Annotated in this window: 39 protein-coding genes (1 of these 39 only partly in view); 21 read left to right on the forward strand and 18 right to left on the reverse strand. The window is 70.6% G+C overall.

Going from position 1 to position 50,066, the window contains the following annotated elements; translation table 11 throughout:
- The 4 genes from ACFYWI_RS23510 to ACFYWI_RS23525 form a co-directional block, all read left to right on the forward strand.
- A protein-coding gene (locus ACFYWI_RS23510) for a glutamate ABC transporter substrate-binding protein (RefSeq protein ID WP_389235951.1) crosses the window boundary here: on the forward strand, positions 1-665 show its 3' portion. The gene continues 172 nt to the left of window position 1, outside the view; 665 of the gene's 837 nt are visible here — the last part of the coding sequence; its start codon lies off the left edge, out of view; its stop codon occupies positions 663-665.
- A 77-nt stretch (positions 666-742) separates the two neighbouring features.
- A complete protein-coding gene (locus ACFYWI_RS23515; protein WP_389235954.1) occupies positions 743-1,408 on the forward strand; it encodes an amino acid ABC transporter permease in 666 nt (221 codons plus the stop codon).
- Positions 1,405-2,340 carry an amino acid ABC transporter permease gene (locus ACFYWI_RS23520; protein WP_389235957.1) on the forward strand — a complete coding sequence of 312 codons (936 nt, stop codon included), beginning with the start codon at positions 1,405-1,407 and terminating at the stop codon, positions 2,338-2,340. Before ACFYWI_RS23515 ends, ACFYWI_RS23520 begins: the two co-directional genes overlap by 4 nt.
- Positions 2,341-2,568: 228 nt before the next feature.
- A complete protein-coding gene (locus tag ACFYWI_RS23525; RefSeq protein WP_389236042.1) occupies positions 2,569-4,572 on the forward strand; it encodes a SpoIIE family protein phosphatase in 2,004 nt (667 codons plus the stop codon).
- Positions 4,573-4,613: 41 nt separating this feature from the next.
- Here ACFYWI_RS23525 and ACFYWI_RS23530 read toward each other — a convergent pair whose 3' ends face one another.
- From ACFYWI_RS23530 to ACFYWI_RS23545, 4 genes are all read right to left on the reverse strand, one after another.
- Positions 4,614-5,408: an ArsR/SmtB family transcription factor gene (locus ACFYWI_RS23530; protein WP_389236044.1), complete on the reverse strand. Its 795-nt coding sequence runs from the start codon at positions 5,406-5,408 to the stop codon at positions 4,614-4,616.
- Positions 5,409-5,499: 91 nt separating this feature from the next.
- Positions 5,500-6,297, reverse strand: a complete 798-nt coding sequence (locus ACFYWI_RS23535) for a VOC family protein (RefSeq protein ID WP_389235960.1) — start codon at positions 6,295-6,297, stop codon at positions 5,500-5,502.
- 301 nt (positions 6,298-6,598) lie between these two features.
- On the reverse strand, positions 6,599-7,912 hold the full coding sequence (locus ACFYWI_RS23540; protein WP_389235963.1) for a cation:proton antiporter: 1,314 nt from the start codon (positions 7,910-7,912) through the stop codon (positions 6,599-6,601).
- A gap of 267 nt (positions 7,913-8,179) precedes the next feature.
- Positions 8,180-8,539, reverse strand: a complete 360-nt coding sequence (locus ACFYWI_RS23545; RefSeq protein ID WP_389235966.1) for a phage holin family protein — start codon at positions 8,537-8,539, stop codon at positions 8,180-8,182.
- A 452-nt stretch (positions 8,540-8,991) separates the two neighbouring features.
- On the opposite strand from ACFYWI_RS23545, the gene ACFYWI_RS23550 reads away from it, so the two are divergent.
- The gene (locus ACFYWI_RS23550; protein WP_389235969.1) at positions 8,992-9,378 is read left to right on the forward strand and encodes a hypothetical protein; all 387 of its coding nucleotides are present in this window, start codon (positions 8,992-8,994) and stop codon (positions 9,376-9,378) included.
- Positions 9,379-9,457: 79 nt separating this feature from the next.
- Here the strand turns inward: ACFYWI_RS23550 and ACFYWI_RS23555 are convergent, their stop codons facing one another.
- Entirely contained in the window at positions 9,458-9,871 is a 414-nt protein-coding gene (locus ACFYWI_RS23555; protein WP_389235972.1) for a spore germination protein GerW family protein, read from the reverse strand.
- 679 nt (positions 9,872-10,550) lie between these two features.
- Here ACFYWI_RS23555 and ACFYWI_RS23560 point away from each other — a divergent pair.
- Positions 10,551-11,870 carry an aldehyde dehydrogenase family protein gene (locus tag ACFYWI_RS23560; protein ID WP_389235975.1) on the forward strand — a complete coding sequence of 440 codons (1,320 nt, stop codon included), beginning with the start codon at positions 10,551-10,553 and terminating at the stop codon, positions 11,868-11,870.
- 69 nt (positions 11,871-11,939) lie between these two features.
- On the opposite strand, the gene ACFYWI_RS23565 is transcribed toward ACFYWI_RS23560, so the two are convergent.
- Positions 11,940-14,564 carry an AMP-binding protein gene (locus ACFYWI_RS23565; protein WP_389235977.1) on the reverse strand — a complete coding sequence of 875 codons (2,625 nt, stop codon included), beginning with the start codon at positions 14,562-14,564 and terminating at the stop codon, positions 11,940-11,942.
- A gap of 251 nt (positions 14,565-14,815) precedes the next feature.
- Here ACFYWI_RS23565 and ACFYWI_RS23570 point away from each other — a divergent pair, with 251 nt between their 5' ends.
- From ACFYWI_RS23570 to ACFYWI_RS23590, 5 genes are all read left to right on the forward strand, one after another.
- Positions 14,816-15,832 (forward strand): iron ABC transporter substrate-binding protein, encoded by a 1,017-nt coding sequence (locus tag ACFYWI_RS23570; protein WP_389235980.1) that lies wholly within the window; start codon positions 14,816-14,818, stop codon positions 15,830-15,832.
- A gap of 130 nt (positions 15,833-15,962) precedes the next feature.
- The gene (locus tag ACFYWI_RS23575) at positions 15,963-17,504 is read left to right on the forward strand and encodes an ABC transporter permease (RefSeq protein ID WP_389235982.1); all 1,542 of its coding nucleotides are present in this window, start codon (positions 15,963-15,965) and stop codon (positions 17,502-17,504) included.
- Between the two features lie 64 nt (positions 17,505-17,568).
- Positions 17,569-18,633, forward strand: coding sequence for an ABC transporter ATP-binding protein (locus ACFYWI_RS23580; protein WP_389235985.1), 1,065 nt, complete (start codon positions 17,569-17,571; stop codon positions 18,631-18,633).
- Between the two features lie 490 nt (positions 18,634-19,123).
- Positions 19,124-20,011, forward strand: a complete 888-nt coding sequence (locus ACFYWI_RS23585; RefSeq protein ID WP_389235988.1) for a glutathione S-transferase C-terminal domain-containing protein — start codon at positions 19,124-19,126, stop codon at positions 20,009-20,011.
- A gap of 308 nt (positions 20,012-20,319) precedes the next feature.
- The gene (locus ACFYWI_RS23590) at positions 20,320-21,687 is read left to right on the forward strand and encodes a cytochrome P450 (protein ID WP_389235991.1); all 1,368 of its coding nucleotides are present in this window, start codon (positions 20,320-20,322) and stop codon (positions 21,685-21,687) included.
- 157 nt (positions 21,688-21,844) lie between these two features.
- On the opposite strand, the gene ACFYWI_RS23595 is transcribed toward ACFYWI_RS23590, so the two are convergent.
- A complete protein-coding gene (locus ACFYWI_RS23595; protein WP_389235994.1) occupies positions 21,845-23,332 on the reverse strand; it encodes an MFS transporter in 1,488 nt (495 codons plus the stop codon).
- Positions 23,329-23,913 (reverse strand): TetR/AcrR family transcriptional regulator, encoded by a 585-nt coding sequence (locus tag ACFYWI_RS23600; protein WP_389235997.1) that lies wholly within the window; start codon positions 23,911-23,913, stop codon positions 23,329-23,331. Before ACFYWI_RS23600 ends, ACFYWI_RS23595 begins: the two co-directional genes overlap by 4 nt.
- Positions 23,914-24,255: 342 nt before the next feature.
- Between ACFYWI_RS23600 and zwf the strand changes: the two genes are divergently transcribed.
- From zwf to ACFYWI_RS23635, 7 genes are all read left to right on the forward strand, one after another.
- The gene (zwf, locus tag ACFYWI_RS23605; RefSeq protein ID WP_389235999.1) at positions 24,256-25,791 is read left to right on the forward strand and encodes a glucose-6-phosphate dehydrogenase; all 1,536 of its coding nucleotides are present in this window, start codon (positions 24,256-24,258) and stop codon (positions 25,789-25,791) included.
- Entirely contained in the window at positions 25,788-26,747 is a 960-nt protein-coding gene (gene opcA, locus ACFYWI_RS23610; RefSeq protein ID WP_389236001.1) for a glucose-6-phosphate dehydrogenase assembly protein OpcA, read from the forward strand. The genes zwf and opcA overlap by 4 nt, the downstream gene beginning before the upstream one ends.
- A gap of 103 nt (positions 26,748-26,850) precedes the next feature.
- Positions 26,851-27,150, forward strand: a complete 300-nt coding sequence (locus ACFYWI_RS23615; RefSeq protein WP_389236003.1) for a DUF1876 domain-containing protein — start codon at positions 26,851-26,853, stop codon at positions 27,148-27,150.
- 769 nt (positions 27,151-27,919) lie between these two features.
- The gene (locus tag ACFYWI_RS23620) at positions 27,920-28,138 is read left to right on the forward strand and encodes a type A2 lantipeptide (protein ID WP_389236005.1); all 219 of its coding nucleotides are present in this window, start codon (positions 27,920-27,922) and stop codon (positions 28,136-28,138) included.
- Positions 28,139-28,267: 129 nt separating this feature from the next.
- Positions 28,268-29,074 (forward strand): DUF2118 domain-containing protein, encoded by an 807-nt coding sequence (locus ACFYWI_RS23625; RefSeq protein WP_389236007.1) that lies wholly within the window; start codon positions 28,268-28,270, stop codon positions 29,072-29,074.
- Positions 29,071-31,386, forward strand: coding sequence for an NHLP family bacteriocin export ABC transporter peptidase/permease/ATPase subunit (locus ACFYWI_RS23630; protein WP_389236009.1), 2,316 nt, complete (start codon positions 29,071-29,073; stop codon positions 31,384-31,386). The genes ACFYWI_RS23625 and ACFYWI_RS23630 overlap by 4 nt, the downstream gene beginning before the upstream one ends.
- A 1-nt stretch (position 31,387) precedes the next feature.
- The gene (locus ACFYWI_RS23635; protein WP_389236011.1) at positions 31,388-34,285 is read left to right on the forward strand and encodes an NHLP bacteriocin export ABC transporter permease/ATPase subunit; all 2,898 of its coding nucleotides are present in this window, start codon (positions 31,388-31,390) and stop codon (positions 34,283-34,285) included.
- A gap of 43 nt (positions 34,286-34,328) precedes the next feature.
- Here the strand turns inward: ACFYWI_RS23635 and ACFYWI_RS23640 are convergent, their stop codons facing one another.
- The 3 genes from ACFYWI_RS23640 to ACFYWI_RS23650 form a co-directional block, all read right to left on the reverse strand.
- Entirely contained in the window at positions 34,329-34,853 is a 525-nt protein-coding gene (locus ACFYWI_RS23640; protein WP_389236013.1) for a DUF4396 domain-containing protein, read from the reverse strand.
- Between the two features lie 113 nt (positions 34,854-34,966).
- Positions 34,967-35,356 (reverse strand): hypothetical protein, encoded by a 390-nt coding sequence (locus tag ACFYWI_RS23645; RefSeq protein ID WP_389236015.1) that lies wholly within the window; start codon positions 35,354-35,356, stop codon positions 34,967-34,969.
- A 310-nt stretch (positions 35,357-35,666) separates the two neighbouring features.
- The gene (locus tag ACFYWI_RS23650; RefSeq protein ID WP_389236017.1) at positions 35,667-36,590 is read right to left on the reverse strand and encodes a MurR/RpiR family transcriptional regulator; all 924 of its coding nucleotides are present in this window, start codon (positions 36,588-36,590) and stop codon (positions 35,667-35,669) included.
- A gap of 214 nt (positions 36,591-36,804) precedes the next feature.
- Between ACFYWI_RS23650 and ACFYWI_RS23655 the strand changes: the two genes are divergently transcribed.
- A complete protein-coding gene (locus ACFYWI_RS23655; protein WP_389236019.1) occupies positions 36,805-39,279 on the forward strand; it encodes a SpoIIE family protein phosphatase in 2,475 nt (824 codons plus the stop codon).
- Between the two features lie 15 nt (positions 39,280-39,294).
- Here the strand turns inward: ACFYWI_RS23655 and ACFYWI_RS23660 are convergent, their stop codons facing one another.
- From ACFYWI_RS23660 to ACFYWI_RS23675, 4 genes are all read right to left on the reverse strand, one after another.
- Positions 39,295-41,388 (reverse strand): xanthine dehydrogenase family protein molybdopterin-binding subunit, encoded by a 2,094-nt coding sequence (locus tag ACFYWI_RS23660; RefSeq protein ID WP_389236021.1) that lies wholly within the window; start codon positions 41,386-41,388, stop codon positions 39,295-39,297.
- Positions 41,385-42,386: an FAD binding domain-containing protein gene (locus tag ACFYWI_RS23665; RefSeq protein ID WP_389236023.1), complete on the reverse strand. Its 1,002-nt coding sequence runs from the start codon at positions 42,384-42,386 to the stop codon at positions 41,385-41,387. The genes ACFYWI_RS23660 and ACFYWI_RS23665 overlap by 4 nt, the downstream gene beginning before the upstream one ends.
- Positions 42,383-42,922: a (2Fe-2S)-binding protein gene (locus tag ACFYWI_RS23670; RefSeq protein WP_389236025.1), complete on the reverse strand. Its 540-nt coding sequence runs from the start codon at positions 42,920-42,922 to the stop codon at positions 42,383-42,385. Before ACFYWI_RS23670 ends, ACFYWI_RS23665 begins: the two co-directional genes overlap by 4 nt.
- A gap of 594 nt (positions 42,923-43,516) precedes the next feature.
- On the reverse strand, positions 43,517-43,900 hold the full coding sequence (locus ACFYWI_RS23675) for a DUF6479 family protein (protein WP_389236027.1): 384 nt from the start codon (positions 43,898-43,900) through the stop codon (positions 43,517-43,519).
- Between the two features lie 92 nt (positions 43,901-43,992).
- On the opposite strand from ACFYWI_RS23675, the gene ACFYWI_RS23680 reads away from it, so the two are divergent.
- Positions 43,993-44,220: a hypothetical protein gene (locus tag ACFYWI_RS23680; RefSeq protein WP_389236029.1), complete on the forward strand. Its 228-nt coding sequence runs from the start codon at positions 43,993-43,995 to the stop codon at positions 44,218-44,220.
- Positions 44,221-44,250: 30 nt separating this feature from the next.
- Here the strand turns inward: ACFYWI_RS23680 and ACFYWI_RS23685 are convergent, their stop codons facing one another.
- The 3 genes from ACFYWI_RS23685 to ACFYWI_RS23695 form a co-directional block, all read right to left on the reverse strand.
- Positions 44,251-44,748: a peroxiredoxin gene (locus tag ACFYWI_RS23685; RefSeq protein ID WP_389236031.1), complete on the reverse strand. Its 498-nt coding sequence runs from the start codon at positions 44,746-44,748 to the stop codon at positions 44,251-44,253.
- 348 nt (positions 44,749-45,096) lie between these two features.
- Positions 45,097-46,503 carry a tannase/feruloyl esterase family alpha/beta hydrolase gene (locus ACFYWI_RS23690; RefSeq protein WP_389236046.1) on the reverse strand — a complete coding sequence of 469 codons (1,407 nt, stop codon included), beginning with the start codon at positions 46,501-46,503 and terminating at the stop codon, positions 45,097-45,099.
- 699 nt (positions 46,504-47,202) lie between these two features.
- On the reverse strand, positions 47,203-48,465 hold the full coding sequence (locus ACFYWI_RS23695) for a DUF6777 domain-containing protein (RefSeq protein ID WP_389236034.1): 1,263 nt from the start codon (positions 48,463-48,465) through the stop codon (positions 47,203-47,205).
- 160 nt (positions 48,466-48,625) lie between these two features.
- Here ACFYWI_RS23695 and ACFYWI_RS23700 point away from each other — a divergent pair, with 160 nt between their 5' ends.
- Positions 48,626-49,975, forward strand: a complete 1,350-nt coding sequence (locus ACFYWI_RS23700) for a streptophobe family protein (RefSeq protein ID WP_389236036.1) — start codon at positions 48,626-48,628, stop codon at positions 49,973-49,975.
- The last annotated feature ends 91 nt before the right edge of the window (positions 49,976-50,066 follow it).

Here is a 50,066-nt window from a genome sequence, read left to right on the forward strand (position 1 = left end):
GCAAATACACCGGCTTCGACGTCGACGTGGCCACGTATGTCGCCAAGCAGCTCGGTTACAAGCCCGCCGACATCGAGTGGAAGGAGGCCAAGAGCGCCGACCGCGAGACGCTGCTGCAGCGCGGCGATGTCGACTTCATCGCGGCCACGTACTCGATCAACGACGAGCGGGCCAAGAAGGTCGACTTCGCCGGCCCCTACTTCCTGGCCCACCAGGACATCATGGTCCGTTCGGACGACAACTCCATCACCAAGCCCGCGGACCTGAACAACAAGAAGCTCTGCTCGGTCACCGGGTCGACCTCCGCTCAGAACGTCAAGACCAAGCTGGCACCCAAAGCCCAGCTCCAGGAGTACGGCGGCTACTCCGAGTGCCTGACCGGCCTGGAGAACAAGGTCATCGACGCCCTGACCACCGACAACGTGATCCTTGCGGGATACGCGGCCCAGCCGGAGCACCAGGGCAAGTTCAAGCTGGGCGGCTTCAAGCTCAGCAACGAGAACTACGGCATCGGCGTCCAGAAGGGCAGCGAACTCAAGGCCAAGATCAACACAGCGCTCCAGAAGATGGTCGCGGACGGCGCCTGGGAGGCGGCCGTCAAGAAGAACTTCGGCCCCGACTTCAAGGGCGAGCCCGCCCCGAAGGTCGGCGTCATCGTCAGCTGAGCCAAGGACACAGACCGGCGCGCCGCCCACCAGCGCGGCGCGCCTCGCTTTCCCTACACGCGAAAGTGCGGGAGATCGTGTTCGATTTTCTTGAGGGTTACGACCTGCTGGGCGCCTTCTGGGTGACGGTGCAGCTCGCCTTCTACTCCGCCGTAGGCTCCCTGATCTGGGGAACGCTGCTCGCCGCCATGCGCGTCAGCCCCGTCCCCCTGATGCGTGCCTTCGGCAGCGGCTACGTCAACGTCGTCCGGAACATCCCCCTGACGGTGATCATTGTGTTCACCTCGCTGGGTCTGTTCCAGACGCTTGGTGTCAGCCTCGGCGCGGACGACTTCGAGACCATCAACTTCCGTCTCGCGGTACTCGGTCTGACCGCCTACACCGCCGCCTTCGTGTGCGAGGCGCTCCGCTCCGGCATCAACACAGTGCCCCTCGGGCAGACGGAGGCGGGGCGCGCCATCGGACTGAACTTCACCCAGGTGCTCAGCCTCATCGTCCTGCCGCAGGCATTCCGCTCGGTGGTGGGTCCGCTGGCGAACGTGCTGATCGCGCTCATCAAGAACACCACGGTGGCCGCAGCGATCGGTGTCGCCGAGGCCGCGACGCTGATGCGGGAAATGATCGAGAACGAGGCCCAGCTCATCCTGATCTCCGCCATCTTCGCGTTCGGGTTCATCTGTCTCACCCTCCCGACCGGACTGTTCCTCGGCTGGGTGGCCAAGAAGGTGGCGGTGAAGCGATGAGCACTGTTCTGTACGACACCCCGGGCCCGCGCGCCAAGCGGCGCAATGTGCTCCTCACCGTGGTCTTCCTGATCGCACTCGCCGCGCTGATCTGGTGGGTGATCGAGAGCCTCGCTGCCAAGAACCAGTTGGAGTGGGTGAAGTGGGAGCCGTTCTTCACCGACTCCCGCGCATGGTCGACCTATCTGTGGCCGGGTTTGAAGAACACGCTCGTCGCCGCCTTCCTCGCCATGATCATCGCGCTGCCCCTCGGCGCGGTGTTCGGTATCGCCCGGCTCTCCGACCACGGGTGGGTGCGGGGCATCGCCGGCACGGTCGTGGAGTTCTTCCGCGCGATCCCGGTGCTGATCCTGATGCTGTTCGCCAACGCCGCCTACTCCGAGTTCACCGACGTGAGCCCCGAGACACGGCCGCTGTACGCCGTGGTCACCGGGCTCGTCCTCTACAACGCCTCGGTTCTCGCGGAGATCGTCCGGGCCGGCATCCTGTCCCTGCCCCGCGGCCAGACGGATGCCGCCAAGGCGATCGGTATGCGCAAGGGCCAGAGCATGCGGTACGTACTGCTCCCGCAGTCGGTCACCGCGATGCTGCCCGCCATCGTCAGTCAGCTGGTCGTCATCGTGAAGGACACCGCGCTCGGCGGCGCGCTGCTCGGCTTCTCCGAGCTGCTCGCATCGGTCCGCCCGATGAGTGCGAACTACGGCGCCAACACGATCGCCAGCTTCACCGTCGTCGCCGTGATCTTCGTGGTGCTGAACTTCGCCCTCACCACCTTCGCCGGCCGGCTGGAGCGCCGACTGCGCCGCGGCAAGAAGTCCACCGGCGCGGTGGTGGGCGTCGACGCCGTCGAGGAGCTCGCGACCCCCGGCGAGCATGTCGACCCCCGGGGGCCCGGGGGGACCGGTGCAGGACCGGCCAACCACTCGAAGTGACGGGGCCGCACTGGCGTGCACCTCAATCGGACCGTTGAGCTGCGGTGCCCGTGGCGGCCGAGAGAGTATGGAGTCACCCCGTCATCCCGATGTGAGGACGTGAACAAGACAGCGTGCCGGTGCATCGTGACAGCGGAAGGAGCGACCGTGGGCAGCGCTGACGTGTTCCGCGCCCGGCTCAGCGCCAACGGCCGTGCCGACGTCGCGCTCTCACCGCCGGGCGGTCTGATGGACGTGCTCGGCGTCGCGGCCGTGGTGCTCGATGCCCAGGGGCGGATCGTGCTGTGGAGCCCGCAGGCCGAGCAGCTTCTCGGCTACAGCGCGCAGGAGGCGCTCGGGCAGTACGCCGCGCAGCTACTGGTGGCCGAGGAGCACCTCGATCTCGTGCTGCGGCTGTTCGCGCAGGTGATGGAGAGCGGCGAGAGCTGGGAAGGCGTCTTTCGCGTACGGCACCGGGACGGCACCCTTCGGCTGCTCGAATGGCGGAACATGCGGTTGCAGGACGACCTCGGCGCCTTCTACGCCCTGGGCCTTGCCACCGACCAGGCCACGCTGCGCCAGGTGGAGCAGGATCTCGCGCTGTCGCTGCGCCTGGTGGACCAGTCCCCGATCGGTCTGGCGGTGCTGGACACCGACCTGCGGTACGTGTCGGTCAACCCGGCCCTCGAACGGTTCGGCGGGCTGTCCGCCGAACAGCACCTGGGCCGCAGCATGCGCGAGACGCTGCCTTTCGGGGACACCGACGCCCTTGAGGCCGCGATGCGCGAGGTACTGAGGACCGGCGAACCGCTGCTGGACCGCTATGCGCTGGGCCGTAGCGCCGCGGACCCCGACGTCGAGCAGGCCTGGTCGGTCTCGCTGTACCGGCTGGAGGACGCCGGAGGGCGTGTGCTGGGCCTGGCGGTCTCGGTCGTGGATGTCACCGACCGGCACCGGGCCGCCACCGAGGCGGAGCGGGCCAGGCGCCGCCTCGCCTTGGTGGCGGACGCCTCCGCACGCATCGGCACGACCCTCGATCTGGAACAGACGGCACGGGAACTGGCCGACGTCGCCGTGCCCGAGCTCGCCGACATCGCCGCCGTCGATGTGCTCGAAAGCGTGCTGGACGGCCGTCCGAACAGGACCTCCGCCGAAGGCGGCCCCGTGCTGATCCGCGCCCTCGCCGTTGCCGCCGCCTACCCCACCGTCGCCATCGACGCGGCCGACCGGCCCAGCGAGCTGGCCCGGTACGACGCCGACCGGCTCGTCACACAGTGCGTCAACACGGGCCGGCCGATCATGGTGCCGGTGCTCGACGAGCAGGGTCTGACGGACATCGCCCGCGACAGCGCCTCCGCCGAGCTGCTGGCGGAGGCCGGGGTGCACTCCTACCTGGCCGTGCCGCTGATCGCGCGCGGCGAAGTGCTCGGAGCCCTCGACCTCAAACGCGCCCGCAACCCCGTTCCCTTCACCGAGGACGACGTGCTGCTGGCCTCCGAACTCGCCGCCCGCGCCGCCGTGTGCATCGACAACGCCCGGTGGTACCGGCAGCAGCGGGAAACGGCGCTCACGCTCCAGCGCAGCATGCTGCCCGAAACGCCGAAGAATCTGGTCGGCCTCGAGGTCGCCTCCCGCTACCAGCCGGCCAGAGCGGGCAGCGAGATCGGCGGCGACTGGTTCGACATCATCCCCATGAACAGGGAGCGCACAGCCCTGGTGGTGGGCGATGTGATGGGCAGCGGAATCAATGCCGCCACCGCCATGGGCCGGCTGAGCACCGCGACCCAGACCCTGGCCAAGCTCGGTCTGGACCCCGCGGTGGTGCTGCGGCACCTCGACGAGATCACCGCAGGTCTCGACCCGTACTTCGCCACCTGCCTCTTCGCCGTGTACGACCCCCACCGCGCCCAGTGCTGCATCGCCAACGCCGGCCATCTGCCTCCGGTGCTCGTCCGCGAAGGCTGCGCACCGCGCCTGCTCGATCTGCCCACCGGTACGCCGCTGGGCGTCGGAGGGGTCGCCCTGCGCAGCATCACCATCGGACTCGACCCCGGTGACCTGCTCGTTCTCTACACCGACGGCCTGGTGGAAACCCGTGACCAGGACATCGACGTACGCCTTGAAACCCTGGTCGGCCTGCTGCAGGACTCCGATCCGACGCTGGAGGACACCTGCGACCGGCTTCTGCAGGCCCTGCGCCAGCCGGACACACCCGACGACGTCGCGCTGCTCATCGCCCGGGTGAACGGTTGAGAGCGCTGCCCGAAGGGGAGCCCGCCGCCGCCCGATGAGGATCAGTGAGCCGGCTCGGGCAGCGGTTCGCCGGTCTCGAGCAGCGTCTTGAGGCTGGACAGCAGTGCGGGCCAGCCTTCACCGATCATCTCGCGCACGGTGCTCCCGGGTTCGAGGTCGTCGTGCACGACGGTCAACTTGACCATCTCGCCGACCTGTTCGAGCTCGAAGGTCACCTTGGAGCGGCGCTCCACGGCCACCTTGGCGAACGCCTCGCTGCTCACCCCGGCAGCCGTGGCCCATGCCGAGGTGAAGGTGTGCCAGGTGTAGGAGAGCCGACGGCCGGGCTCGGACTCCAGGACGACCTGATCGGGGTCGGCGGTCTTGTTGCCGCCCTCCTCCCAGATCATGGCCGAGCCCGGCTTCCAGTCCGACTCGAAGGCCACCCCCCAGTAGCGGGTGGTGAACGCGGGGTCGGTCAACGCCTGCCAGAGCCGTTCCGGTGTGGTGCGGATGTAGGTCGTGTAGACGAAGGCGTTGCTGTCCATGGGGGAATGCTCCAATGCTGACTTCAGGTCCGCCAGCGCGCGTACGCGCTCGCGGTCGTACTGGCTGATCCATCGGTCCGCGATGGCGTTGATCGGTGCTGCGTTGAGGTAGTGGAGCTTCTCCCTGCCGCGTCGGGCGGTGGTCACCAGGTCGGCCGCCTCCAGCAGGATCAGATGCTTGCTGACCGACTGGCGGGTCATGTCCAGCCCGGCACACAGCTCGCGCAGCGTCTGCCCGCCCCGCGCATTGAGGTTGTCGAGCAATCGGCGGCGACTGGCGTCGGCCAGCGCCTTGAACACCTCGTCCATCGTTCCCGCCCATGACATGCAGCCATTTGGTTGCATTAAAACTTAGGCAGCCAACCAGCTGCATGTCAATGTGGACTTCCCTCGGCCCCGGTCAGGCCACGTCGGACGTCTTCGGCATGGCGCCCTCGGTCTTCGTGATGTCGATCACCGAGAAGGACGCGCCCTGCGGGTCGCTGAGCGCCGCGAAGCGTCCGAACGGGGTGTCCATGGGGCCGAACCGCAGCACCCCGCCGCGTTCGGTCGCCTTCGCCACGGCCGCGTCGCAGTCCTCGACCGTGAAGTACACGTTCATGTACGGCGGCACCTCGGGCGGGAACTCCTCCGTCATCCGCATGCGGCCCAGCACCGGCTCACCGCCGATGTTGAACAGCTTGAAGTCGACCGAGTCGTCCTCCAGTTTCTGTACGGTGTACGGGAAGACCGCCGGGAAGAACGCGTCCGACTTCTCCGGTTCCCGGGTGAAGACCTCGGCCCAGCAGTACGCGCCGGGCTCGGCCTTCTTCTCGAAGCCTTCGTGGGTGCCTGCCTGCCACACGCCGAAGACGACCCCGCTCGGGTCGCGGCCGAGGGTCATCGAGCCGAAGTCGCCGACCTGTATCGGCTCCATGAGCACCTCGCCCCCGTTGTCCCGGATCTTCCGGGCCGTGGCGGCGGCGTCCGGCGACGCGAGATACAGACACCAGGCCGACTGGCCTTCCTGGCCCGGCATCGGCGGCACGACGGCGGCCACCGCCTTGCCTTCGGAGTACGCCTGCGTGTAGTTGCCGAACTCCGACGACGCCTCACCGAACGTCCAGCCCAGCACGTCGCCGTAGAAGTTCTTCGCCCCCTCGACGTCGCTGAACATCGCGTCGGCCCAGCACGGTGTGCCCTCAGGTTCCACGGCCATGACTGCGACCCTCTCCTGCTTGACGATTCATCCGAATGGTTCGATTCGTCACGCTAGCCAGTCGGTCGCCACCTCGCGCGCCGAACGCGCCAGCGTCCCGCGTCGGTCCTCGGCGAAGCCCCCGTATGCGGGCCCTCCCGCGGGTGCCCGCATCAGTCTCGGCGACCGGTCCACCTCCTCCACCAGGACTTTCGACGCCTTCGCCAGGTGCGCGCCGCCTTCTCCGGCCGGGGCGGCATCGCCAGGCGCTCCCGGCTGTTCCGGGGACGTGACCCGGTACTGCGGTCGACCGGGGGCGGCATCACGTCTCGGGCTGGTCCAGGGGGCCGAGCCTGCGGCGCGCGGGGGTCTCGGGTACGGGTGTGCCCTCGCGCAGGCCACGGGCGGTGGCGGCGGCTTTCTCGTGCCAGCGGCCGTACCGCTCGGCGAGGGCTACGGCCGAGACGCCGTGCAGGAGGACGCTGAGGCCGACGGTGATCGCGACCACCCTGCCCACCAGTTCCACCCCCGGGACGTGTTCCTCCACCGCGAGCAGACCCAGCACGACGGACGCGAGACCGCGTGGTCCGAACCATCCGATGTACGCCACCGTGGGGGGCCGCAGTCCGCTCCCGGCGAGCGAGACAATCACCGGCACCATCCGGACGACGGTGAGGCTGAGCACCGCGTACAGGATGATCCGCCAGCTCAGGTACTCCAGCGCAGGGCCGAGCAGTACTGCCCCGAAGACCAGAAGGCTGATCGACGCCAGGAGTCCTCCGAGGTTCTCGGCGAAGTCGGCCGTGCGGTCCGGGCGTTCCTTCTCACCACCGATCCGGTAACGACGCAAGGCGAACCCGAACGCGAATCCGGCGACCCAGGCGGCGATGAAACCGCTGCCGTCCGTCACGACAGCGAGTTCGTACGCCCCTGCCGCGACGGCCAGCAGGTAGACCTGCCCCCACTCCCGTGTGACCCATCCCCTGGCCCGGGACCACTGCAGCAGCCGACCGCCGAGGCCACCGGCCAGCAGACCCAGCGCGGTGCTCAGCACGAGCGCGCGCCAGAGGACACCCGCCACACCTTCCTCCGCATAGTGCGTGCCCGGGATGGCTGCCAGGAACAGGACGAAGAACGGCAGCACCATGCCGTCGTTCAGGCCGCTTTCGACGTTGAGTCCGTGACGTACGAGTGCCGGAACCCGGGGATGGGAGACGGCGGTCTTTCCCAGGGCGGCGTCGGTGGGGGCGAGGACGGCGCCGACGAGTGCGAGCTCCCACACCGTCAGCCCTGGCAGCAACGGCCAGGCAAGCAGCCAGCCCGCCCCGATGCTCAGTGGCAGACCGATGCCCAGCAGGCGTACAGGCAGAAAGCCGCCGGTCTGCAGGTCCCGCCTGCGGACCGTCATGGCATCGGTGAACAGGACGAGTGTCAGCGTGACTTCGAGAAGCGCGATGATCGGTGCGGCGTCGTGCTCCAGGTCGACGAGGTCGAGCACGGCCGGCCCGATGAGGACCCCGGTGCCGACGAACACGATCGCCGACGACAGGGGCGTCGAGGACAGCCGACGCGAGCACAGTGCGTACGCGGCGGTGACACCCGCCACCGCCACACCGGTCCAGGCACCACTGCTCATGTTCCGGACCTCCGGATCCACCCGCCGACGCTCCCGGCCGATTGCCGGCTCCTGCGGCCCTGGGGAAGCCCACTGGACCAGCACGAACGCGCCCGTGGCCTCCTTCTACAGGTCGCCCCGGAGGTGCCCGCCGACGTCGACGAGGACACGCCGGAAGGTGCCGCCAGGAAGTGGAACGGCGGGTCGTGGTCGGATCACCGCGCAGCTGTGCGGGACGCGCATCCGCTGAACTCGCGGCTGCTCTCCTTACCCCAGCGGCAACCTCCGTCAGCCACCGCTCAGTTCGTCCGCCACCTGCTCCACCGCGTCCAGCGAACACGTCAGTGCCTCCCGCGACGCGGCCCGGGCCTGCCGCAGTCTCGCCCGCCCATACCCTGCGAACGCCACCGCACCGGCACCGTACGCAGCCGCCAATGCCCCCACCACGCGCTGCGCCGGCCACACACGCTCCAGCGCGCGTACCGCCGACTCCTGTGCCGCCAGCAGCGCCAGCAACCCCAGAACTCCGCTCGCGCCCAACGCTGCCGACCCCCGTCGGCCCTCGGTCACGGCAGCCACCAACTCCGCCTTGACCTGGTCAACGTCCTCACTCACCAACGCGATCACATCCTGTGACAGTGCCTGCATGCTTCCCCGGTACCCCTGACGCAGCCGTGCACGCGCCGGACCTTGCTGAGAGCGGCCCTGCGCCCGGCGAAAGTCCGCCCCTTCCGGTGCCTTTCCGATGGCCCCTCGGCCCGCCGACCACACCGGCCCGGAATATCGCGACGCGGCCTGCTGTCACGCCACCACCGGCACGTTCCGACGCCTGCTGTTCGGAGGGGCTGAGACGCGGTCGGCCTGGGTGTGTTGGGGGATGCCGCCGGACGGATGAACCAGGCACTTTTGATGAGTTTGAGAATTGACGCTCCATCGCACAATGAGAATTCTTGGGCGCACCCAAAGAATCCGCGTTCATCAGGCGAGGAAGAATGCAATCCATTTCGAAGTGGAGCGTGGTGGCAGCAACGGCGTTGTCGCTCGCGACTCTCGCCGGTTCCGCCTCCGCGTCCCACGAGCCGTACCCCCTGGACTGGGGCATGGACGTCAAGCGCAAGGAAGTCATCAGTCTCACGTCGACGGGCACAGGAACCACGGTGGTCGACAACGGGACACCTGGACGCGGTGTCGGTGATCAGATCATCATCACCGCGAACCTCTTTCGCGGAGGTGTCAGCTATGGCACCGAGGGAGCAGTGTGCACCCGAGTGGCAGCGCAAACCACGCACTGCACAGGCACTTTCAGCCTTCCCCGGGGGCAGGTGACGTGGCAGCACCTGCAGACCACCCCTGTCGGCGCCCCTCCCAGCGACTTCGATCTCGCCATCAACGGCGGCACCGGCGCATACGCCACTGCCCGTGGTCATGCCCACGTCGCCAGCATCTCCGAGTCAGGCGGAGCCCTCACCCTCTATCTCGTGCACTGACCTGGGGTGTTGCCCAGGCCCTCCCGCAGGGGCTTGATGTGCTGGCGCTACCTGGAGGTGCCCTGCCGGGAGCGCGGATTCAGTACCGGTGGCGCCTGGCGAGGCTTCGCAGAATCCTTGGGACGGTGGCCCCTGCCAGAAGCGCCGCCAGCGGGACGACGACGTTCGTCCAAGGGGCGCGGATCGGCTTGTACGTGGCGGTCCCCTCCCGTATCTCGATGAAACCGAGGGGCCGGGCTTCCACACCTCCGCCGCCTCCTCCGCCCTCGCCGGTCCTGGCGGTGCTGATCTCCTGCCCTGCGCCGCCGCCGAAGGCGAAGCCGACCCGGGCGACGGGAATGACGGTGATGCCGTCGCGGGTGACCGGTTCGCCGTACACAGCGGTTACCGAGGCCCGGCCGCCGAGCTTGTCGGCGAGGCGTTCCAGCAGGGTGGCGGAGGCGTGGGCCGCGGTGAGGTCGGCCGGCTCCTGCGCTTGGTCGGGGGCGCTCATCTGACATCTCCTGGGTAAGGCCGTCCGGCGGCGCCGAGGATGTGAGCGGCGGCCGATGAGGGGCGGGTCGCGGGGACTGCGAATCTGTCCACTCCGGTACCACTACCCGCCCCAGGCGTTCATCGCCTACGGGAACACCGCACTCGGGCGGGGTGCCGCCCTCGCTGTGCTGTACAGCCGCCAAGGCGACGTCGGGTGGGTGGGCTTCGTGCCGCCGACTACGGCAAAAGGGTAATCGTGCCTGGGCCGACTGCGCGGACCGGGCCGTCCTAGGTGCGCGGCCGATCAGGTGACGCCGGAGGCGCGGTCATGAGGGTGTCCCAGCAGTGGTGACGATCAGGTCGGCCACGTGGTCGATGTCGTCGCGCGGGCCCCATCCTCCGCTCGGGATGATGGGGCCCGGCCTCATGGGGCTCAGCGGTTGCGCTCTGTGTACGGGTACGCGTCCCCCGGGCCCGACCGGCTGCACGGCTTCCGAGGTGAGAGGGACGGCCGGCGTTCCCGGGGCCGGCGGGCGGCTACGGCAGCGGGTGGACCGCGTCGCTCGACGGCAGACGGACACGGCGAGCCGACGGGAATCTGTACTTCCGGGATGAAATGTTGGCCGATACATCGAGCCGGTTTCGCTCGAGGCCACCACGCGCGGCCGCAAGGCACGCGCCCGCACCATCGAGGCACCGTGAACAACCCCAACCTCGAGCAGCCCGCCGACACCGTGGCCCGGCTGCGCGCCACCTTCCGTTCCGGCCGCACGAAGTCCGTCGACTGGCGTACGACGCAGTTGCGCCGACTGCGCGAGATGCTCACCGACAACGGCACGGCCCTTGCCGAGGCCCTCCACAAGGATCTGAGCAAGAGCTCCACCGAGGCGTTCCGTACCGAGATCGACGCCACCATCGGCGAGATCGATCACATGCTCGACCACCTCGACGAGTGGCTGCGCCCCGCACCTGTCCCCGTGCCCGAGTACCTCGGCGACGCGACGGCCTGGACGCAGTACGACCCCCTCGGCGTCGTCCTCGTCATCGCGCCCTGGAACTTCCCGGCGCAGCTCCTGCTCACGCCCGTCGTCGGTGCGCTGGCCGCCGGCAACGCGGTGGTCGCCAAGCCCAGCGAGCTGGCTCCGGCCACCTCCGCCGTCCTCGCCCACCTGCTGCCCAAGTACGTCGACACCGACGCCGTGGCCGTCGTCGAAGGAGGGATCCCCGAGACCACGGCCCTGCTGGCCGAGCGGTTCGACCACATCCTCTGCACCGGCAACGCCGCCGTGGGCCGTATCGTCATGACAGCCGCAGCGCGGCACCTCACCCCCGTCACCCTCGAACTGGGCGGCAAGTCCCCGGCGTTCGTGGACCGCGACACCGATCCGGCCGACGTCGCCGCGCGGCTGGCACGCGGCAAGTTCCTCAACGCCGGGCAGACCTGTGTCGCGCCCGACTACGTCCTCACCGACGCGGAGACCGCCCGCGCCCTGGAACCCGCCCTCGCCCAGGCGATCGAGAAGCTGTACGGATCCGAGCCCGCGACCTCCCCCGAGTACGGACGGATCGTCAACGAACGGCACTTCGACCGGCTCAGCGCCCTTGTCGACTCCGGCCGCATCGTCACCGGCGGCGACCGCGACCGTTCGGCGAAGTACATCGCCCCGACAGTCCTCGCGGACGTCGACCCCCAGGCCCCGGTCATGCAGGAGGAGATCTTCGGCCCCGTCCTTCCCATCGTCACGGTGGCGGACCTGGACGAGGCCATCAACTTCATCAACGACCGTGACAAGCCCCTGGCCCTGTACGCCTTCACCGAGTCCGCCGCCACACGCAGGCGCCTGGCGGCGGAGACGTCATCCGGAGGCCTCGGCTTCGGTCTGCCGGTCGTCCACGTCACCGTCTCGGACCTGCCGTTCGGCGGCGTAGGCGAGAGCGGTATGGGCAACTACCACGGCCGCTACTCCCTCGAGACCTTCAGCCACCGCAAGGCCGTACTGGACAAGCCGCTCAGCTGACCGGCGACGTCCTGCTCACGGCGCGCAGGGCGCCTCGCGGGCCCGCGGGCGGGTCCCCACCGGCGGGGATCAGCCCGCGGGGCGAGCCGGAGCGATGGTCCGCCCGGCGACCCGCTGCGCGTCCTTTCGTCCCCCCCGCCCGCCACAGGTCCGCAGTGCGCGCGCGAGGCGCGTCGCCAGGGTCGCGTACGCCACGCCGAAAGCGAGTGCTCCGAGGAGGGCCATCACCGCGAACTGGTCCTCCAGCAGCCGGATCAGCTGCCAGTGGGTCAGATAGATGTAGAGCGAGCTGCCCGCGAGCACTCCCGCGAGCTTGTTGAACGCGGCGGTACTCGGTAGTCCCGGGATCCAGACGAGGAGCGCGAACCCGGCCGTGATCAGGGCCTCGCGCCACGGCTCGCCGGGGAAGAAGCCCGGCACGGTGGCGACGGCGGCCACGGTCACCAGGGCGCGCCGGGGCACCGTGGCCGCCTTCGCCGCGGCCCACCCCAGGGCGAACAGCCAGAAGACGACCGCCGCGGACGGCAGCCGGTCGCGCGCGTCGATGCCGAGCAGGTCGTAACGGATGAGGAGGGCGAGCGCGACCAGGGCCAGGGGGAGAGCGAACGGGAAGCGGCGCTGAAGGCGGTCGACGGCAGGCACGGACAGCACCACGGTCACCACCACCAGGATGTGGACCAGCGCCTCCACGAACCAGAAGTGGGGGGTCTCACCGCCGTCGGCCCCGAGGAAGCTCTCCAGCAGCAACAGCTCGGGCACGCTGTAGGCACCGGTGAGCAGCATGATCAGGGCGATCCAGATCATGCTGGGCAGGGCCACGTTGCCGATACTGCGCCCAAGGTTGCGTGCCCGCTCCCGGACGGGCGCCGCCGTGAGGTGGAAGCGGGCGAAGTTGAAGCCGGCCACCGCCAGCAGCAGATGGGCGCCGCCCTTCACGGAGAAGAGGTGGATGTGCGACCCGACGATCAGCACGATCGCCATGGCACGAAGGGCGACTCCGGTCTCCACTGTGCGCCGCCGCCGCGAACGCGCGGGACGCTCGGCCGGCTCCAGGCTGCGGATGGGGCGGATGTGCCAGTCGGCGGGCAGATGGCCGAGGGCCTGTTCGAGGCGTATGGACATCTCGACGTAGCTGAGTGAGTCTCCGCCGAGGCCGACGAAGGTGGCGTCCTCGGTGACGTCGGTGCGGTCGAGGATCTCCGCGTAGAGCGCGCACAGTTCGGCGGTGCCGCCGCCCGGTCGACTCGCCGCAGATGTCTCCCGCACGGCGGCCGAGGGGGCGTCGCCGTCCCCGGCGGCGCGGGTGAGTTCCCGTACGGCCCGGTGGTCGGGCTTGCCGCTGGCGAGCCGGGGCAGTTCGGCCAGTTCGCACACCCGGACCGCGCGGGGCGGCAGAGCACACGTCTGCGCGACCAGCCGCCGGATGCGCTGGGCGTCGGTCTCGCCCATGACGGCGACCACCAGCTCGTCGTCATGGCCCAGACAGCATGCCGTGACACCGTGCTGCTCGAGCGTCAGCTCCACCTGCTGCGGGTCTATGCGCAGGCCGAGGATCTTCGCGAACCGGCTGTGCCGGCCAATGACTTCGTACAGACCGTCGTCACCCAGCCGGGCGATGTCTCCGGTGCGCAGCTCGTCGATCGTCCGGCCCAGGGCGAGGTCCTGCGGAGCCTTTGCGTATCCGAGCATCACATTCGGTCCGGAGTAGACGAGTTCGCCGGTGGCCGGCTCGGGCCAGTCCGGGTGCGGCCGCAGCCGGAAGGAGCCGCCCGGGACGGGGACGCCGATCGCCTGCGGGCGGGACTCGGCCAGGCCGGGAGGCAGATACGCCATGCGGGCGGTCGCCTCGGTCTGGCCGTACATCACGTACAGGTCCCAGCCGTCGCGGCGGCCGAGTGCGGCGAACCGGGCGACCCGGTCGGGGGAGAGCCGGCCGCCTGCCTGGGTGACGTACCGCAGAGCCGGCAGCTCCATGGAAGCGAATCCGACCCGGTCGAGCAGGTCGAACGTGTACGGGACACCGGCGAACGTCGTACCCCGGTTGTCCCGGAAGAGGTCCCAGAAGCATGTGTCGGCGACCGAGAGTCCGGTGAGGATGAGCCCCGCGCCGCGCAGCAGATGACTGTTCACGACGGACAGCCCGTAGCAGTAGTGCAGCGGCAGGGTGGTCGCGGCGCGGTCGTCTTCCCGGATGGCCAGATAGCGGGCGATGGACTCCGCGTTGGACTGGAGGTTGTCGTGGGAGAGCCGGACGAGTTTGGGTGAGCCGGTGGACCCCGAGGTGCTGAGCAGCAGGGCCAGATCGGGGTGGAGTGAGTGCGTGGAGACCGCGCGCCGCTCGTCGAGGCCCCATTCCCCGTCCCCGGTCGGGGAGGCCACGACATCGGGGTCGTAGGCGTCGATGAGCGAGCGCAGGGCAGCGGGGTTGCCGCCCGGGACGAGCAGCACGGGGTGGCCGGCGGCCAGCGCGGCGAGGTACACGACCAGCGCGCCGATGTCGTTGCCGCCGACCAGCAGGACCAGACGCCGCTCCGAACCGAGGGCCCTGGCGGTGGCCTCGACCCGCTTGGCGAGTTCGGAGTACGTGAGGCGTGCGTCGGCGGTGATGACGGCTGTGCGGTCGCCGAAGGCAGCCAGGTCGGCGGCGAACGCGACGGTACTGATGCCCGGGTGCGGGTCGGGGACGCAAATCACCTCGGCATCGTAGGTAAGCCTCACCTCATTGGAAAGTCACGGTTTGGGTTCGGAAATCCCGACCTTCCGCCGTTAATGGGGCAACTGGCGGGTATGGCCGAGTCGTTATACCGGTCCCTCTTGACGCTTAGGTAAGCTTTACCTTATCCATACCTTGTTCACAGGTTCCACGCGGCACCGTATTCGCCGCCCGCCGACGACGACGCGATGCGCGATGCGACGCCGGCGGGCACGGTAAGGAAGGCACCACCATGCGACGGCCACTGGCCCGCAGTCTCACCGCGCTTGTCGCGGCCGCCCTGCTCCTCCCCGCCGTCGCCGCGTGCGACACCGAGCCCGCCGGGCTCGTCATCTACTCGGGCCGCAACGAGGGTCTGGTCGGGTCCCTCATCGAGAAGATGGAGGACTCCCTCGGGACCAAGATCGACGTGCGGTACGGCGACAGCGCCGAACTCGCGGCGCAGATACTCGAGGAGGGCGACAAGACCGAGGCCGGGGTGTTCCTGTCGCAGGACGCCGGCGCCCTCGGCGCGCTGTCGAAGGAGGGCAGCCTCGCCGCGCTGCCCGCGGCGACCCTGGAGAAGGTCGCCCCGTCCTACCGCGGCAGCGCCGGTGACTGGGTCGGCGTCAGCGGACGCGTCCGCGTGATCGCCTACAACCCGGACAAGGTGGCCAAGGCTCCCGACTCCGTCCATGAGCTGGTCAAGCCGGAATGGAAGGGCAGGATCGCGTACGCCCCGACCAACGCCTCCTTCCAGGCGTTCGTCACCGGCATGCGCGTGCTCGAGGGCGACGACGCCACCCGCACCTGGCTCAAGGGCCTCAAGGCCAATGCCAAGCCGTACGAGAAGAACACCGAGGTCCTCGAGGCCGTCGACAAGGGTGAGGTCTCGCTCGGCCTGCTCAACCACTACTACTGGTACGAGAAGGTCGCCGAGGAGGGCGAGGACAAGGTCAAGGCCAAGGTCCACTTCCTGCCCGGCGGCGACCCGGGCGCCCTGGTCAACGTGGCCGGCGTGGGCAAGCTCAAGGGCAGCAGCAAGAGCGAGAGCACGTACGCCCAGAAGGCAGTCGACTTCCTGCTGTCCGAGGAGGCACAGAAGTACTTCGCCGACGAGACCAAGGAATACCCGCTGGCCGCGGGTGTGAAGACCACGGTCGACGGTCTGCCGCCGCTGGAGTCGCTCCAGGCACCCAAGATCGACCTCGGCAAGCTGGACTCCCTCAAGCAGACCCTGGCCATGCTCCAGGACGTCGGAATGGTCTGACGTGAGCTCACCGGAACCCAGCGTCCGGAGACATCGTGCCGCACGCCCGGCCGACGCCACCGCGTCCGCCGGGCGTCGGCGTGGATTCCCCGGCGGGCGCGGCAGGGGCGGTCCCGGCACCGGCCGGCGCGTGCGTGGCACCGCCACCGGAGTCCCGCGCACACCCAAAGGCACCAGGCCCTCCTGGGTCCTGATCGTCCCCGCCTGCCTCGCCGCCGTCCTCGCCGTACTACCCCTCGTCTATCTGGGGGTGCGCGCCCTGGAGCGGGGCCCCGGCCACGCCTGGAGCGTCGTCGCCGACGACCGCACCGCCCTGCTGCTGGCCCGCAGCCTCGCCCTCACTGCCGTCGTCGTGGCGGGCTGCCTCGTGCTGGGCGTTTCCCTGGCCTGGCTGACCGTGCGCAGCGCGCTGCCCGGGGCCCGTATGTGGTCGGTACTGGTCACCCTGCCGCTGGCGGTGCCCAGCTATGTCGCGGCGTTCACCTGGCTGTCCGTCGCGCCCTCACTCGCGGGCTTCGCGGGGTCGGCGCTGGCCCTGACCCTGGTCAGCTTCCCCTACGTCCTGCTCCCCGTTGCCGCCGCCCTGCGTGGCACCGACCCCGCGCAGGAGGAGGTGTCACGGGCGCTCGGGCTCGGCCCTGTTCGGACCTTCGTGCGCGTCACCCTCCCTCAGTTGCGCCCCGCCGCAGCCGGCGGCGGCCTGCTGGTCGCGCTGTACGTGCTCTCCGACTTCGGCGCCGTCTCGCTCATGCGCTACGACACCTTCACCCGCGGCATCTACACCTCGTACCGCGCCAGTTTCGACCGGACCCCGGCCGCCGCACTCAGCGCCGTCCTGGTGCTGATGACCATCGCTCTCGTCGCGGCCGAGACCCGTACCCGCGGCCGGGCCGGACACGCCAGGACCGGAACCGGCACGGCCCGGCCCGCCGTTCCCGCCGCTCTCGGCCGGCTGCGCCTGCCCGCACTCGTGTGGTGCGGAGCGGTCACCGCGGCCGCCGTCGCCTTCCCGCTCGCCACGCTCGGCTACTGGCTCGCCGCGGGCAACTCCGCCACCTGGGACCCCGCCCGTCTCACCGACACCGCTCTCACGACGCTCGGCGTGGCAGCGGCCGGGGCCGCCCTGACCGGCCTGCTCGCCCTGCCAGTCGGCGTCATCGCGGCACGGCACCGTGGCCGGACCGCCCAACTGCTCGAACAGGCCGCGTACGCGGGACATGCGCTGCCCGGTATCACCGTGGCGCTCGCGCTGGTGTTCCTCGCGGTGCGCTATGTCAACCCGATCTACCAGGAAACGCCGCTGCTGATCTGTGCGTACGCGGTCCTGTTCCTGCCGGTCGCCGTGGCGGCGACACGGGCAGCTGTCCTCCAGGCGCCTCCGGTGCTCGAAGACGTCGCCCGCTCGCTCGGCCGCTCACCGCTGCGCGTCCTGCGCGAGGTCACCGTGCCGCTGGCCGCGCCCGGTGTCGCCGCGGGCGCCGCCCTGACCTTCGTGGTCTGCATGAAGGAACTGCCCGCGACCCTGCTGCTGCGGCCCACCGGCATGGACACCCTGGCCACCCGGCTGTGGACGGAGACCGGCACCGCCTCGTACGCCGCCGCAGCCCCCTACGCAGCCGCGCTGATCCTCCTCGCCGCCATCCCCTCCTACCTGCTCGGACGCAGCAGGTGAACCGCCACCGGCCCACCGGCCGACACGACCGGCAGCACACGAGCCGACAAGAAAGGCACAGCGCATGACCGACCTCCGGATCGAGTCGGTCTCCAAGGCGTACGGCCCTGGAGCGACCGTCCTCGACGGTCTCGACCTCACCGTTCCCGGTGGAGCACTGGCTGCCGTGCTCGGCCCTTCCGGCTGCGGGAAGACCACCCTGCTGCGGATCATCGCGGGATTCCTGCAAGCCGACGCGGGCACGGTCACGCTCGGCGGGCGCACCCTTTCCGGACCCGGTGTGCACCTGCCGCCGGAGCGCCGCAGGATCGGCATCGTGCCCCAGGAGGGTGCCTTGTTCCCGCATCTGTCCGTGGCACGCAATGTGGCTTTCGGCCTCAGCGGCGTCGACCGCGCCGAACGGCGCGGCCGCAGCGAGGAGATGCTGGAACTGGTCGGCCTGGCCGGCTACGGCGACCGGATGCCGCACGAGCTGTCCGGCGGCCAGCAGCAGCGCATCGCCCTCGCCAGGGCGCTGGCCCCCCGGCCGGGACTCGTACTGCTCGACGAACCGTTCAATGCCCTGGACAGCGCGCTGCGTTCGGGCGTGCGCGCCGACGTCCGAGCGGCCCTGCGCGCCACCGGTGCCACCGCTCTGCTGGTCACCCACGACCAGCAGGAGGCGTTGTCCACGGCGGACCTCGTCGCCGTCGTACGGGGTGGTGCGATCGCCCAGTGCGGCAGCCCGCAGGAGGTCTACCAGCGCCCCGCCGACCCGTGGGTCGCGGGCTTCGTGGGCGACGCCGTGCTGCTTCCGGGCACGGACGGGACGGACGCGGACGGCAATGGCACGGTCGCCACGGCGCTGGGTCCCGTACCGCTGGCCACCACCGCGGGCCGCGGTCCGGCCGGGCCACGCGAAGGCACGGTGCTGCTGCGCCCCGAGCAACTGGAACTGACGGCGGCAGCCTCCGCGGCCGCGCACGGCACCGTGGTCAACGTGTGCTTCTACGGGCACGACGCCATGGTCACCGTCGACGTCGACGGACTCGAGCGCCCCGTGGACATCCGTGTCGCCGGACCGATTCCGGTACGCCCCGGTGAGCGGACCGGCATCCGCGTCACCGGCGAAGCGACCCTGCATCCCTGACCCGGGCGATGGATCACCTCTGGGGGTACGCGTAACGCGGCACCGCCGCACGGCAGTCGCAGGTACGCGCAACGGGGGCGGCGCCGCGATTTCGCCACACCGAGGGAGGCAAGCGCCGGACGCAGGTGGCCTTGACGCCGCCCGCCCGCGATCCCACACTCATGGACGGGACTCCGAGACGGACTCCGAGACGCGATCCGAGCGAACGGACTGGACATCATGCGGCTTTCGGTGGCGGGCGCGCCCTGCACCCTCCCCTTGCCGCTCCCTCTGACCTCCCGTCGCCACATCGATCTGCTGCGCGTCTGCAGCGCGGCGAGTCCCGCCAACTGAGCCTCGCGGGCGGCCCGTCGGCCCTCCCGTGCAGCGCCGCGCCCCCGCTCCTCGGCGCCTTCTCGCTCCGCACCTCCTTCGCATCCGGGCACGCGTCGCCCTCGTCGGCGCGCGCCGTCACCGTCGTACGCCCGTGACCGAGCACCCTGGGAGACGCATGTCCGCCACGCCCCCGACCGCCGTTCCCGCCTTTCGCGGAAGGATCGGCCGCGATGTGCGCAGCGGCCACTACGCCGTGCCGCGCCGCTACCAACTGCATCTTTCGCTGTCCTGTTCCAGCGGTCTGCAGATCGCCGTCACCCACAGCCTGCTCGGCCTCGCGGACGTCCTCCCGGTGACGCTGCTGCCCGCCGCGCCCGATGCGCCGGGCGGCGGGTACACAGCGCTGCGCCCGCTGTACGAGGCGAGTTCGCACCAGTACCCGGGGCCGGCGTCGGCGCCGGTGCTCAGTGACGGCTGGACCGGGCGGATCGTGAGCAGCCACGCCCCGGACATCCTGCACGACCTGGCCCTGAGATTCGGCGGCAACGGCCCCGAACTGTATCCGCAAGGGGCAAGGGAGGAGATCGAGGCCCTGGCGCGGTTGTGCGCGCTGGACGTCAACGAGGCTGCGCAGCGCGCCGGAACGCTGGGCATCGGGGGCGCCTCCCACGAGACATACCTGGCCACCCTCCTTGCCGCGCTGGGTGGGCTGGAGCAGCGGCTGAGCGGACAGGAGTATGTGCTGGGCGGTGAACTCACCGCCGCCGATGTAGGGGTCTGGGTCACCCTCGTCCAGTTCGACACCGTCCACCGCTGGCACCTGGACGCTGCGGCGGTGAACCGGGTTGCCGCCCATCCGGCGGTGTGGGCATACGCCCAACGGCTGGCCGCCCACCCCGCTTTCGGATGCCACCTCGACACGGACGGCATCGCCCGCAGACACCACGCGCACTGCCGGGGCCTGGAGGCGGCCGGTGCGGCGATGCAGATCGTGGACTGGTCCGCTTGCACGCCGCGAAGGACCACCGCACCGGCTCAGGGTCCCACCGCGCGGCAGCCTTGATCCGAGCTGACATCGCATCAGGTCGTCGCGGCCGCGCAGTGTGCAGAGGGGTGCCCCAGCTGTCACCGGCGGGGCACCGCCGGGTGAGCAGGTCCTCGTCCGGGGCCGTCGTCGAGCGGATGCCGGCTCAGCGGTCTGCTCCCGCCTGCGCCGTCACGAGTGCGAGGCGGCGCAAAGGGGCATCCCCAACGGGATTTCCATCGGGCACAATCACTCCCGGATGCAACGATCACGACGAGGGCCACGCACCACGGCGACGCACAGCACGACCGTCGACACGGTCGACACCGACCCGCGGGGGAGAGCTCATGACCACCACCGGTACACAGGTTCCGGGCCCGGCCGGACTGCCTTTGCTCGGTTCGATGTTCGATCTCAAACGGGACTCGCTCGGTACGTTCTTGAACGCACAGCGCGAGCACGGCGATGTCGTACGCATCACGGCAGGACCGCCCGGGCTGCGGGCCGAGCTCTACGCGGTGTTCTCCGCCGAGGGAGCACAGCAGGTCCTGGCCACCGAGTCCGCCAACTTCCGTAAGGACAACGCCTTTTACCAGGAAGTCCGGGAGTCGTTCGGCAACGGCCTGTTGACCAGCCAGGACGAGGACCATGTGCGGCAGCGGCGGCTCGTTCAGCCGCTCTTCACCCGCCGCCGGGTCGACGGCTACGCGGATGCGGTCACCGCCGAGACCGCGGCGCTGACGGCCGCCTGGCGCAAGGCGCCGGACGCCACCGTGGATGTCGTCTCCGAGGTGACCGCGCTCACCCTGCGCGCGGTCGCCCGCATCCTCTTCGGCACGGATGTGGAGTCGGCCGTCGAGGTGGTGGAGCGCTGCTTCCCGATCATCGGCGACTACGCACTGCAGCGCGGCTACTCGCCCGCCAACCTCCCCCGCCGGTGGCCGACTCCCGCCAACCGCAAGGCGGCTGCCGCGACCGAGGAGCTGTACGCGGTGTGCGACAGCATCATCGACAAGCGCCGGGCCGACGGGGAGGCCGGGACCGGCGAGGACCTCCTCTCCCTCCTCGCGCGGGCCGAGAGCGAGGAGGACGGCAGCTTCGATGCGACCGAGATCCGCGACCAGGTGCTGATCTTCCTCCTCGCCGGCCATGAGACCACCGCCACCTCGCTCGCGTTCGCGCTGCACCTGCTGGCCCGCCACCCCGAACAGCAGGAACTGGCCCGAGCCGAAGTCGTACGCGTACTGGCCGGACGCACACCCCGAGCCGCCGACCTCGACGCGCTGCCCTATCTGACGAAGGTGCTCAAGGAGGCCATGAGGCTGTATCCGGCAGGACCGGTCATCGGCCGCCGCGCGGTCGCCGCCACCGAGGTCGGAAACCATACGATCCCTGCCGGCGCGGACGTGATCGTTGCACCCTGGGTGACCCACCGGCATCCCCGGTACTGGGAAGACGCGGAGCGCTTCGACCCCGAACGCTTCACGCCCGAACGCGAGAAGGAGCGCCCGCGCTACGCCTGGTTCCCCTTCGGCGGCGGACCGCGCGCCTGCATCGGCCAGCACTTCTCGATGCTGGAGTCGGTCCTCGCGCTCGCGATGATCCTGCAGGAGTACGAACTGAGCGCCGTCGATGTGGAGGTTCCGGTGGGCGCAGGCATCACACTGCGCGCGGCGGGCCCCGCGCGGTGCGTGGTGCGCCCCCGCACGACCTGACGTCCCGTACGCCGCGACCTTCGCGAGGCAGGCCGCTCTCCGGCCGAACGGTGTCATGACCGATGCCGTCTCTCGCGCGTTCCATACGCTCTCCGCAAAGGCGCTTCGACCGGGGGCTGCTGTGCTTCACGGGAGGCTGTGCCGGAATGCGGGTGCTTCAGGGGCTGCGGGGGGTTGTGATCCCGTGTGATGCCGCGTCCGGCTCACCCGGAAGGCGTCGGTCGCCCTGCCGGGGGACTGCCGGTTCGGCGTCGCCGATACGCCCGGGCAGCTTGAGTGCGAGCAGCGCACCGCCCCCGGCGACGGCCGCGAGGACCACCAACGTGGAGCCCATCGCCGAGATGAGGCCCGCGGCGGTCCCGAGGAGGCCGCGGTCGTGCGGCCCTCCGGCAGGGCCCGTTGGGGTGAGGGTCACCAGCATGGTCGCCGCGGCGACGCCGAGGGCCGGCCCGATATTCATCGCGGTCTGCTGGAGCCCGCCGGCCACCCCGGCGCTCTCCACGGACGCATGCCGCACGATCACGGCTGTCGCGGTGACCATCACCGTGCCGAAGCCGACACCCAGCAGAAGGAAGCCACCGCTGATCGTCAGTGGTGTCGATGCCTGGTCGACCCGGGACAGCACCAGCATGCCGAGAGCGAGGAGCACCATCGCCCCCACGGCCGTGCGGCGAGCACCCTGCCGGCGCATCAGCACGGTGGAGGCCGGCGAACTCAGCACCATCGCCGCGGCCAGGGGAAGCCCTGTCAGACCGCTTTCGAGCGGGTCCATCCCGAGCGCACCCTGCAAGAAATAGGTGCCGACGAACAGTGCGCCGAACAGCGACGCCGATGCGCACAGCAGGACGGCGAGCGCCGAGCCGACGGTGGCCGAGCCGAGCACGTCCGGCGGCACCAGCGGGCACGTGGTACGCCGCTCGTGCCACAGGAACGTACCCCCGGCGGCGGCCGAGACGCATCCCAGCGCCACTGGCGCCGTCCAACCGGCTTCCGGTATGCCGACGAGTGTGTGCACCAGGCACGCCAGGGCCACCGCGAGGAGGCAGGCGCCGGTCAGGTCGAGCCGGACGGCGGCCCTCGGGGGCGTGGGCACCCGAATGGCCAGAGCCGACACGCCGATGGCGAGCGCGGGTGCGACGCCGAGGAAGAAGACGGCTCGCCAGCCCAGATGGGTGGTCAGTGCGCCGCCGACGATCGGGCCCGCGGCGGCCGCCAGTCCGATGGCACCGGCGCGCAGTGCGATGGGCATGCCCAGCCGGTCGGGCGGGTACGTGGCGCGCAGCATCCCCAGGGTGGCCGGTTGCAGCAGTGCGCCGAAGATGCCTTGGGCGACGCGCAGGCCGATCACCCAGCCGACACCGGGAGCCAGCCCGATTCCCGCGGAAGCGGCCGCGAAGCCCAGAATCCCGACGGTGAAGACCTGTTGATGGCCGTACCGGTCGCCGAGGCGGCCGGCGAAGACGAGCAGGCTCGCGACGGCGACGAGATAGCCCGTGCTGGTCCACTGGACCTCCACGAAGGAGGCGTGCAGATCCTTCTGCATGGTGGGTTGCGCGACGGTCAGCACCGTGCCGTCCAGGGCCACGATCGCGGCCCCGGTGATGCTGCCCGTGAGCGTGAGGCGTCGATGGCGTACCGCGCTCATCGCTTCTCCGGCCCCAGGTGCGCGTCCAGCGCTGTACGGAGCAGTGCTTCGACGTCGTCGACGCCCGCGGCGAGCTGGAGACTGCCCCATCCCCACAGTTGGGCGATGCCGTGCAGATTCGCCCAGAGCGCGCCCGCGACGACCGGTGGCGCCGCGTCAGGCCGTGACTGTGCTCGGGCGACAAGGTCGACGAGCACGCCGAAGAGCGGCAGGCTCGTCTCCCGCAGACCGAGATGGCCACTCTCCAGCAGATCATGGCGGAACATCAGCTCGAACATGCCGCGGTTGGTCAGCGCGAAGTCGAGGTAGACGCGTCCGAGTGCCATGAGCTGGTCGCGGGGGCTCCGGCGGCCGCCACCGACTGCCTCGGTGGCCTTGACGGTCAGTTCGGCGAAGCCCTGTCGCGCGATGGCGGACAGCAGCTCCAGGTGGGTCGGGAAGTAGCGCCGCGGAGCTCCGTGCGAGACCCCGGCCCGGCGGGCGATCTCACGCAGGGTCAGCGACTGCAAGCCCTCTCTGGTCACCAGCTCGACACCGACCTCGATCAAACGGGCCCGCAGCCCCATGTCCTGTTCGCTCATAGACACTGTCTACCAGAGTGAGTAGACAGTGTCTACGTGATCGTCCTGGCGGGTTCGCCCACGGCAGTGCCGCGAGCGCGGCCCCTGGGATGCCCAAGCGTCGACCCCGCCGCATCCGGGACACACGCCTCGGCCGGTCGAGCCCGCGGTTTCGGAGGCCGCGCCCGAGCCTGCCGACGGCGGCGTGCTGGGCGTCACCGCGGGCTCGCCGTGAACAGTGCGGGAGGAAGCGGTCGACGCGGCGGCACCGGGTACCCGTACAGGATCCGTGGGAGATGGGATGCTCGTCTCCGACGCACTGGAGCGCCGTCCGCTCAAGTTCGCTCAAGGAGGTCTGACCCCATGTCGGAGAAAAGCGGCTGGGTGAATCCGCTGCGGGACCCGCTGGACCGACGACTGCCCCGGATCGCCGGCCCGTCCGGGTTGGTGATCTTCGGTGTCACCGGCGACCTGTCGCGCAAGAAGCTGATGCCCGCCGTCTACGACCTGGCCAGCAGGGGGCTGCTGCCGCCGGGCTTCTCGCTCGTCGGCTTCGCGCGCCGCGACTGGGCGGACGAGGACTTCGCCCAGGTGGTCCATGACGCTGTCAGGGAGCACGCGCGTACTCCGTTCCGGGAGGAGGTGTGGCTGCAGCTGGCAAAGGGGATGCGCTTCATCCCCGGTGACTTCTCCGACGACGAGGCGTTCGGGAAGCTGAAGGCCACCGTCGAGGAACTGGACAAGGCGCAGGGCACCGGCGGGAACTTCGCGTTCTATCTCTCCGTACCGCCGAAGTTCTTCCCCACGGTCGTTCAGCAGCTCAAAGCACACAGCCTGTCGAAGGCGCCGAGCGGCTCGTGGCGCCGTGCGGTCATCGAGAAGCCGTTCGGGCACGACCTGGCCTCGGCGGAGGAGCTCAACCGGGTGGTGCACGAGGTCTTCGCACCCGACGAGGTCTTCCGTATCGACCACTACCTCGGCAAGGAGACCGTCCAGAACATCCTGGCGCTCCGTTTCGCGAACACGCTCTTCGAGCCGATCTGGAACCGGTCGTACGTCGACCATGTGCAGATCACCATGGCCGAGGACATCGGCATCGGCGGCCGCGCCGGCTACTACGACGGCATCGGCGCCGCCCGCGACGTCATCCAGAACCACCTCCTCCAACTGCTCGCGCTGACCGCCATGGAGGAGCCGGCCTCCTTCGACGCCGTGAATCTGGTGACCGAGAAGCTCAAGGTGTTCAAGGCAGTCCGGCTGCCGGATGACCTCGGCCGGTTCACGGTGCGGGCGCAGTACACGGCCGGCTGGCAGGGCGGCGGCAAGGCCGTCGGCTACCTGCAGGAAGAGGGCATCGACTCCCACTCGAGGACCGACACCTACGCCGCGGTCAAGCTGGAGATCGACAACCGCCGCTGGGCGGGGGTCCCGTTCTATCTGCGCACCGGCAAGCGGCTGGGCCGCCGCGTCACCGAGATCGCGGTCGTCTTCCAGCGCGCCCCGCACTCGCCCTTCGACTCGATGGCCACCGAGGAACTGGGACACAATGCCCTGGTCATCCGGGTGCAGCCGGACGAGGGCGTGACCATGCGGTTCGGCTCCAAAGTGCCGGGCACCTCGATGGAACTGCGCGATGTGACCATGGACTTCGCATACGGTCAGTCCTTCACCGAGTCCAGTCCGGAGGCCTACGAACGGCTCATCCTCGACGTCCTGTTGGGGGATGCCAACCTCTTCCCGCGGACCGAGGAGGTCGAGGAGTCCTGGAGGATCCTCGACCCGATCGAGGAGTTCTGGGAGAGCAGCGGCAGGCCGGCGCAGTACCCCGCCGGCACCTGGGGACCCAAGGAAGCGGACGAAATGCTCGCACGAGACGGACGGAGCTGGCGCCGGCCATGAAGATCGACCTGACGGACACGACAGCCAGCAAGATCAACAAGGCGCTGGTCCAGGGGCGCCGCGAGATCGGCTCCCCGACCGTGGGCATGGTGCTCACCCTCGTCATCGTCACCGACGAGGAGAACGCCTACGACGCGATCAAGGCCGCGGCCGACGCCTCCCGCGAGCACCCCTCGCGCACCCTCGTCGTCATCAAGCGGCACGCGCGCTCGCCGCGCGACCGCCACGAAGCCCGCCTGGACGCGGAGGTACGGGTCGGCAGCGACGCGGGCGCCGGTGAAACCGTGCTGCTCCGTCTGCGGGGTGAGCTCACCGAGCGTGCCGACTCCGTGGTGCTGCCGCTGCTGCTCCCGGATGCGCCCGTGGTGGTGTGGTGGCCGGTGGACGCCCCGCCGGTTCCGGCGAAGGACCCGCTCGGTGCCCTCGCCCAGCGGCGGATCACCGACGCGTACGCGGTCGAGTCACCGCTCAGAGAGCTGGCGACGCGTGCCGTGGGCTATACACCCGGTGACACCGATCTGTCCTGGACCCGCCTCACGCCGTGGCGTTCGATGCTTGCCGCGGCACTCGACCAGGCGCGTGCCGAGGTGATTTCGGCCGTGGTGGAGAGCGAGGCCGAGAACCCGAGCACCGAGCTGCTGGCCCGCTGGTTCGCCGACAAGCTGAAGGTGCCGGTGGAGATGGTCGTCACGGACGGGCCCGTGATCACCGCGGTCCGGCTGCGCACCACCGAGGGCGAGATCCACATCGACCGGCCGGAAGGGCCGGTGGCCAGGCTCGCCATCCCGGGCCAGCCCAGCCGCGTGCTCGCCCTCAAGGTGCGTACCACCGCCGAACTGATCGCGGAGGAACTGCGCAGGCTCGACCCCGACGAGATCTATGCCGCGGCGCTGCAGGCCTCGGTCATGGCACCGACCCCCGCGGAGGCGGTGGAGGTGACGAAGGCGGTGGAGTGAGGCACACGATCAACGTCTCGCGGGCGGACGCGTGCAGGTGAATGCTGGAGGGGTGACCTCGCGCGCGGCGCGGCGCGGCCGGACACGGCTGAGGAGGCAGACGATGACCCGGACCATTCACTGGAAGGTCGACCTGTTCCTGTCCGAGCAGGACGGCACCACCACGGCGCGGGCCGTCCTGGACACGGGGACGGCCCAGCTCAGCGCCAGCGGCATGGCCCGCTGCAGCCCGCAGGACGCGGACGTGCCGGAGATCGGCGACGAACTGGCGGCCGCCCGGGCGATGAAGAACCTCTCCCTGGACATGATGCGGGTGGCCTACCACGACGTGGAGAGCAAGGAGACGGGCTCGCCCGGCAGGCCGGCGGGACCGGCGTTCGGCTGGTCCGAGCTGACCACCTGAGTCGGCTCGGACCCCCGGGCCCGTACGGCTGTCCCTCCCCCGTACGGCTGTCGGAAGTGGCCGGTGCGCAGCGGCGGTCGGTCCTTGCCGCCCGGTCGGCTCAACGACCGGGCGGCGAGGGCCGTGCACCGCCCCGGAGTTCTGCCGTCGTCATCGAACAGGATGTTGCTCCACCGTTCCGCCGATCGCGCTGCGGAAGAAGCGGAACCACTCGTACCGTGTGCGCATATTCCACTACGTTCCGCAGTCGAGTATTCGGGTACGGGCTGTCCGCGCGAGCCGCAAGTTCGAACGCGGGGAATCGAAATGTCGGTGCAAATCACGCGCATCGCGCACTGCGGTGACGCGTCATCAAAAAATCTCCCCTCTCCAGGGAATCTGCACACCAAAGGCGCAGGCAACACACGGCCTCCCAGTGGTGTCACCCCAACTGACCAGCAACTACAGCTGTCTGGGCGGTAATGTCCAGTTCGCTGTGGAGATGCTGCCGGTCCTGAACGCATTCACGTCGGGTGATCCCGTGAAGAAGATGGCACCAATCCATGAACGGATGTCCACGCCGCGACATTTACCGGCCGGAACAGGCGCTGAACATGTGCTCACGATTGGCTGCCCAACGCGTCTACGTGCTTTGATCCTTCGCACCGCAGGAGTCGCCCGAGGGTCCCCCGATTTCGGGAATCCGACGCCTGTGCCAGCGGTCGGTTCTGCCTTTTCTGCATGGCCGGGCGCGACCATTTCGAAATATCCATGCGAAGGGAACACCCCCATGAGCTTCATCCCCACCCAGGAGATCTCCGACAGCGAGCTGGACAACGTGGCCGGCGGTCTCCACAGCGCCACGGTCGGCAACGCCACCGCCGCCCTTGACACCATCGCCCCGGTGTCCGCGTCCATCGGCACCGTCACCGGCCTCGTCGAGGGCGCCACCGGCATCAACGCCGCCGCCGTCACGGGCCCGGCCACCGGTCTCGTCGCCGGTCTGTAAGACCTCGCGGGCTCGTCGGCGCCCCTCGTGCCGGCAGTCCGAGCCGTGTGCCCCGGAGCCGCCCCAGGTTCCGGGGCACACGTCACGCCGTACTCGTAACAACTTCCAGGCAGTTGAGGGAAGAGCATCGTGCAGTTCCGCCAACAGGCCCTCTCCAAGCTGCAATCGCCGGAAGAGATCGATCTGCCGGTGCGTTTCGCGCGACCCCAGGGCCGCCTCGTGCTGGTCGTCACGGTCCTCGCGATGATTGCCGCAGCCGTTTGGGCCGTCAGGGGTACGGTGTCGTCCACGATCACCGCACCCGGCATCCTCGCCCACGCCCAGGGCAGTTACGTCCTGCAGAGCCCGGTCGCCGGTCAGGTAACCGGCGTACTCGCCGAAGAGGGCGACCGTGTGCGGGCCGGTGCGCCCCTGCTGAGGGTCCGTACCGCGCAGGGCGACACCGTCGTACGCACCATCGCGGCAGGCAGGCTGACCACGCTCGTCGCCGCGATCGGCTCCGTGGTCACCACGGGCGCCGACGTAGCCGCCGTCGAGCGCATGGACAACCCCGACGATCCCCTGATGGCGGTGCTGTACGTACCGGCCGACAGCGGATCGACCGTCCCGGTGGGCGCACACGTCGATCTCACGGTCCAGTCGGTGGCGACCCAGAAGTACGGGATGCTGCGCGGCCGGGTCACATCGGTCGGCCGCACCGCCCAGACCCGCCAGCGGATCACCGCCTTCCTCGGAAGCAGCCAGCTCGGCGAGCAGTTCTCGCAGGCCGGTCGGCCCCTGACCGTGCTCGTCCGGCTGACCGGCTCCAGCGGCACCGCGTCCGGCTACGACTGGTCCTCCTCCCAGGGCCCCCCGTACGAACTCGAGTCCATGACCCTGGCCACCGGCGCGGTCCATCTGTCCGCGCAGCGTCCCGTCGACTGGCTGCTGCCATGAGCGCACGTGACGACTCCGCGGTGCCGCGGCAACGGCAGCTCCCTCCGGCCGGACGCCGCCGGCACCGCCCCGCCGGCACCGCGGGCGGCCGGCGCGCCACACACGGCACTCGGCGCGCCCGGCCGGCGCAGCCGCGCGGCGGCGCGAAGTCCGGGAAGACGAAGGCGGTTCGTACCCCGACCGTGCTGCAGATGGAGGCCGTCGAGTGCGGCGCCGCGGCGCTGGCGATGGTGCTCGGCCACTACGGGCGACATGTGCCGCTGGAAGAGCTGCGCATTGCCTGCGGCGTCTCCCGCGACGGCTCCCGCGCCAGCAACCTCCTCAAAGCGGCGCGCAGTTACGGCCTGACCGCCAAGGGGATGCAGATGGAGTCGGCGGCACTCGCCGAGGTGCAGGCGCCGGCCATCCTGTTCTGGGAGTTCAACCACTATGTCGTCTACGACGGCATGGGACGCCGGCTCGGCCGCCGCGGCGTGTACATCAACGACCCCGCCAAGGGCCGCCGCTTCGTCCCGATGGAGGACTTCGACACCAGCTTCACGGGGGTCGTCCTGGTCCTCGAGCCGTCCGCCGCCTTCCGTAAGGGCGGCCGCAAGCCGGGCGTCCTGGGCGCCGTACCGGCCCGGCTGCGCGGCACCTCCGGCACGCTGCTCGCCGCGCTGCTCGCCAGCCTGCTGTTGGTCGCCGTCGGCGCCGTGGTGCCCGCGCTGAGCCGCACGTACATCGACATGTTCCTGATCGGCGGACAGACCTCGCTGCTGGGGCCCCTGTTCGCCTCGCTGGCGGCGATGGTGGCGCTCACCGCCGTCCTGACCGGCCTGCAGCAGGCGAACCTGCTGCGCGGACGCATCATCTCCTCGACCCTGAGCAGCGCCCGGTTCTTCCGGCATCTGCTGCGTCTGCCGGTCACCTTCTTCGCGCAGCGCAGCCCGGCCGACCTGGTCCAGCGTCTGCAGTCCAACGACGCCGTCGCCGAGACGCTGGCACGCGACCTCGCCGCGGCCGCCGTCGACGGAGTCGTGGTCATTCTGTACGCCGTCCTGCTGTGGACGTACGACCCCCAACTGACCGTCGTGGGTGTGCTGATCGCGCTGCTCAACGTGGTGGCCATGCGCATCGTCGTACGGCTGCGGGCCACCCACACCCAGAAGCTGCGCGCGGACAGCGCCCGCCTCACCAACACCTCGTACACCGGGCTCCAGCTGATCGAGACCATGAAGGCGACCGGCGGTGAGAACGGCTACTTCCGCCGCTGGGCCGGTCAGCACGCCACCACTTTGGAGGTACAGCAGCGCCTGGGCGTCCCCAGCGCCGTCCTGGCGGTCGTCGCCCCCACCCTCGCGACGCTCAACAGCGCACTGATCCTGTGGATCGGCGGCCTGCGGGCGGTGGAGGGCCATATCTCCATCGGTCTGCTCGTCGCCTTCCAGTCGCTCGTGGCGCGCTTCACCGCACCGATCAGCCGGTTGAACGGAGTGGCGGGCAGAATCCAGGACTTCGCAGCGGACGTGGCCCGGCTCAAGGACGTCGAGAGCTTCCCCGTCGATAGCATGTACACGCGCGAGGTGCCCGACGCCGACACTCGCAGGCTCAAGGGCCATGTGGTGCTCGAGGACATCACCTTCGGCTACAGCCCGCTCGACCAGCCCCTGCTCAGTGGATTCTTCCTGGCGGTGGGACCCGGTCGGCAGGTCGCGCTCGTCGGAGGCTCGGGCAGCGGCAAGTCCACCGTCTCCCGGCTGATCGCCGGCCTGTACAGCCCGTGGCAGGGCACCATCCGTATCGACGGACAGCGGCTCGAGGGCATCCCGCGAAGTGCGCTCGCCGCGTCCGTCTCCTTCGTCGATCAGGACGTGTTCCTGTTCGAGGGAACGGTCAGGGACAACGTGGCCCTGTGGGACCCGTCGATACCGGACGAGGCCGTCGTCGCCGCACTGCGTGACGCGGCGCTCCACGACGACGTGATCGCCAAACGCCCCGACGGCATCCACAGCCGTGTCGAACAGGACGGCCGCAACTTCTCCGGCGGGCAGCGCCAGCGCCTCGAGATCGCCCGGGCCCTGGTGCGCCGCCCCAGCATCCTGGTGCTCGACGAGGTGACCAGCGCCCTCGACGCGGAGACCGAGCGGATCATCATGGACAACCTCCGCCGGCGCGGCTGCGCCTGTGTGGTGATCGCCCACCGGCTGAGCACGGTGCGCGACAGCGACGAGATCGTGGTCCTGGACCACGGCGCGGTCGTCGAACGCGGCCGCCACGAAGAACTGCTGGCCGCGCAGGGCGCGTACGCAGAGCTGGTCAAGGAGCACTGACGTGTCATCCGCACATCCGGCCGCGGGCCCCGGCCCCGGCGCAGCCCAGGCACCGGTCGTCACCGACCCCGTCCTCCACGCCCTGGGCACATTGGGCACACCGGTCGACTGCACCGGTGCGGGCAGCCTCCATCTCGAGGGACCGCACGTGCTGTGGCTCATCGTGGGCGGGGCGCTCGACCTGTTCGCGGTGGACGCCGCAGCCCAAGGACACTGGCACTTCCTCGGCCGTCTCGAACCGGGAACCCTGCTGCTCGGTCCGGTGGAAGGTCCCCAGCACACCCTGGTCGGCAGGCCCGCGCAGGGCTGTCTGCTGCACCGCATCCCGCTGCGGGAGCTGTACGTACGCGAGTACGCGGACACCGGCACCCAGGGCGGTTACGGCGCCTACGACCCGTACGACACCTACGCCGGCCACCACCCCTCGCCTACGCCGCTCGAGCACGCCTTCGCGCTCGGCGTCGGACGCAGCCTCGGCGTGCTCTTCGAGGCGCCGCTGGACGGCCGGCCCTCGGGCGAGGTGGCCGTGGCCGACGACGACATCCTGTGGATGCCGGTCGACCCCGGGAGTGTGCAGTACGGGGGGTCCTACAGCGCGGAGGCGGCGGGCGACCTGCTGATCGACACCGCGATGTGGCAGCGCATGGTCAACCAGCAGTACCGGCTGCTGTCCGCCGTCGACGGCTGGATCGAACGGCTCGAGCGGGCACACGAGGACCGGGCAGCCGCCGGCATCAAGGCGGGCGCGGCCGTCCGCGCCCGCGCCGACGAGGCACTGCTCGCCTCCATCGGCAGGCCGGAGCGAGGCGGTCGGGGCGCCGCCCGCACCGACGGCGCCGACGACGACGCGACGTTCGCGGTGTGCCGGCGGGTTGCCCGGGCGGCCGGGATCACCCTCGGCGAGCCGCCCAAGGGCGAAGCGGCCGACGAGCGCATCACACCCGTCGAGCGCATCGCGGTCGCCTCCCGCATCCGCACCCGCGCGGTGAAACTCGACGGCCGCTGGTGGCGTACGGACACCGGCCCGCTGGTGGGGCGCCGGGCCGCATCGGGCGCCCCGGTCGCGCTGCTGTGGCGGCGCGGCGGCTACGAGGCGGTCAACCCGCTCACCGGCTCGCGGAGCCGCATCGGCAAGGACAACGCCGGGGAGTTCGAGCCGCGCGCCGTCATGTTCTACCGCCCGCTGCCCGAACGGCCCGCGAGCATCCGGCACCTGGTCCGCTTCAGCCTTCGCGGCACCAGTCCCGACCTGCGCAACCTGCTGCTGAGCGGGCTGGTGACCGTCGGCCTCGGGGCGCTCGTGCCGATCGCCACCGGACAGGTCCTCGGCGTCTACGTGCCGGGCGCCCGCAGCAGCCTCATCGTCCAGGTCGCCCTGGCCGTCATGATCACGAGCATCGTCTCGGCGGCCTTCATGCTGATGCAGAACCTCACGATCCTGCGCATGGAGGGCCGGATCGAGAGCACTCTCCAGCCTGCCGTGTGGGACCGGCTGCTACGGCTGCCGACCAAGTTCTTCACCGAACGCTCCACCGGGGAGCTCGCCAGTGCGGCGATGGGCATCAGCGCCATACGCCGGGTGCTGTCCGGCATCGGACCGGTAGCCGTACAGGCGACCACTGTCGGCGCGATGAACATCGTGCTGCTGCTCTGGTTCAGCGTCCCGCTGGCGCTCGCCGCGATCGCCATGCTGCTCGTCATCGGCGCGGTGTTCCTCGCGCTCGGCCTGTGGCAGGTGCGGTGGCAGCGGCGGCTGGTCGAGCTGGGCAACAAGCTCAACAACCAGGCGTTCCAGACCCTGCGAGGGCTGCCCAAGCTGCGCGTGGCGGCGGCGGAGAGCTTCGCGTACGCGGCCTGGGCCCGCAGGTTCGCCCGCTCGCGGGAACTCCAGCAGCGGGCGGGCCGGATCAGGAATCTGACCACGGTGCTCGACGCCGTCTATCTTCCGTTGTGCTCGCTGATCATGTTCATGCTGCTGGCGGGACCGGCGCGTGGCAGCATGTCGGCCGGTGCCTTCCTCACCTTCAACACGGCCGTGACGATGCTGCTGACCTCGGTCACCCAGCTCACCGGGGTTCTGGTCTCGGCCGCTGCCGTACTGCCCATGTTCGAGCAGGTCAGGCCGATTCTGGACGAGGCGCCGGAGGTCCGGGGCGCCAGCGCCCAGCCGGGCACCCTCTCCGGCGGCATCGAGGCCCGCAAACTCTCCTTCCGCTACACCGACGACGGCCCCCTCGTCCTCGACGACGTGTCCCTGCAGATCCGGCCGGGGGAGTTCGTGGCGATCGTCGGTCCCAGCGGCTGCGGCAAATCGACCCTGCTGCGCCTGCTCATCGGCTTCGACCGGCCTGACGCCGGCAGCGTCCTGTACGACGGCCAGGACCTTGCCGCACTCGACCAGGCGGCCGTGCGGCGCCAGTGCGGCGTCGTGCTGCAGAATGCCCAGCCGCTGACCGGATCGATCCTGGACTGCATCTGCGGCGCCGAGACCTTCTCCCAGGAAGAGGTCTGGGAGGCCGCCGAGATGGCCGGCCTCGCCGAGGACATCCAACGGATGCCGATGGGACTGCACACCATGATCGCGGGCGGAGGAGCCATCTCCGGCGGGCAGCGGCAGCGGCTCATGATCGCCCAGGCGCTGGTCCGCCGCCCCCGCATCCTGTTCTTCGACGAGGCGACCAGCGCACTCGACAACGAGACCCAGCGCATCGTCATCGAGTCGACCCGGCGACTGCGGGCCAGCCGTCTGGTGATCGCGCACCGGCTCTCCACGGTCATGGACGCCGACCGTGTGATCGTGATGGCCGAGGGCCGGATCGTGGAGCAGGGCCGCCCCGCCGAACTGCTCGCCGACCCGGGAGGCCGGCTGCACGCACTGGTACGGCGTCAGATGGCATGAGCCGGGCCCAGGCGATCCGGTTCGACCGCGGAACGTATCCCCGTCAGTGGTAGGCGTGGACGACTGCGTGCCCCTTGCCCCTGCCGATCATCCACTTGTTGAGCGGTGTGGTGATGACGAACGCCACGGCGAATCCGCCGAGCAGCGCGGCCCAGAACAGACCGTCGGAGAGTTGGGCGTCCATCGCGCCAGGCGTCAGCGCGATGATGGCGTTGTCCACCAGCTCCATGACCGCGATGGAGACGGTGTCGGCGGCGAGTGCGACGCGGATCGCGGCCTTCACGCTCACCCCGGTCCTGATCACGGCGTACAGCGTGAACGAATAGCCGAAGAGGAACGCCAGGGCGATCGCCAGGATCATGGTGGGGGTGTTGCCCCATGACAGGGCGGTGCCGATGACCATGCCGAGAATCTCACCGAGGGCGCAGCCCGTGAGGCAGTGCAGAGTGGCCCTGACAGCGGTGCCCCAGCTCGCGCCCGCCCCGTGGGCGGCGTGGTCGACAGCGCCGCTGTCCTGCCCGGCGCGGCCGGCCGAACCGGACCGGGCCTCACTGCGCGGCCTTCTCATACCAGCCATCGTAGGAACGGCTGCGCGAGGGCGCCCATCGGCCCAGGGCCCGGTCCTGCGACCAGGCCGGGGGCGTACTGCCCGAGCACCGGCCACGGAAGCCCGGTCCGGCGCTAACGCCTGCGCTGCGGGACGCTGTTGGCCGCGGCGAACGCTTCGGTGATGAGCCGGACCCCGCGGGCGAGACGGCCCAGCTGCTCCAGCTCGACGGCGTACATCCGGATGGTGTTCTCGATGACCGACTCGGCCACACCCAGCGTGGGCAGCTCTGCCCGGCACGTCTGCAGCGCCACCCGGACCGCCCGCATCTCGTGCTGCAACTGCAGCTGTGCATGACGGGCGAGAAGAATGTGATGGCGGGTCAGCGTCGAGTATCCGGCGTAGCGGGCCGGCAGCAGGTCCCGAAGCCATCTGGCCGCCGTGCGCTCCCAGTCGTGGCTCCCGGGGGCCTTGACCTGACAGGGCCAGTCCGGGCTGAGCGTGGTGAGGGTCGTCTGGGACATCGTCGTCGCTTCCGGATCTGGTGCCGAACTCTGATCGAGAGGTTGTAGGCGGCCTCGGCCCAGGGGTTGACCGAGGCCGCCGTGGGCTCTCCGCAGGCTGCGAAGGCCCGGATTGAACAGCAGGCGCGGCGCGAGGAGGGAGCGTCGTGCCTGCGTGTTCGGTTCTCTGAGGGCGTGGGTCTCGCTCTCGATGGCAGTCGGGGGACCCGGGCGCCTTCTGCAGTAAATATATATACCGTCGAGTAAGCAAGAGTATGAAAAATTTCATGCACGCGCCGCGATGAAAATCTGCAGAACAAACCGGGCGGAATCAGTCGTCGAGGAAGAAGTTGTGCTGATCGGCGACCTGCTCGTACCCCTCGAGCCGGGCCTGCGTCCGCTCCGGGTCGGCATCCGCCATCGCCTGAAGCACGGCCGCGGACAGCACCCCCGGCGCCGCATACGAGTCGAACACCAGGCGCGATCCGGTGCCGGCGGTCAGCGCCGCATCCGCCTCGTCCACCAGCGGTCCCAGGGTCAGATCGGTGATCAGCGCGACGCGCAGGCCCGTGCTGCGGGCGGCCCGTACCGCGGCCAGCGTCTCGTTGGCATGCCTCGGCATCGCGAACGCCAGCACCCACGTCCCGCCCGCCGCCCGGGACTGCAGCAGCGCGTCATAGGCGACGCTGCCGCCACGTGTCACCAGGCGTACGTCGGGGTGGATACGCCGTGCCGCATACGCGAAGTACTCGGCCAGCGACACCGAGATCCGCAGGCCCAGAATCGTCAGCGGCACCGAACGCGCCAGCTCACGGCCGATGTCCAGGACCTGGTTGGTGTCGGCGAGCAGCCGGCGCAGATTCTCCAGGTTCTCGATCTCGGCGTCCACGGCCGCCTGAAGCTCATTGCGGCGGATCTGCTCCCGGGTCTCCGGCGAACCGGCGACCGCGCTCAGGGCGATGGGCTGCAGCACGTCCCGCAGGGCGGGATAGCCGCTGAATCCCAGGGAGGTGGCGAAGCGGGTCACGGACGGCTGGCTCACCCCGACCCGTTCCGCGAGATCGGTGATCGACAGAAAAGCGGCCTCGGTAAGGTGATCGATCAGGTACTGGGCGATACGTCGTTGGCCGGGGGACAGGCGATGGCCGCCGAACAGTGCGCGGACCCGGTCCGCCGGGGCGGGCTCATGGTCCGGAGACTGCCTTCCCGGAGTGATCGCAGCCGCCTGTGCGCGTGCCTGCTGCCCTGATGGCACCGGTGTGCCTCCTTCTCGTGCCGCTCGTGCTCAACATAGCTCACTCACCGTGGCCGCCCGTGCGAACTCCGGCCCGCGGCAGCCCGCCGCGCGCGCACCCGCGCTGTCATACGGCGGGCAAGGAGATGCGCCGTCCCACGGCCGGGGAGCATCCTTGCAATGTGACCTGGTACGGCGCGGCCGTGCGGTGCCCTGTGCAGCCGGCGGTCGGCCCGTGAGATCGAACGGCGACAGCCCGGTGCCCGATGAACTGGCTCTGGTACTCGCGCAGGCCGAGGCGGCGGCCATCGAAGCCGTCGGCGGATTCGCGGGCGGACTTTACATGCGCTCCAGTACGCCGCTTCTCCTGCGGCTGGCGGTGGTCGCCGGTCTGCCCACCCAGTTGTTCCGCCCCTGGATGCGGATGCATGTGAACCGCCCGTTCCCGCTGTCCGACGTCTACCGCTCGGGTCAGCCCGTGTACCTGGCCGACGCCGAGGAGGGCATGCGCCGCTACCCGCAACTGATGGCCGGGCTGCCGTTCCCTTTCGGGTCCCTGTACGTGCCGATCACCGACGGGCGCGAGAAGTTCGGCGCGCTCGCGGTGCTGCGGCCCGCCACCCCCGGAGTTCCGGTCGACCAGGCGGACCGCGCTCGCATGGACGCCGTGGGGAAGGGGCTGGGCGCGACGCTGGCGGCGATGGCCGAGCGCGGCCGCCTGATCGAGTGGGACAGGGAGGCGGTGGCCGTCACCCTCCCTGTCCGCAGTGCGCCACCGGTGCAGATCGGCTACTTCGACTGGAACCTCGAAACAGGCGCCGTCACCGCCGACGACGGGTTGTGCGCGATCCTCGGCACGGACCCGGGCGAGTTCCCCGGCACCGTCGACGCGCTGGCGGAGCGGCTGGCACCGGAGGATGCGTACGGCCTGTGGGCGATCGCCCGTCAGGCCGCCGAGTCGGACCGGCCCGTGTCCCGCAGAATGCGTCTGCAGGGGCCGGACGGACGGCCGCACGTTCTCGAAATCTCCGGTCGCCGGGTCGAGGCGACCGGGGGAGCAACGGGCGCTCATCTGTCCGGATTCCTTGTCGACCTCGGCACCACGCCGGTCGTCTCCCAAGCGGCCGACCGGCTCCCGGAGGGCGTGTTCACGCTCGACCGGCTCGGGCGGATCACCTACGTCAACCGCAATGCGGAGAAACTGCTCGGCCAAGCACGCTCCGACCTGACCGGCCGGTTGCTGTGGGACGCCGTGCCGTGGCTCGGTGAACCCGGCCACGACGACCAGTACCGGGCCGCGTTGCTGTCCCGAGAGCCCGTGCGGTTCCTGACCAGATCCCCGGACGGGTCATGGCTGTCGGTCGCCCTCCACTCGGGCCGCGAGGGACTCACCGTCACCCTCGAGGCGGAGGAAGAGCCTTCGTACACACCGGACTCCGTCGTCATGCCCGCCGTCGGCCCCGGTTCCACGGCCGACCTGGCGGTGGCGCTGTACCGCCCTGTTGCGCTCGCCATCGCGCTCACCGAGGCGGTGACGGCACGTCAGGTCTCCGCGGTGGTCACGGAGGAGCTGCTGCCCGCGTTCGGCGGCCGCCAGCTCGCGATCTACCTCCTCAACGACCAGCATCTCTTTCTGGCCTGGGAGACCGGATTCCCGCGCGGTTTCCTCGACCGCTTCGACGGCGTGAGCATGGAAGCCAAGCTGCCCGGCGTCGAGACGCTCACCACCGGCCGCCCCATCTTCTTCGAGTCCATGGAACGTCTTGCCGCCGCCTACCCCGGCATCCCCCTGGACGCCGACACCGGTGCCCGGGCCTTTCTCCCGCTGATCGCCTCCGGGCGCCCCGTCGGATCCTGCATCCTCGGCTTCGACCAGCCGCGCGGCTTCGACCCCGAGGAGCGAACAGTCCTCACCGCGCTCGCCGGACTGATCGCCCAGGCCCTCGAGCGTGCCCAGCGCTACGACAGCGAAGCGGCCCTCGCCCGCGGGCTGCAGAACGCCCTGCTGCCGCGCCGGCTCCCCGTGGTCGAGCACTTCGACACCGTCGCCCGGTATCTCCCCGGTACCCAGGGCATGGAGGTCGGCGGGGACTGGTACGACGTCATCGAATCCGGCCAGGGGCTGGTTCTGGTCATCGGGGACGTACAGGGACACGGGGTCGCGGCCGCCGCCACCATGGGCCAACTGCGCAGCGCGGTCAGGGCGTTCGCACTCAGCGGTTTCGAGCCGCAGGAGGTGATGGAAGGCACCAACCGGCTGCTCATCGACCTCGATCCCGGCCAGTTCGCCAGCTGCTGCTACATCGCCCTGGACCCGGGGACCGGTGAGACACACGCCGTACGCGCCGGACATCTCCAGCCGCTGGTGCGCCACCCCGACGGCAGGACCGAGGTCCTGGACCTGCCCGGCGGGATGGTGCTCGGCGTCGACGCCCAGGAGACCTATCCCGTGGCCGAGTTCCAGCTCGAGCCGGGGGCGCTGATCGCGCTGTTCACCGACGGACTGGTCGAACAACCGGGTGTCGACATCGGCCTCGGGATCGAGCACCTGCGCAACACGCTCTCGGACCTGGGCGCCCGCAGCCTCGCCGAAACGGCCGACCGTCTCATCAACGAGGCACGGCAGGAGACCGACCGGCCCGACGACATCGCGCTGCTGCTCGGCGCCCGCCGGTCGCAGGCACCGCGGAAGTCCCCCGGGACCGGCTGAGCGCGCCTCGCGACGTCAGGGCAGACGAGGCAGAAGCCTGTCCGGGGTGAGCGGGAGATCCCGCACCCGTACCCCCACCGCGTGATGAACGGCATTGGCGATGGCGGCAGCCGTGCCGACGATGCCGATCTCGCCGATGCCCTTGCTCCCCATCGGGTTGAGATGCCGGTCGTCCTCGCTGATCCAGTGCGCCTCGATCTCCGGTACGTCCGCGCACACGGGCACATGGTACGAGGCCAGATCGCACTCGGCGAAGTCCCCGAAGGCCGCGTCCATGGTGCTGCCCTCCATCAGCGCCATGCCCAGGCCCATCGTCATGCCCCCGATGAACTGGGAGCGCGCCGTACGGGGGTTGAGGATGCGGCCGGCGGCGTACATGCCGAGCAGCCGGCGTACCCGGACCTCGCCGGTGACGGTGTCCGCCTGGACCTCGGCGAAGTGCGCGCCGAACGCGTACCGGGCGAAGGGCGGCTCCTCGCGCGTCTCCGCCTCGGTATCGGCCGTGACGGTCACGCCCTCGGGCGGCAGCTCCCCGGCGAAACCCGCCAGCCGGGCCGCGAGTTCCGAGCACGCCTTGTGCACGGCCGACCCCCACGACGCGGTGCCCGCCGAGCCGCCGGCCAGCGGCGCCGCCGGCAGATCGGTGCTGCCGATGTCGATCCGCACCGCGTCCAGTGACACGCCGAGTGCGTCGGCCGCGATCTGGGCGAGCACCGTACGTGCTCCGGTTCCGATGTCCGTGGCATTGGTGCGCACCAGGAACGTGCCGTCCCGATCGGCGTGCGCACTCGCTGTGGACGCGACGATCAGTGCGGGATACATGGCCGAGGCGACGCCGGAGCCCACCAGCAGATTCCCCTCCCTGCGTACGCCCGGGCGCGGGTCGCGCTGCTGCCAGCCGAACCGCCGTGCGCCCTCCCTGAGGCAGCGGGCGAGGTTGCGGCTGCTGAACGGGCGGCCGCTGTCGGGCTCGGCGTCCGGTTCGTTGCGCAGCCGCAGCTCCACCGGGTCCACCCCTGTGGCGACGGCGAGTTCGTCCATCGCCGACTCCAGGGCGTACATCCCGGGTGTCTCCCCGGGCGCACGCATCCAGGAAGGAGTGGGCACGTCCAGCGCGGCCAGCCGGTGGACGGTGCGGCTGTTCGGCGAGGTGTACATGACCCGGGCCGGAACCGCCGCCTGCTCGACAAACTCCTTGATGCGGGAGCTCTGGGTGATCACCTCGTGGGCCAGCGCGCCGATGACACCGTCCGATCCGGCGCCGAGCCGTACACGCTGCAGCATCGGCGCGCGGTGGCCCACGACCGTCGCCATCTCACGCCGGGGGACCGAGATCTTGACCGGCCGCCCGGTGTGGCGTGCGGCCATGGCGGCGAGCACCACGTGCGGGCGTGGCGTGCCCTTGCAGCCGAAGCCTCCTCCGACATGGTCCGAGACCACGGTGACCTGCTGCCTCTCTAGCCCGAACAGCCGTGTGAGCGCTTCCCGTACGGCGTTGGAGCCCTGGCTGGAGTCATGGACGACCAGCCGGCCGTCCTCCCACCGGGCGGTGGAGGCATGCGGCTCCATGGGGTGGTTGTGCTGCGCGGTCATGGTGCAGGCGGCGTCGACGCGGACGGCGGCCGCGGCAAAGGCGGCGTCGAAGTCCCCGCGTTCACGGACGGCCGGGTACCCGCCGTTTGCCTTCTCGGGCGTGTAGATCCCGGGGTGGTCCGCGGTGAGCCGCACGTCGTGCTCGTCGATGTCGTACTCGATGCGTACGGCATCGGCCGCGGCGCGGGCTTCGTGCAGTGTCTCGGCGACCACCAGGGCGACGTACCAGCCCCGATGGGGGACCTCGGCGTCCTGGAGGAGCGCGAGCGTGGCGTCGTCCGGCTGATGCACCCGGGGCGCGTTCTCATGGGTGAGTACGGCGATCACGCCGGGCAGCGCCGTGGCCGCCGCCGTGTCGATCGCCGTGACCCGGCCGCGGGCGACGGTGGCCCGCACGGGCCAGCCGTGGGCGCAGCCGCGCGGCGTGTGGTCGGCCGCGTAGCGTGCCGTGCCGGTGACTTTGGCGCGGGCCTCCCGGCGTACGGCGGGCGTGCCCGAGGCGGGTGCGGAGGTCATGACGGGCCCTCACCTTCCGTGGTGGCGAGCCTGGTGAGCACGTCCACGGCGAGATTGCGGGCGAGCGGCACCTTGAAGCCGTTGTCACGCAGCGGTACGGCGCCCTCGAGCGCGGCGTCCGCCGCCTGCACGTAGGAGGCTCGCGTCGCAGGCGCCCCTGTCAGCGCGTCCTCCGCGGCGTCGGCGCGCCACGGCCGGTGGGCGAGCCCGCCGAACGCCAGCGCGGCATGCCGCACTCGGCCGTCGCGGACGTCGAGCACTGCCGCCACCGACACGAGTGCGAAGGCGTACGAGGCACGGTCGCGGGCCTTGCGGTACGCGGAGCGCACACCCGCCGGGACGGGCGGCAGCTCCACTCCCGTGATCAGGTCGCCGGGCCGGAGCCCGGTGTCCAGGTCCGCCCGGTCGCCCGGCAGTCGGTACAGGTCGCGTACCGGGACGGTGCGCTCACCGGTCGCTGCGTGCACATGGACCGTGGCGTCCAGGGCGGCCAGTGCGACCGCCATGTCGGAGGGATGCGTGGCGACGCAGTGCTCGGAGTGGCCGAGCACAGCGAGATCACGATGGACCCCGTTCAGCGCGGGACAACCGGTACCCGGCGTGCGCTTGTTGCAGGGCTTGGTGATGTCCTGGAAGTACGTGCACCGGGTGCGTTGCAGCAGATTTCCCCCGGTCGTCGCGGTGTTGCGGAGCTGACCCGAGGCCCCGGAGAGCACTGACTGCGACAGCGCGGTGTAGCGGCTGCGGACGACGGGGTGGGCGGCGAGGTCGCTGTTGCGGACGGTCGCGCCGATGAGGAGCCCGCCGGCCGGCGTGCCGTCGATGCGGTCCATCGGCAGTCGGCCGACGTCGATGAGCAGCCCGGGCGTGGCGACCCCGAGCCTCATCAGGTCGACGAGGTTGGTGCCGCCCGCGAGGTACTGGGCATCGGACCGGGAGGCGAACGCGGCCACGGCCTCAGCGGCGCTGCCGGCGCGGAGATAGGCGAACGGCTTCACGATGCCACGTCCTCGACGGCCGCCACGATGTTGGGATAGGCGGCGCACCGGCACAGATTGCCGCTCATGCGCTCCTGGATCTCGGGCCTGCTCAGCACCACCGGCGCGTTCGGCGGGTGCCGGGGGTCCGTCACCAGGGACGGGTGGCCGTCCGCCGCCTCGGCCAGCATGCCGACGGCAGAGCAGAGCTGGCCAGGAGTGCAGTAGCCGCACTGGAGGGCGTCGCGCGCGATGAAGGCTTCCTGCAGTGCGTGCAGCGCCCCGTCGTCGGCGAGACCTTCGACGGTGGTGATGTGTGCGCCGTCGAGCGCGACCGCCAGCAGCAGGCAACTGTTCGCGCGCCGTCCGTCGACGATCACGGTGCACGCACCGCACTGGCCGTGGTCACAGCCCTTCTTCGTACCGGTCAGATCCAGGTCCTCGCGCAGCGCGTCCAGGACGCTGGTGCGATGGTCGAGGGTCAGGGTGCGGGTGGCGCCGTTGATGTGCAGAGTGACCGGGGAACGATGAGCCCTCGCGGCATCAGGTGCGCCCACGTCATCCGGTCGGCTGGTCGGGTCCACTCCGTAGCGCCCTTTCCGTCCTTGAACCGATCGTTTTGTCCCTGTCCTACCAGCCTGGAGCCGATCGAGCGGTTCGGCCTGGTGGCCGGCCGATGATTCCGGCCCCCGATTCAGGCCGATGACCGACCGGCTCAGACCCGTCGTCGACCCCGCACCGGTCGCGGGGGTGCGGTTCGGGTCCCTGGAGCGGCGAACCGCCGGCACCGCTTGGCGGTCAGGGGCCCGACCCGTCGACGCCCCGGCCTCGAACGTGTTCTCCGGCTCCGCGACCGGTCCGGGGCAGGAGGGCCTCGCACCATCCACCCGTCGCACCGTGCCGCCCTGGGCAGCAGCGCATCGGCGGGAGCCACCGCACCCCGTGTACGGGAGCGAGGCCCGTGGTCCTGGCCGACAGCGGCGCGTGCCGGAATCCGACCCATGAAGCCCGGCACCGTGCCACCGACGTAGAGGGCCCGGTTCCGGGGCGCATCCGGACAGCCCCGCCGACGCGTACGCGCCCGGGACACACCGGGTTTCACCCGGCCGGGCGTGGTGAAGCCGGCGGACGCGCGCCGGACGTCGTGGCGATCAGCCGCCGTGGCCGCCGCTGCCGACTGCGCCGCCGCTGTCGTCCCGCGGGTGCTTCGGCGGTTCCGCCTCGGGAGCGGGCCTGCTGGGCAGGTTTCCGTAGCCCGGCATCTCGTGCGGATACAGCTGCTCGCCCGGCGCGAACTCGTCGGGTTCGCGCCGGGTCTCGACATGGCTCGGGTGATCGGGTGGCTTCGGCTGCTCGTCGCGCCGCAGCGGCGTGGCACGCCGCTTGCGGCCCATCTGCATGACAAACCAGACGAGCAGAATCACCAGCCCGATGACGATCAGGGTGAAGACGATGACTGCGGGGGCTCCCTCGCCGGCAGCGAGCCAGGCGGGTGCTTGGGGTACGTCAGCGGCCGTAGGGCTGAAAGTGACCATGCTAGGCAGGTACCCGTTCTCAGCGGGATATCCGTCGATGGTCCGGAAGGGATCGCCCATCCGGACCGCACGGCGTCGGGCCTGTCCGTCGCATGCCCGACGCGAGCGGTGATGCGGTGGTACCGCTCCACGAGCCGACCGGCGGCGGCACCCGGACCCGTCTCACACCGGGTCTCACGGCCACCGTGGTGACGGCGACGGAACAGCTCGACAACGCCCCGAACGCTGCGGGGCAGCCCGAACTCACCCATGGATCGATCCAGACGGCGCCGTGCCTGTTCGCACCGATCACGCTGCGGCTGATGCGCGACCCGGCCTGACGCGGGGGCGCCGTGCCCGCCGTCGTACTGTCACGCTTGCTGCAGGGTGGCGAGGTGGCGGGCCAGCGTGTCCGTCGACTGGAATGTGGCCCCGAACAGCCCTACGTGTTTCCAGTGCAGGGTGCCGTCCGCGGCGATCAGGAAGACGGCGCGGCGCAGCCCGATCCCGGGAGCCGCGACGCCGAAGGCCTTCGCCACCGACCTGTCGGTGTCGGCGAGCAGCGGCATCCGCAGCCCGTACGTGCGGGCGAAGCTCTCGTGGCTGTCGACGCTCTGCGGGCTGATCGCCCACACGTCCGCGCCGCAGTCCGTGAAGGTCTCCAGACCGCTCGAATACGAGCACAGCTGCTTGGTGCACACGGTGGTGTCGTCGCCCGGGTAGAAGGCGATGACCAGCGGTCGGCCCTGCTGTTCGCGGAGCGTGAAGTCGCGCCGCTCGAAGGCGCCGTCGGCCGATCCGTCCGTCAGAACCCCGCCCGGGAGGGTGAAGTCCGCGACCGGTGCGCCGATTACGGGAGATGCTGCCATGGGAACTCCTGCTGCATTCGTGGGGTGCGGGGCGTCGCGTGTTCCCAGCATTCTTGCTGCCCGGCAGAGCGCCGCCGCGGGCAGGTCCCGACCACAGCACCCCGATGCGCCTCGCACCGAGGCCGGAGCACACCGGGGCGCCCCATGGAGGTCAGGGAGCCGCCCCGGCGTTGTCGAGGTGTATCAGCCCTTGCCGACCCGAGATCTGCGCGATGCGACATCGGAGCCGTCCAGCGCCGACACACCCGACCTCAAGCACAACCCACCGGACATCCGTTGCCGGCAGCCGCGGGATCCTCGGCTTCAGGACGACTCGTACCGAACCGACTGCGAGTGGCTGACGCAAAGTCACCAAGACCGGTGGAGCGGGCAGTCGGTCAGCAGATCCGCGGCGCCCGGACCGCCGCCGTGCGGTCGGGCGACCGTGTGGCTCGGCGCCGGCTCCGTGCCCCGCTCCAGCCAGATCTCCAGAGCCGTGAAGGCGGAGCGGTGGCACGGCGTCAGCGGCCGCAGCCGGTCCGGGAAGGCGTCGTACAGCGAATCGACATGGGTTCCGCCCTCGATGCGGTAATAGCGGAACAGGCCGCCGCGACCCGCGGCGCGCACCATCCGCGCGTACACATCGGAGTCCCGGCCGATCGGCAGCAGCACATCGAGCGTGCCGTGCAGGGTGATCAGGGGCTTCCCGATGCGGCCCGTGAGCGCGATCCTCCCGACCGCGCCGTGCACCTCACGCGGCCGGGCCGCGTAGTCGTAGTCGGCATCGCAGGCCGGTGTCCCCGGCGCGCAGAACGGGGTCCCGGCCTCCGTCGCCCCGTCGTACCCGGGGTCGAGCTCCTCCCGGTGGATCCGCTGGGTCAGATCCCAGTAGTACTGGTGGTGGAAAGGCCACAGGAACTCCGAGCCGGCGGGATATCCGGCGGCGAGCATCCGCCGGTGCGCCTCCCGCGCCCCCGGACCGCCCGCCGCGTACACCGGATAGCTGCGCAGCGCGGGCGGCAGGAAGGTCAGCAGGTTCGGCCCCCTGCTGCGCCAGAGGGTGCCCTCCCAGTCGACGCCGCCGTCGTACAGCTCGGGGTGGTTCTCCAGCTGCCAGCGCACCAGATAGCCGCCGTTCGACATCCCGGTCACCAGCGTGCGCGACGGTGGCCGGTGGTAGCGCTGGGTGGTGACGGCGCGGGCGGCCCGGGTCAGCTGGGTGACCCGGTCGTTCCACTCGGCGATCGCGTCGCCCGGCTCGTTGCCGTCACGGTGGAAGCCCGCGGAGGTGTTGCCCTTGTCGGTGGAGGCGAAGGCGTAGCCGCGGGACAGCACCCAGTCCGAGATGGCCCGGTCGTTCGCGTACTGCTCGCGCACCCCAGGGGAGCCCGCGACGACCAGGCCGCCGTTCCAGTGGTCGGGCAGCCGGATGACGAACTGGGAGTCGTGGTTCCAGCCGTGGTTGGTGTTGCCGGCGGAGTCGTCGGGGAAGTACCCGTCGATCTGGATGCCGGGGACGCCGCTCGGCGTGGCCAGGCCCGCCGGGGTCAGCCCGGCCCAGTCGGCCTGATCCGTGTGCCCGGAGGCCACGGTCCCAGCGGTCGTCAACTCTCCCGGACACGCCACCTCTTGGCGCTCCGCGCCGGGCACCTTGAGCGCCGCCGTCCGGGCGCAGTGGCCCGCCGAAGACTGCGCCGTGGCGTCTGAACGCCGGCCTGCCGAGGCCGGCACGGTCGTGAGGGTGAGCAGCAGCGCGGCCGCGCCCGCCGCGCCCATGGTCCGCCGGAGAAGACCGGTCGTTCCGGGCGGGCGGTCGGAGAGGGCAGGGCTCGGTGGCAGAGCGAAGGGCACGGAGAACTCCTGTGACGAGTCAGGGGGATGAGGGAGGAAGGCTCAGGGGCACCCGGCACCGGGGACGATGCAGCGACCGGCCGGGTCCGGCACAGAGCAGTGGGGTCGGCGAGGGTGGCCAGGCCGGAGTTGTCGGCGTAGAACCGGCGGCGCTCGGTGCAGCCGTGCGGCGCCACCGCGACGGCGGGGCTCCGTGGGAGGGCCGGCGGCCGGTGCACTTGCATCGTCAGGCTGCCCGGGTCGGCACCGAAGTCCGTGACGCGTTCCAGGGCGACGGCCGCATGGGCGGAGGGCGAGGGGCGAGTCACCGGCTGCCGGTCGGCACGGCGAGCACGGCGGGCATCCGGCCGCCGGCCCGGCGCAGCAGTGAAGTCGGCTGCGGCCAGGCGGGCTTCGGCGGGCCTGTACGCGGTGGAATCCGAAACGCGGTGGCACCCGAACCTCCCCCAGGCGACTGATGCCGGTCACAGTAGAAACCGCGCGCCAGCCGGAGGAATGGTGCAGCCCCCCATAGCCCCGACCGTCGACGACGGGGCACACCCCGTTGCGTGCACGGGCGTTGTGCTGCTACGTGCAGGTCGCGGAGCCGGACTGCGCAGTCCCACGAGCGCCTGGCGGGATGCCTCAGTACACCAGTGCTTCGGGCGGGGGCGGTTCCGCGGGGGAACCGGACGCGGGTGAAGGCTCCGACGGCGGCGGCGCTGACTCGGACGGCGGGGTGTCCTGCGGCGGAGTGTCCTGCTGCGGGGGTGATGACGGCGGCTGCTCCCTCGGCGGTGGCTCCGAGGACGGGGTGTCCTCCCTCGAGGGTGGCTCGGACGACGGGGTGTCCTCCGGCGAGGGCGATGACGGCGACTCCGGCGACGACGACTTGTCGGTCGGCGGACAGCTCTTGGACTTCGACGGGCACGGCGACGGCTCGTGCTTGGGCGGCGGCGCGTCCTTGTCGCGGCGGCCCGTGTCCCCCGCGGGGCGTGCGAACCACTTCTCGTCCTCGGCGTCGTACATGACGAACGCCTTCACCTCCTGCACCGCCGGCGCCACGATCACGACGTTCGAGGGCCGGTACCCGGGCCAGGAATCGCCCGTCGGCTTCGGGGTGCCCTCCTGGGCGACCGGCGGGCGCAACGGGTTGCCGCAGGCGCAGCGCACTCTCGGCACTCCCCGGTCGTCCACCAGCACAGCCGTTCCGGCCTGCAGCACCGCCTGATAGCTGGTGGGCGACCCGTCCCTGTAGCCGTGGTACGTGACACGGGTGTCCCATCGCAACTGCACAGGAGTGAGCGAGCGCAGATAGGCGGGTACGGCGTTCGGCCCGATGCCCAGGACCTGGGCGAACGCCCGGTTCTTCGACGGTTCGGCGCCCAGCGCGGTGATCTGCTTCCCCACATCGCAGCTGGGCACCTTGCGGGTCCCTTCGTACAGGCCGGGCGCTGATCCACGCACGCTGCGGGTGACGTTCGTACCGGCCTCGGTCGCGCCCGGCGCCGCGGTCGCCGGCGCCGGGGTCGTCGGTTGACTCTCGTTCGCGGTCGACTCGGTGAACGGATCGGGCCCCGCCGAGCCGGCGGCCTGGAGAAAGAGCTCCTTGCCGCCGCCGGATCCGCCGTCCGGCCGGGTGAACACCACGGCCAGCACCACCGCCGCCACCAGCGCGGCGGCGATCGCGGCGATACGCGGCGCGGACCGCCACCACGGCCGGCCGGGTTCTCCTCCCGTGCCGCCGGGGCCGCCCTGCTGTGGCCCGCCGCCGCTCGGTGGACCGGAGGGACCACCGCCCGACGAGCCGCCGGGAGGAGGCGGGGGAGGGCCCTGCCGCCCGGGACCCGACAGCGGGCCGGAAGGGGGGCCGGTGGGGCGGTCTGAGGACGGAGGTTGGGAACTCACAGCACTTCTTCCCAGAGGTAGGAAGGCGGGAGCGGTCGACCGTCACCCGCTTTGTCGCTCACCGTGCCTATTGTGTGCTCCGGGTCGGGGCGGCTCGCAAGCTGACGCCGGTCGGCCCACCCGAGCGGCGGCCCCCGATTCCGCTGCTTAGCGTGTCAGCGTGAGTCAGCAGGCATGGAGCGAAAGCCGGCCGGGGCGCGGCGCAGAGGGCGCCGCACCCCGTGCCGCGCACGGCTGGCTGCAGGCCCTTGTGGCCGTACTCGCGGGAATCGTGGCCATGGTCGTCCTGGCAGCCCTCGGCCTGTGGGCGGCAGGCGCAGCCGATCTGCCCGGCGGCGCGTTCCCCAAGGTCGTCGCGGCCGTCGTCGTGATGGCGGCGGGCGGCTCCGTGGACATCGGCGGGGACGCCGGAGCGATCGCCGAGACCAGCGCCGACCTCTCGGTGCTGCCCCTGTCGGTGACACTCGCCGGTGCCCTGGCCGTCGCGGCCGGCTTCCTGCGGCCGCTAAGGCATCGCGCGGTCGCCGGAAGCAGGGAACTGGCGGGCTGGGCAGCCCGGTTGGCCCTGCTGTGGGCACTTGCGCTCATCGGTCTGTCGGCACTCGCCCGCCACACCTTCACGATCCCGATCGAGGACCCGACCGGAGATCTCATCGGCGACCTGCTGGACGCGACCCCGCGCGTGGGGTTCCGCGCCGACATCCCCCTCACTGTCGTGTTCGGACTGCTGTGGCTGGTGGGTGTGCTCATCCTGGCGCTCCTGGTGTCGCGCGGTGCCCCGCTGCCCGCCGGGCTCGTGCGATTCCAGGAGTCGGTGAGGCCGGCGGCCTTCGCCATGGTTGCGCTGCTGCTCGCCTGCGTCGTGCTGGGTGTGGTGATCGGCCTCGTGGCCGCGGCCACCCAGGGCCACGCGCGGGACACGTTCGCCATGATCCTGCTCGGCCTGCCGAACCTCGTCTGGCTCGCCTTCACGCTCGGGCTGGGCGCCACCTGGGAGGGGAAGGTCGAGGGGCCCTTCGGGCTGCCGATGCCGCAGGTCCTCGACGCCGTACTGCGCACGCCCGACCTCTCCACGCTGAATCTGCGGTCGCTGGCCGATCAGGACAGGGCCATGTGGTGGCTCGTGGCGGTCGCCGCCGTCCTGCTGCTCGGTGCGGCCTTCGTCATGGCGGTCCGGTCACCGGCCCGGATACGTGCCTGGCAGCACGCCCTGCACATGGCGGTCGCTCTCGTCCTCACCGTGCTGACGATCTGCCTGCTCGTCCGTGTCTCCGCGCACTACGGACTCTCGCTGCTGGGGCTCGGCGATCTCGGCGGCAACCTCGCCGGCGAGGTACTGCTGCGCCCGCGGCTGTGGACTGCGCTCGGCCTCGCCGCCGTATGGGGACTGGTCACCGGCTTCCTCGGCAGCCTGCCGGCCTCGATGGTCCGCCGGCGCGGCGAGGTCGTACAGGACGAGGCACCCCCTTCCGGTTCAGGTGAGGCGGGGCGTCGCCAGGACAGGGCCTAGGAGTTGTCGTCAAAGTGTCACGCCCACATCAGCAGCGAGGCGAGGGTTACGGCTGCCTGGTAGGACTCGGCGGTTTTGTCGTAGCGGGTCG

It is taken from the genome of Streptomyces sp. NPDC002889, assembly GCF_042888425.1.
Lineage (GTDB): Bacteria > Actinomycetota > Actinomycetes > Streptomycetales > Streptomycetaceae > Streptomyces.

Excerpts from the sequence above, each read along its gene's own strand:
- ACFYWI_RS23520 (WP_389235957.1), top strand. The coding sequence starts at position 1,405 with ATGAGCACTGTTCTGTACGACACCCCGGGCCCGCGCGCCAAGCGGCGC.
- ACFYWI_RS23525 (WP_389236042.1), top strand. The coding sequence starts at position 2,569 with ATGGACGTGCTCGGCGTCGCGGCCGTGGTGCTCGATGCCCAGGGGCGG.
- ACFYWI_RS23530 (WP_389236044.1), bottom strand. The coding sequence starts at position 5,408 with ATGGACGAGGTGTTCAAGGCGCTGGCCGACGCCAGTCGCCGCCGATTG.
- ACFYWI_RS23535 (WP_389235960.1), bottom strand. The coding sequence starts at position 6,297 with ATGGCCGTGGAACCTGAGGGCACACCGTGCTGGGCCGACGCGATGTTC.
- ACFYWI_RS23540 (WP_389235963.1), bottom strand. The coding sequence starts at position 7,912 with ATGAGCAGTGGTGCCTGGACCGGTGTGGCGGTGGCGGGTGTCACCGCC.
- ACFYWI_RS23545 (WP_389235966.1), bottom strand. The coding sequence starts at position 8,539 with ATGCAGGCACTGTCACAGGATGTGATCGCGTTGGTGAGTGAGGACGTT.
- ACFYWI_RS23550 (WP_389235969.1), top strand. The coding sequence starts at position 8,992 with ATGGACGTCAAGCGCAAGGAAGTCATCAGTCTCACGTCGACGGGCACA.
- ACFYWI_RS23555 (WP_389235972.1), bottom strand. The coding sequence starts at position 9,871 with ATGAGCGCCCCCGACCAAGCGCAGGAGCCGGCCGACCTCACCGCGGCC.
- ACFYWI_RS23570 (WP_389235980.1), top strand. The coding sequence starts at position 14,816 with ATGCGACGGCCACTGGCCCGCAGTCTCACCGCGCTTGTCGCGGCCGCC.
- ACFYWI_RS23580 (WP_389235985.1), top strand. The coding sequence starts at position 17,569 with ATGACCGACCTCCGGATCGAGTCGGTCTCCAAGGCGTACGGCCCTGGA.
- ACFYWI_RS23585 (WP_389235988.1), top strand. The coding sequence starts at position 19,124 with ATGTCCGCCACGCCCCCGACCGCCGTTCCCGCCTTTCGCGGAAGGATC.
- ACFYWI_RS23590 (WP_389235991.1), top strand. The coding sequence starts at position 20,320 with ATGACCACCACCGGTACACAGGTTCCGGGCCCGGCCGGACTGCCTTTG.
- ACFYWI_RS23595 (WP_389235994.1), bottom strand. The coding sequence starts at position 23,332 with ATGAGCGCGGTACGCCATCGACGCCTCACGCTCACGGGCAGCATCACC.
- ACFYWI_RS23600 (WP_389235997.1), bottom strand. The coding sequence starts at position 23,913 with ATGAGCGAACAGGACATGGGGCTGCGGGCCCGTTTGATCGAGGTCGGT.
- zwf (WP_389235999.1), top strand. The coding sequence starts at position 24,256 with ATGTCGGAGAAAAGCGGCTGGGTGAATCCGCTGCGGGACCCGCTGGAC.
- opcA (WP_389236001.1), top strand. The coding sequence starts at position 25,788 with ATGAAGATCGACCTGACGGACACGACAGCCAGCAAGATCAACAAGGCG.
- ACFYWI_RS23615 (WP_389236003.1), top strand. The coding sequence starts at position 26,851 with ATGACCCGGACCATTCACTGGAAGGTCGACCTGTTCCTGTCCGAGCAG.
- ACFYWI_RS23620 (WP_389236005.1), top strand. The coding sequence starts at position 27,920 with ATGAGCTTCATCCCCACCCAGGAGATCTCCGACAGCGAGCTGGACAAC.
- ACFYWI_RS23630 (WP_389236009.1), top strand. The coding sequence starts at position 29,071 with ATGAGCGCACGTGACGACTCCGCGGTGCCGCGGCAACGGCAGCTCCCT.
- ACFYWI_RS23640 (WP_389236013.1), bottom strand. The coding sequence starts at position 34,853 with ATGAGAAGGCCGCGCAGTGAGGCCCGGTCCGGTTCGGCCGGCCGCGCC.
- ACFYWI_RS23645 (WP_389236015.1), bottom strand. The coding sequence starts at position 35,356 with ATGTCCCAGACGACCCTCACCACGCTCAGCCCGGACTGGCCCTGTCAG.
- ACFYWI_RS23660 (WP_389236021.1), bottom strand. The coding sequence starts at position 41,388 with ATGACCTCCGCACCCGCCTCGGGCACGCCCGCCGTACGCCGGGAGGCC.
- ACFYWI_RS23675 (WP_389236027.1), bottom strand. The coding sequence starts at position 43,900 with ATGGTCACTTTCAGCCCTACGGCCGCTGACGTACCCCAAGCACCCGCC.
- ACFYWI_RS23680 (WP_389236029.1), top strand. The coding sequence starts at position 43,993 with ATGCCCGACGCGAGCGGTGATGCGGTGGTACCGCTCCACGAGCCGACC.
- ACFYWI_RS23685 (WP_389236031.1), bottom strand. The coding sequence starts at position 44,748 with ATGGCAGCATCTCCCGTAATCGGCGCACCGGTCGCGGACTTCACCCTC.
- ACFYWI_RS23690 (WP_389236046.1), bottom strand. The coding sequence starts at position 46,503 with ATGGGCGCGGCGGGCGCGGCCGCGCTGCTGCTCACCCTCACGACCGTG.